The organism is Corynebacterium sp. HMSC071B10, assembly GCF_001814825.1.
GTDB lineage: Bacteria > Actinomycetota > Actinomycetes > Mycobacteriales > Mycobacteriaceae > Corynebacterium.
The window spans coordinates 39271-95173 of record NZ_KV817977.1 but is presented as its reverse complement, the minus strand read 5'-3'; the positions used below and the strand labels follow the sequence as shown (position 1 = coordinate 95173).

The 55903-nt window shown below is 63.4% G+C and carries 58 protein-coding genes and 1 CRISPR repeat array (1 of these 59 cut by a window edge); of the genes, 32 read left to right on the top strand and 26 right to left on the bottom strand.

All coding sequences use genetic code 11. The features are described 5' to 3' along the window. Positions 1-35: the 3' portion of an HNH endonuclease signature motif containing protein gene (locus HMPREF2990_RS02110; protein ID WP_070762484.1), read on the top strand. The gene continues 1477 nt to the left of window position 1, outside the view; the window shows 35 of its 1512 coding nt (coding positions 1478-1512); its start codon lies off the left edge, out of view; its stop codon occupies positions 33-35. 78 nt (positions 36-113) lie between these two features. Here HMPREF2990_RS02110 and rplI read toward each other — a convergent pair whose 3' ends face one another. The 8 genes from rplI to HMPREF2990_RS02075 form a co-directional block, all read right to left on the bottom strand. Further along, entirely contained in the window at positions 114-566 is a 453-nt protein-coding gene (gene rplI / locus HMPREF2990_RS02105) for a 50S ribosomal protein L9 (protein WP_038593074.1), read from the bottom strand. 53 nt (positions 567-619) lie between these two features. Beyond that, positions 620-1156: a single-stranded DNA-binding protein gene (locus HMPREF2990_RS02100; protein WP_070762483.1), complete on the bottom strand. Its 537-nt coding sequence runs from the start codon at positions 1154-1156 to the stop codon at positions 620-622. A gap of 48 nt (positions 1157-1204) precedes the next feature. Continuing rightward, positions 1205-1492 (bottom strand): 30S ribosomal protein S6, encoded by a 288-nt coding sequence (gene rpsF / locus HMPREF2990_RS02095; RefSeq protein WP_231910302.1) that lies wholly within the window; start codon positions 1490-1492, stop codon positions 1205-1207. A 126-nt stretch (positions 1493-1618) separates the two neighbouring features. Further along, positions 1619-1855 carry a hypothetical protein gene (locus tag HMPREF2990_RS02090; protein WP_070762482.1) on the bottom strand — a complete coding sequence of 79 codons (237 nt, stop codon included), beginning with the start codon at positions 1853-1855 and terminating at the stop codon, positions 1619-1621. A 64-nt stretch (positions 1856-1919) separates the two neighbouring features. Next, on the bottom strand, positions 1920-2111 hold the full coding sequence (locus HMPREF2990_RS12330; RefSeq protein WP_083316951.1) for a hypothetical protein: 192 nt from the start codon (positions 2109-2111) through the stop codon (positions 1920-1922). Further along, complete coding sequence (locus HMPREF2990_RS02085) at positions 2057-3565, bottom strand: glycosyltransferase family 87 protein (protein WP_070762505.1); 1509 nt, start codon at positions 3563-3565, stop codon at positions 2057-2059. Before HMPREF2990_RS02085 ends, HMPREF2990_RS12330 begins: the two co-directional genes overlap by 55 nt. A 20-nt stretch (positions 3566-3585) precedes the next feature. Beyond that, positions 3586-5811 (bottom strand): transglycosylase domain-containing protein, encoded by a 2226-nt coding sequence (locus HMPREF2990_RS02080; RefSeq protein ID WP_070762481.1) that lies wholly within the window; start codon positions 5809-5811, stop codon positions 3586-3588. Between the two features lie 83 nt (positions 5812-5894). Further along, positions 5895-6257: a DUF5318 family protein gene (locus HMPREF2990_RS02075; protein WP_246817401.1), complete on the bottom strand. Its 363-nt coding sequence runs from the start codon at positions 6255-6257 to the stop codon at positions 5895-5897. Positions 6258-6392: 135 nt separating this feature from the next. Between HMPREF2990_RS02075 and HMPREF2990_RS02070 the strand changes: the two genes are divergently transcribed. From HMPREF2990_RS02070 to HMPREF2990_RS02060, 3 genes are read left to right on the top strand one after another with little or no spacing between them, the layout of a single operon-like run. Next, complete coding sequence (locus tag HMPREF2990_RS02070; protein ID WP_070762504.1) at positions 6393-6800, top strand: MarR family winged helix-turn-helix transcriptional regulator; 408 nt, start codon at positions 6393-6395, stop codon at positions 6798-6800. Between the two features lie 10 nt (positions 6801-6810). Then, positions 6811-7791 carry a universal stress protein gene (locus HMPREF2990_RS02065; RefSeq protein ID WP_083316950.1) on the top strand — a complete coding sequence of 327 codons (981 nt, stop codon included), beginning with the start codon at positions 6811-6813 and terminating at the stop codon, positions 7789-7791. 24 nt (positions 7792-7815) lie between these two features. Then, complete coding sequence (locus HMPREF2990_RS02060; RefSeq protein ID WP_083316949.1) at positions 7816-8223, top strand: hypothetical protein; 408 nt, start codon at positions 7816-7818, stop codon at positions 8221-8223. On the opposite strand, the gene HMPREF2990_RS02055 is transcribed toward HMPREF2990_RS02060, so the two are convergent. From HMPREF2990_RS02055 to HMPREF2990_RS02045, 3 genes are all read right to left on the bottom strand, one after another. Further along, entirely contained in the window at positions 8220-9110 is an 891-nt protein-coding gene (locus tag HMPREF2990_RS02055) for an oxygen-dependent tRNA uridine(34) hydroxylase TrhO (protein WP_371574836.1), read from the bottom strand. The two genes, HMPREF2990_RS02060 and HMPREF2990_RS02055, sit on opposite strands and share 4 nt — an antisense overlap. Continuing rightward, positions 9097-9456: an excisionase family DNA-binding protein gene (locus tag HMPREF2990_RS02050; protein ID WP_197697009.1), complete on the bottom strand. Its 360-nt coding sequence runs from the start codon at positions 9454-9456 to the stop codon at positions 9097-9099. The genes HMPREF2990_RS02055 and HMPREF2990_RS02050 overlap by 14 nt, the downstream gene beginning before the upstream one ends. 62 nt (positions 9457-9518) lie before the next feature. Beyond that, the gene (locus tag HMPREF2990_RS02045; protein ID WP_070762478.1) at positions 9519-11012 is read right to left on the bottom strand and encodes a DUF1846 domain-containing protein; all 1494 of its coding nucleotides are present in this window, start codon (positions 11010-11012) and stop codon (positions 9519-9521) included. 46 nt (positions 11013-11058) lie between these two features. On the opposite strand from HMPREF2990_RS02045, the gene HMPREF2990_RS02040 reads away from it, so the two are divergent. The 10 genes from HMPREF2990_RS02040 to HMPREF2990_RS01995 all read left to right on the top strand — a co-directional run bounded on the left by HMPREF2990_RS02040 (position 11059) and on the right by HMPREF2990_RS01995 (position 22575). Next, positions 11059-11865 (top strand): Fpg/Nei family DNA glycosylase, encoded by an 807-nt coding sequence (locus tag HMPREF2990_RS02040; RefSeq protein WP_070762477.1) that lies wholly within the window; start codon positions 11059-11061, stop codon positions 11863-11865. A gap of 10 nt (positions 11866-11875) precedes the next feature. Then, positions 11876-13387 (top strand): bifunctional ADP-dependent NAD(P)H-hydrate dehydratase/NAD(P)H-hydrate epimerase, encoded by a 1512-nt coding sequence (locus HMPREF2990_RS02035; protein ID WP_070762476.1) that lies wholly within the window; start codon positions 11876-11878, stop codon positions 13385-13387. Continuing rightward, complete coding sequence (locus tag HMPREF2990_RS02030; protein ID WP_070762475.1) at positions 13380-14327, top strand: NAD(P)-binding domain-containing protein; 948 nt, start codon at positions 13380-13382, stop codon at positions 14325-14327. The genes HMPREF2990_RS02035 and HMPREF2990_RS02030 overlap by 8 nt, the downstream gene beginning before the upstream one ends. Positions 14328-14461: 134 nt before the next feature. After that, a complete protein-coding gene (locus tag HMPREF2990_RS02025; protein ID WP_070762474.1) occupies positions 14462-15655 on the top strand; it encodes a thiolase family protein in 1194 nt (397 codons plus the stop codon). Positions 15656-15667: 12 nt separating this feature from the next. Continuing rightward, complete coding sequence (locus HMPREF2990_RS02020; protein ID WP_070762473.1) at positions 15668-16468, top strand: crotonase/enoyl-CoA hydratase family protein; 801 nt, start codon at positions 15668-15670, stop codon at positions 16466-16468. Then, positions 16468-17511 carry a CaiB/BaiF CoA transferase family protein gene (locus HMPREF2990_RS02015; protein WP_070762472.1) on the top strand — a complete coding sequence of 348 codons (1044 nt, stop codon included), beginning with the start codon at positions 16468-16470 and terminating at the stop codon, positions 17509-17511. The genes HMPREF2990_RS02020 and HMPREF2990_RS02015 overlap by 1 nt, the downstream gene beginning before the upstream one ends. Before the next feature lie 17 nt (positions 17512-17528). After that, entirely contained in the window at positions 17529-18341 is an 813-nt protein-coding gene (locus HMPREF2990_RS02010; protein WP_070762471.1) for an enoyl-CoA hydratase/isomerase family protein, read from the top strand. Positions 18342-18352: 11 nt separating this feature from the next. Then, positions 18353-19699, top strand: a complete 1347-nt coding sequence (locus tag HMPREF2990_RS02005; protein WP_083316947.1) for an oxygenase MpaB family protein — start codon at positions 18353-18355, stop codon at positions 19697-19699. A 94-nt stretch (positions 19700-19793) separates the two neighbouring features. Next, a complete protein-coding gene (locus HMPREF2990_RS02000; RefSeq protein WP_070762470.1) occupies positions 19794-20972 on the top strand; it encodes an acyl-CoA dehydrogenase family protein in 1179 nt (392 codons plus the stop codon). Positions 20973-20994: 22 nt separating this feature from the next. Further along, positions 20995-22575 carry a long-chain-fatty-acid--CoA ligase gene (locus HMPREF2990_RS01995; protein ID WP_070762469.1) on the top strand — a complete coding sequence of 527 codons (1581 nt, stop codon included), beginning with the start codon at positions 20995-20997 and terminating at the stop codon, positions 22573-22575. A gap of 5 nt (positions 22576-22580) precedes the next feature. Here the strand turns inward: HMPREF2990_RS01995 and HMPREF2990_RS01990 are convergent, their stop codons facing one another. Continuing rightward, positions 22581-23150, bottom strand: coding sequence for a TetR/AcrR family transcriptional regulator (locus HMPREF2990_RS01990; protein WP_246817400.1), 570 nt, complete (start codon positions 23148-23150; stop codon positions 22581-22583). Between the two features lie 226 nt (positions 23151-23376). Here HMPREF2990_RS01990 and HMPREF2990_RS01985 point away from each other — a divergent pair, with 226 nt between their 5' ends. Genes HMPREF2990_RS01985 through HMPREF2990_RS13170 form a run of 5 tightly spaced genes read left to right on the top strand, consistent with a single transcriptional unit; the run spans position 23377 to position 28502 of the window. Next, entirely contained in the window at positions 23377-24135 is a 759-nt protein-coding gene (locus tag HMPREF2990_RS01985; RefSeq protein ID WP_070762467.1) for a 3-hydroxyacyl-CoA dehydrogenase, read from the top strand. Between the two features lie 2 nt (positions 24136-24137). After that, entirely contained in the window at positions 24138-25118 is a 981-nt protein-coding gene (locus tag HMPREF2990_RS01980; RefSeq protein ID WP_070762466.1) for an NAD(P)H-dependent flavin oxidoreductase, read from the top strand. Positions 25119-25153: 35 nt separating this feature from the next. Then, positions 25154-25924, top strand: a complete 771-nt coding sequence (locus HMPREF2990_RS01975; protein WP_070762465.1) for an electron transfer flavoprotein subunit beta/FixA family protein — start codon at positions 25154-25156, stop codon at positions 25922-25924. Between the two features lie 13 nt (positions 25925-25937). Continuing rightward, entirely contained in the window at positions 25938-26918 is a 981-nt protein-coding gene (locus tag HMPREF2990_RS01970; RefSeq protein ID WP_070762464.1) for an electron transfer flavoprotein subunit alpha/FixB family protein, read from the top strand. A gap of 3 nt (positions 26919-26921) precedes the next feature. Continuing rightward, positions 26922-28502: a cytochrome b/b6 domain-containing protein gene (locus tag HMPREF2990_RS13170; RefSeq protein WP_070762463.1), complete on the top strand. Its 1581-nt coding sequence runs from the start codon at positions 26922-26924 to the stop codon at positions 28500-28502. Here the strand turns inward: HMPREF2990_RS13170 and HMPREF2990_RS01960 are convergent. Beyond that, complete coding sequence (locus tag HMPREF2990_RS01960; protein ID WP_070762462.1) at positions 28499-29233, bottom strand: YwaF family protein; 735 nt, start codon at positions 29231-29233, stop codon at positions 28499-28501. The two genes, HMPREF2990_RS13170 and HMPREF2990_RS01960, sit on opposite strands and share 4 nt — an antisense overlap. A gap of 260 nt (positions 29234-29493) precedes the next feature. Between HMPREF2990_RS01960 and HMPREF2990_RS01955 the strand changes: the two genes are divergently transcribed. The 3 genes from HMPREF2990_RS01955 (at position 29494) to HMPREF2990_RS01945 (ending at position 32623) form a co-directional block, all read left to right on the top strand. Then, entirely contained in the window at positions 29494-30606 is a 1113-nt protein-coding gene (locus tag HMPREF2990_RS01955; protein ID WP_070762461.1) for a hypothetical protein, read from the top strand. Continuing rightward, a complete protein-coding gene (locus tag HMPREF2990_RS01950; RefSeq protein WP_141757760.1) occupies positions 30599-31447 on the top strand; it encodes a hypothetical protein in 849 nt (282 codons plus the stop codon). Before HMPREF2990_RS01955 ends, HMPREF2990_RS01950 begins: the two co-directional genes overlap by 8 nt. Positions 31448-31510: 63 nt before the next feature. Beyond that, positions 31511-32623 (top strand): MFS transporter, encoded by a 1113-nt coding sequence (locus HMPREF2990_RS01945; protein ID WP_070762459.1) that lies wholly within the window; start codon positions 31511-31513, stop codon positions 32621-32623. Here the strand turns inward: HMPREF2990_RS01945 and HMPREF2990_RS01940 are convergent. After that, a complete protein-coding gene (locus HMPREF2990_RS01940) occupies positions 32592-33251 on the bottom strand; it encodes an ABC transporter ATP-binding protein (RefSeq protein WP_070762458.1) in 660 nt (219 codons plus the stop codon). The genes HMPREF2990_RS01945 and HMPREF2990_RS01940 overlap by 32 nt on opposite strands. Beyond that, a complete protein-coding gene (locus HMPREF2990_RS01935) occupies positions 33252-34232 on the bottom strand; it encodes an ABC transporter permease (RefSeq protein ID WP_070762457.1) in 981 nt (326 codons plus the stop codon). Between the two features lie 126 nt (positions 34233-34358). Here HMPREF2990_RS01935 and HMPREF2990_RS01930 point away from each other — a divergent pair, with 126 nt between their 5' ends. Beyond that, positions 34359-35468, top strand: a complete 1110-nt coding sequence (locus tag HMPREF2990_RS01930; protein WP_070762456.1) for a sensor histidine kinase — start codon at positions 34359-34361, stop codon at positions 35466-35468. Further along, complete coding sequence (locus HMPREF2990_RS01925) at positions 35465-36064, top strand: response regulator (RefSeq protein WP_070762455.1); 600 nt, start codon at positions 35465-35467, stop codon at positions 36062-36064. The genes HMPREF2990_RS01930 and HMPREF2990_RS01925 overlap by 4 nt, the downstream gene beginning before the upstream one ends. Here the strand turns inward: HMPREF2990_RS01925 and HMPREF2990_RS01920 are convergent. Beyond that, on the bottom strand, positions 36057-37235 hold the full coding sequence (locus HMPREF2990_RS01920) for a multidrug effflux MFS transporter (protein WP_246817399.1): 1179 nt from the start codon (positions 37233-37235) through the stop codon (positions 36057-36059). The genes HMPREF2990_RS01925 and HMPREF2990_RS01920 overlap by 8 nt on opposite strands. An 18-nt stretch (positions 37236-37253) precedes the next feature. Here HMPREF2990_RS01920 and HMPREF2990_RS01915 point away from each other — a divergent pair, with 18 nt between their 5' ends. From HMPREF2990_RS01915 to HMPREF2990_RS01905, 3 genes are read left to right on the top strand one after another with little or no spacing between them, the layout of a single operon-like run. After that, the gene (locus HMPREF2990_RS01915; RefSeq protein WP_070762453.1) at positions 37254-37760 is read left to right on the top strand and encodes a pirin family protein; all 507 of its coding nucleotides are present in this window, start codon (positions 37254-37256) and stop codon (positions 37758-37760) included. Further along, on the top strand, positions 37757-38692 hold the full coding sequence (locus tag HMPREF2990_RS01910) for an SLAC1 family transporter (protein WP_083316946.1): 936 nt from the start codon (positions 37757-37759) through the stop codon (positions 38690-38692). The genes HMPREF2990_RS01915 and HMPREF2990_RS01910 overlap by 4 nt, the downstream gene beginning before the upstream one ends. 38 nt (positions 38693-38730) lie before the next feature. Next, positions 38731-40008, top strand: a complete 1278-nt coding sequence (locus tag HMPREF2990_RS01905) for an IS1096 element passenger TnpR family protein (protein WP_070762452.1) — start codon at positions 38731-38733, stop codon at positions 40006-40008. A gap of 9 nt (positions 40009-40017) precedes the next feature. Here the strand turns inward: HMPREF2990_RS01905 and HMPREF2990_RS01900 are convergent, their stop codons facing one another. The 10 genes from HMPREF2990_RS01900 to HMPREF2990_RS12640 form a co-directional block, all read right to left on the bottom strand. Then, positions 40018-40344 (bottom strand): DUF202 domain-containing protein, encoded by a 327-nt coding sequence (locus tag HMPREF2990_RS01900; protein WP_070762451.1) that lies wholly within the window; start codon positions 40342-40344, stop codon positions 40018-40020. Beyond that, entirely contained in the window at positions 40341-40727 is a 387-nt protein-coding gene (locus tag HMPREF2990_RS01895) for a YidH family protein (RefSeq protein WP_070762450.1), read from the bottom strand. The genes HMPREF2990_RS01900 and HMPREF2990_RS01895 overlap by 4 nt, the downstream gene beginning before the upstream one ends. 14 nt (positions 40728-40741) lie before the next feature. Then, positions 40742-41227, bottom strand: a complete 486-nt coding sequence (locus HMPREF2990_RS01890) for a VanZ family protein (protein WP_070762449.1) — start codon at positions 41225-41227, stop codon at positions 40742-40744. A 27-nt stretch (positions 41228-41254) separates the two neighbouring features. Further along, positions 41255-41899: a hypothetical protein gene (locus HMPREF2990_RS01885; protein WP_070762448.1), complete on the bottom strand. Its 645-nt coding sequence runs from the start codon at positions 41897-41899 to the stop codon at positions 41255-41257. Between the two features lie 137 nt (positions 41900-42036). Beyond that, positions 42037-42759, bottom strand: coding sequence for a hypothetical protein (locus HMPREF2990_RS01880; RefSeq protein WP_070762447.1), 723 nt, complete (start codon positions 42757-42759; stop codon positions 42037-42039). Positions 42760-42788: 29 nt separating this feature from the next. Further along, positions 42789-43895: a DUF2189 domain-containing protein gene (locus HMPREF2990_RS01875; RefSeq protein WP_070762446.1), complete on the bottom strand. Its 1107-nt coding sequence runs from the start codon at positions 43893-43895 to the stop codon at positions 42789-42791. Between the two features lie 74 nt (positions 43896-43969). Continuing rightward, positions 43970-46816, bottom strand: coding sequence for a leucine--tRNA ligase (gene leuS, locus HMPREF2990_RS01870; protein ID WP_070762445.1), 2847 nt, complete (start codon positions 46814-46816; stop codon positions 43970-43972). Positions 46817-47016: 200 nt separating this feature from the next. Further along, positions 47017-47547: a flavodoxin domain-containing protein gene (locus HMPREF2990_RS01865; protein ID WP_246817398.1), complete on the bottom strand. Its 531-nt coding sequence runs from the start codon at positions 47545-47547 to the stop codon at positions 47017-47019. An 8-nt stretch (positions 47548-47555) separates the two neighbouring features. Further along, positions 47556-48596, bottom strand: coding sequence for a DUF3039 domain-containing protein (locus tag HMPREF2990_RS01860; RefSeq protein ID WP_083316944.1), 1041 nt, complete (start codon positions 48594-48596; stop codon positions 47556-47558). Between the two features lie 11 nt (positions 48597-48607). Continuing rightward, positions 48608-48979: a hypothetical protein gene (locus HMPREF2990_RS12640; protein ID WP_141757759.1), complete on the bottom strand. Its 372-nt coding sequence runs from the start codon at positions 48977-48979 to the stop codon at positions 48608-48610. 147 nt (positions 48980-49126) lie between these two features. Here HMPREF2990_RS12640 and csb2 point away from each other — a divergent pair, with 147 nt between their 5' ends. The 5 genes from csb2 to cas2 are packed head-to-tail and all read left to right on the top strand — an operon-like array spanning position 49127 to position 55464. Further along, complete coding sequence (csb2, locus tag HMPREF2990_RS13305) at positions 49127-49855, top strand: type I-G CRISPR-associated protein Csb2 (protein WP_083316943.1); 729 nt, start codon at positions 49127-49129, stop codon at positions 49853-49855. Continuing rightward, the gene (gene cas3u, locus HMPREF2990_RS01855; protein WP_070762442.1) at positions 49852-52539 is read left to right on the top strand and encodes a type I-G CRISPR-associated helicase/endonuclease Cas3g; all 2688 of its coding nucleotides are present in this window, start codon (positions 49852-49854) and stop codon (positions 52537-52539) included. The genes csb2 and cas3u overlap by 4 nt, the downstream gene beginning before the upstream one ends. Then, entirely contained in the window at positions 52536-53567 is a 1032-nt protein-coding gene (locus HMPREF2990_RS01850; protein WP_070762441.1) for a hypothetical protein, read from the top strand. The genes cas3u and HMPREF2990_RS01850 overlap by 4 nt, the downstream gene beginning before the upstream one ends. Continuing rightward, positions 53564-55165, top strand: a complete 1602-nt coding sequence (locus HMPREF2990_RS01845) for a CRISPR-associated endonuclease Cas4/Cas1 (RefSeq protein WP_070762440.1) — start codon at positions 53564-53566, stop codon at positions 55163-55165. The genes HMPREF2990_RS01850 and HMPREF2990_RS01845 overlap by 4 nt, the downstream gene beginning before the upstream one ends. Then, positions 55162-55464 (top strand): CRISPR-associated endonuclease Cas2, encoded by a 303-nt coding sequence (cas2, locus tag HMPREF2990_RS01840; RefSeq protein WP_070762439.1) that lies wholly within the window; start codon positions 55162-55164, stop codon positions 55462-55464. Before HMPREF2990_RS01845 ends, cas2 begins: the two co-directional genes overlap by 4 nt. A 190-nt stretch (positions 55465-55654) precedes the next feature. Continuing rightward, positions 55655-55903: a CRISPR direct-repeat array (repeat unit 30 nt; unit sequence AGTCGCCGTCCTTAACGGGACGGCCTTTCA).

Below are 55903 nucleotides of genomic sequence, written 5' to 3'. Positions count from 1 at the left end.
TGGCCAAACACAACCCCTTTCCCCCAACCGAATAGCAAAAAGCACGGACCCCCTCCTCACAAGGGGATCCGCGCTTGAAGTGCTGTTGTCGCTCGTCGAAAAGCGTAAAGCGTTTACGCTGCGACGACCTCGAAGTTAATCTTGCCTTCCACATCGTCGTGGAGGTTGACCTTGACCTGGTAGCCGCCGGTCTTCTTCACAAGACCCTTCGGCACGTTGATGCGACGCTTATCCAGGGACGGGCCGCCAGCCGCCTTCACGGCGGAAGCGATCTCCGCCGCGGTGACAGAACCGAACAGCTTGCCGCTGTCGGAAGTGCGCACGGCAACCTTCACACCAGTGAGCTGGTCGAGCTGATCGCGCAGCTCCTTCGCGTGGTCCAGATCGCGGACCTCGCGGTCAGCCTGCACGCGCTTAATGTCTTCAATCTGCTTCTCTGCGCCACGGGTAGCCGGGATAGCCAGGCCGCGCGGGAGCAGGAAGTTACGTCCGTAGCCGTCCTTGACCTCGACGATTTCGCCGGGCTCGCCAAGTTTCTCAACGGCAGCGGTGAGGATCAGCTTCATGAATCCTAACCTTCCTTATGATGAAAAATGATTGTGTGGGTTAAAACAACGTTTTAGAACGGGGGCTCATCATCCATCCCGCCGAAACCACCAGCTGGTGGGGCGGAGTTCCACGGATCATTCGCCGGCTGCGATTGCTGCTGAGGTGCCTGTTGCTGCTGCGGCGGTGCCGACTGCTGCTGTTGGAAGCCTTGCGACGGACGCGGCTGCCCACCACCCTCACGTGGCGTGCGGCTCACATTCGCCGTGGCAAACTTCAGCGAAGGCCCGACCTCATCAACTTCAACCTCAAAAACCGTGCGGTTTTCCCCCTCGCGGGTCTGGTAAGAACGCTGCCGCAGGCGACCTTGCACGATCACGCGCATGCCCTTCGTCAGGGACTCCGCGACGTTCTCGGCCATCTGCCGCCAGCAGTTGCACGTCAGGAACAACGCCTCGCCGTCCTCGAACTGGTTGGTCTCCCGGTTGTACGAACGGGGCGTCGACGCAATGCGGAAGTTCGCCACTGCGGCGCCACTCGGGATGAAACGCAGCTCTGGGTCAGCAACGAGGTTGCCAACGACGGTGATCGGTGTTTCGTTCTGTGCCATGCTCTTCTCCTACCAGGTGGAATACGTTCGGCTTGAGCCTACCGGTTCCTACTTGTCGGTGCGCAGCACCTTGGTACGCACAACGTTGTCGTTCAGGTTCAGCACGCGGTCGAGCTCCTTGACCGTGTCAGCCTCGCACTCGAGGTTGATAACGGCGTAGATGCCCTCTTCCTTCTTGTTGATCGGGTATGCAAGGCGCTTCTTGCCCCACACATCAACCTTTTCCACCTTGCCGTTTTCCTTACGGACAATTTCCAGGTACTTGTCCAGGGACGGGGCAACGGTGCGCTCATCCTGCTTGGAATCCAGAATGATCATTACTTCGTAGTGACGCACGGACCTCATCACCTCCTATGGTCTAGTAATTTCAATTTCGGCCGCCACGCTCTTCGCGGCGGCAGGAGGGTCGTTGCGTCAAGCAACTTGTCCAGGGTACCCCACCCAATCCCGCAGGCCAAATGGCTAGCGGTCGGCCTCGAGGACCATCCCATCAGGCGTGATGTCAACGTCGATGTCTTCAAACTCAAGCTCGAAGTGCCCGTCGTCAAACTCGACCTCGGCGCGGCCATCGTGTGCCGCGTCGAGCACACCCTGAATGTCAGCCTCGGAGAGGTTGTCCTCTGCCATGTCAGACTTCGCCTCGTCGCTGTAGCCGCTTATCGACGCCGGCAGCTCGGCAGAGCTTTCTGTCGGCTCCACAGTCACCGTGTCAGCGCGACGGTCGTGGTCAGGATGGTGAGTTTTTGCATGGGCCCCACCGTACCTAGCTCGGTCCCGGTGCCGCCACGAATACTGCAAGAAAAACCGGGATAATTGTGATGAAGACAAACGCCGCGATGCCGAAGCCTAGGGAGAGCATCGGGCGCTGCATTTTCGCCATCGCCCAGAACGCAGCGGCGATTAGGCAGAAGCCGATTGCAATTGAGCCGATGCCGACGACTGTTGCTGTGCCCACTGGGCGTCCTCCTCTTTCCACTGCTCGGGTGTGGTCAACAGCGGGTCGTGGCCGTTGTGGGCCTCCGCGACCTTGTCGCGTCGCTTGCCGAACATCTGCTGGACCACCAGCACCATGATGGTGATGATGAAGGCGTCGCGGGTGATGATGGTGACGTCGAGAAGCCAGCCCGGCGCGCCCAAGTTATCCTCCCCCATCATGTGCCACATCAGTATTGGCCACACCATCATGTCGACGGTCATCCAGCTCAGCAGCAGGCGCCAGTACGGCAGCGCGAGCACAGCCGGGACGATCAGCCAGATGGAGTACTGGGGGCTCCACACCTTGTTGAAGAGGAGGAAGAACCCGATGATCAGGGTGAGCAGCTCCGCGATACGCGGCGTGCGCGGGGCCTTCAGCCCCATGACCAGGACCGCGGCGCAGCCGGCGAGGAAGAGGATGAGCGTGACGGCATTGAGGATCACCGGCGCGCCCTCACCGGAATCGAAGCCGCCCCAGCCGGTCACGCGGGAGAAAACGGCGTAGATGGTCGTCCACTCCCAGCCGCGGTCGGTGTTCAGTCGGCGGAACTCGCCCCACGCCTCCGGGTTGCGCAGGTAGATGGGCAGGTTCACCACGACCCAGCTGACTATCGACGCCGCGAGCATCTTCAAAAACGGCACCAGGTCACGCTTGCGCAGCGCGACGACCAGGTACGCGCCGAGAGCGAAGATCGGCCACATCTTAAACGCGGTGCCCAGCCCGATCATCACGCCGGCCAGGGTGAACTTGCCGTTGCGGGCGGCGAGCAGCGCCGCGACCGCGAAGAAGATGGAGGGGATGTCCCAGTTGGTAAACGCGTGCATGATCAGAAGCGGCGAGCCGACGACCAGCAGCGTGTCCCACACGCGGTTGCCGGCGAGCTCGGCGACCATGCGAGCGGTGGCGACCCAAATGATCGCCAGGAAGAAGACCGTGACGTAGAAGTACCAGCCCACCTCCGGCAGGAAGCGCTGCGCCACGAAGTAGGTGTTGCGCGAGATGAACGAGGTGAACCCCTGGAACAAGCCCGCGAGTACCGGGTACTCCATGTACCGAGTCAGGCCCTCTTCTACCCACGAGTAGTCGTAGACAAAGCCCGGCTGGTCCAGGCCGCGCGCGCCGTAGAGCGGCACGATGTCGTTGTAGCAAAACGAGGTGAACTGGCGGTTGCCATCCCAGTTCAGCTGGAGCACGCCGTTGTCGTCCGGCTTGCCGAGCGCGCAGTTCGACTTCGACAGCGCGCCCATGAAGAGGAAGACGTAGGCCACCGCAAAAATGGTGCGCAGCGGTGTCCAAAACTTCGCCCGCCCGATCTGCGCGTACTTGCCCATCGGGCCGCCGAGGAACTCGGTCCACCCACGGGCGATCGGTTCCGTGCGGCTCGGCTGCACGCGGTCTGCCGGATCCGGCCACGTTGTGCTCTGCTTGGACATCGCTTCTTTATTCTCCACCTTTATCGCAACGCGCCTTCAATACCGTCAAAGAAATCATTTACCGCATCATTGAGCCCGAGGTCCGGCGCTGCCGGGGCCGGAGCCGGGGCGGGCGCAGGCGCGGGTGCCGGAGCAGGAGCCTGCTGCTGCGGTGCCGAAGGTGCGCCCGGAGCATCAGAGGACTCGCGCTCCTCCGACGGCTGCTCTTCCGCAGGCTGCTCGCTCTGCTGCGTGGCCTGCTGCTGGTTGTAGTAGCTCCAGGAGTTACCGCCCAGGTTCGCGCCGCCGGAATACGGGTTGACGCCCCAGTAGACCGGGCTCGCGTCGTGGAAGTTCTGCACTTCCTGGCCCTCCAGGACCGTGTCCAGCACGCCCTTCCAAATCCGGGTCGGCGTCTGCGCGCCCCACATCATGCCGCCGCCCTCGTTGTAGATCGGGGAGGTGTTATCCGCGGTACCCACCCACACCGCGACGGAGAGCTGCGGGGTGGAGCCGACCATCCAGGCATCCTTGTTCATGCCCGTGTCGCCCAGCTGGGCGGTACCGGTCTTGCCCGCGGCGGGGCGGCCGCCGGCGAGATTGGCGTAGGAGTACGGGATCACCGTCTGCATCGCCTGAATGACGTTGTCCGCCACCTGGGCGGACACGCGGCGCTCCGCGTAGTCGTTGTCGTTTTCGTAGAGCACCTCGCCGCGCGCGTCCTCGACACGCTCGACAAAGTGGGTCGGGTGGTACACGCCACGGTTTGTCAGAGTGGCCACGCCAACAGCCATGTCGAGGACGCGGGACTGGTACTGCCCCAGCACGATACCCTCGTAGGGCTGCCCACCGTTTTCGCGCAGGGTGACCGGGATGCCCGGGATGGAGCGCGCCACGCCGAGCGCGTGCGCCATGTCGGCGGTGTCCTGCGTCGTGTTGTCCAGGTCGTCCTGGATACGCATGTACGCGGTATTCGACGACACGCGCGTGGCCTCTGTCATGTTGATCATGCCGCCGCCACCGCCGTCGGCGTTGGTCACCACCGCGCCGTTCGGCAGCGTGACCGGGGAGGCGTCGAAGTTGGCGTTGAGCGGGATGCCCTGTTGCAGCGCCGCCGCAAGGGTGAAGATCTTAAACGTCGAGCCCGTCTGCAGGCCCGCGTTGGCGTAGTCCCAGCCGGAGGCGTCGTTGCCGCCGTAGTAGGCGCGCACGGCACCCGTGCCCGGCTCCACAGCGACCACGCCGGTACGTGCATCGTCTTGCAGGTTGGCGAGGTTCTCCTCAGAGATGCGGACCGTGTCGTCCTGCGCCTTCTTATCAATCGTGGTGGTGATCTGCAGGCCGCGGTTGGTCAGGTCGTCCTCGGAAATACCGATGGCCGCCAGCTCCGTCATAACCTGGTTCTTGATCAGCCCGTTCGGGCCGGTCGCCTCGGTGTAGGCAGAGTAGGTCGCCGGGTCACGCGTCTCTGGGAACTGCGCCTGGGCACGGACGCTCTGGTCAATGGCCCCCATCTCCACAAGGCCGTCCATCACGTAGTTCCAGCGATCCTCCGCACCCTCCGGGTTCGTCCACGGGTCGAGCTGGCTCGGGCGCTGGATGGACGCGGCGAGCACCGCACCCTCCTCCACCGTCAGCTCGCTGGCGGGCTTGGAGAAGTATGCGTGCGCGGCCGCCTCGATGCCGTAGGCATTGCGCCCGAAGTAGACGGTATTTAGGTAGGCGCTGAGCACCTCTTCCTTCGACCAGGAGTTAGCCATCTTAATCGAGTACACCAGCTCCTTGGCCTTGCGCTGGTACGAGTGCTCATTGCCGACGATCGCGTTCTTCACGTACTGCTGCGTAATAGTAGAGCCACCACCGGCAGAAGGGTTGCCGGTGAGCTGGCCGATCACCGCGCGGCCAAAGCCGGTAAAGGAGAACCCGGAGTTCTCCCAGAAGTCACGATCCTCGGCCGCCAGCACCGCGTTCTGCACCTCAACCGGCACCTTGTCCAGCGGGATCTGCTCGCGGTTACCCTCCGGCGGGACCACGCGGGCGAGTTCAGTCTTTGCGTCGCTGAAGTAGATGTTGGAGATCTGCGCCGCTTCGATCTCGTTCGGCTCCGGCAGGTTCGCCCGGCTGTAGTTCCACGCGAACCACAGCGCGGGGATGGAGGCGATGAGCACCAACAGCAGCAACAGCGCCAGGAGCCACTGCCCGATGCGGGGGGGCTTCTTCTTTGCCACGGTGCTCCCGCTCTCGGGGGCTTTCTCGTTGTTTGTCACGCGTTTTCCCTTGCAACGTCGACGACGACAGCAGTCACAATGCTCTCAATACTTACAGGACACACTACCCGCCCACCGCGAAATCACCCTACTGGGCAAGCAGTAAAAGCCTTGCACAAATAATTCCACTTGCACTCCGGGCACACCTCGACGAAATGCACCGTGATCGGGCCCACCTCAGCAACGAGCCGGTCGATCTCGTCCTCGCTGCGCGCGGTGTTCGCGCGGCGGCCCAGGGCGTCCCCGTAGACCCACTTCACGTCTCGCATTTCCCCACCACAGATGGGGCAGGGGCGCTCGGCGGGCGTACCGTGAAATTCGCTGGCGGTGCGGAGGAGAAAATCGGCGTCGCAGACGTCGCTAAGCAGCAGGCGTCCAGCGTGGAAATCCCGCAGGGTTTGGCGGCGGGCCCACTCGTGGGAGATCTCGTACCGGTAAGCAAACACCCCGACTAGTATAGTCATCACAAAGCTGGTACTATTTAGTCGCCTAAAAGCGTCGACGAGTTGGAGAAGATCGTGTCACAGGAGCCCCAGGAACAACCAGACCCATACGAGATTGCACAACGCATCCGTCCCGCGATGACCTCGTTGTACGTCACCTACTTCCGCACCGCCGAACACTCGGACCTCACTGGCCCCCAGCTGTCCATCCTGCGCAGGCTCGCAGAGGAGGGCCCGACCCGTATCAGCCGGATCGCCGAAGCGGAGGGCGTGCGCATGCCGACCGCTTCCAACACCGTCAACCAGCTGGAAAAGCGCGGGCTGGTACAGCGCATCCGCTCCGAGCACGACCGCCGCGGCGTGAGCGTGGAGACCACCAAGCTGGGCCGCGATGAGCTCCACCGCGTGGGCGATGAGCGCACCCGCTACCTCGGCGAGATGCTCGGGACCCTTGACCAGGAGTCGCTGCGCAAGCTCGACAGCGTCACCGACATCATCAACCTGCTCGCTGAGGCCTACGTGAATAAAGAACACCCCACCACGTAGAATCGGGGGTGTGACGGCACGTTCTTTCTCCAGCGATCTGGCGCAGCTGCCCCGCAACGAGGGGGAGCTGCGCATCGTCGTTGGCTGGGACTCGAGCAACTCCAACAACAAAGAAGCCCTCGAGTACGCGGCCTGGCTCGGCCGCTCCCTGCCGGTCAAAGTGCAAGTGATGGCCACCACGAAAAAGTCGTGGACGACCTCCATGTCCGGCAAGAAGTACAAAAAGTGGCTCAAGCGCTCGCAGGAAAGCTTTCACAAGCAGGTGGAAAAGGCCCTCGACGGGGTCCTGCCTGCCTCGCAGCGCGCCTCCAACGTCGCCCGTCTGGTCGAGCGCACGAGCGGCACCGAGCCGCTTTACGACGTCGCGCGGACCTTCAACGCCGACATGATCATCCTCGGCTCCCGCGCCAAAACCGCAAAGAGCCGCTTCCGCCCCACCAGCGAGGCGGACCAGCTCATGCACTCCTCCACCCTGCCACTGGGACTGGCACCGAAGCACCTCACGCTCTCAAAGAAGGGCGTCACCCGGGTCACCTACGCGCTGATCGACTCCGACGAGGTCACCGGCGACGGCAACCGGGAGCGCTTCCCCGGCCTGGCCTACGCCGCGACAATGGCCTGCATTGTTGGCGTGCCCTTACGCATCGTCGCGTTTTCCCCTGATGAGCGCGCGGGTGAATTCTCCCACGAGCTTGCGGCCTGGAACGAAACCACGCTCGGCCTCCTCGACCGGGTGCGTGACCAGGCCTTTAGCGTGTGTAACCGGGTCGAGGGCTGCGAGGGGCTCGACGTGGAGACACTGCTCGCCTCTGGCAAGGGGTGGAAGCGCGCGATAGATAGCGTGAAGTGGAAGAAGGGCGACCTGCTGTGCCTCGGCTCGCAGCCCTCCGGGCAGCTCAAGCGCGTGTTCGTGGGCACCCGCGAAGGCGAGTTCATCCGCTTTGCCCCCGTGCCGGTGCTGATCTACCCGCGCTCGGAGGCCGAACACTAGATAAGGGTGGTACAGATGGGAAATATGCGCGAACACCCAGAAAACGACCTCTCGTACCCGGCGGACCGCTTCAGCCGGGTACGGCCCGAGCCGCAGGACTTTGACGCGTTGGCGGATGAACCCGACCCAGCCGAGGTGGCGGAGCGCAACAAGCGCTCCACGCGGCAGGCCATCACCTTCGCTGCCTGCTCCGTCGTGATCACGCTGCTCGTGGGCTTCGTACTCAAGGCGATCCCCGGAATCAGCGAGAACACCTGGGCCGTGCTCACCTCAATCCCGCCCGTGGTCGCGCTTTTAGCCTGCGCCGTGATCATGGTGCGCAAGCTCAACCGCTACGAGCGGTGGGTGCCGTGGATGGGCGTGTTCTGGCTGCCGATGGTGCCGTTTACCATGGTGGTGCTCATCATCACCATCGGCAAGCTGGCCACCTAACCCTGTGAGCACTCCCCACAGTACGGGTTACGCTCACGGCACTCGGGGCAGCTGAGGTACTGCACACGGCATTCCGGCTCGTTCGCGCAGTTGTAGAAGCGGTTGGTCGCCTCCCCGCAGTGCACGCAGTGGCCCAGCTGCACGTAGTTGGGGTCTTCTGCCCCACCGCCGAACTCGGTGTGCATGCGCTTGTCAAAGACGTAGAGGGAGCCCTCCCACAACCCGGAGTTGCCGTACTTCTCGCCGTAGCGCACGATCCCGCCGTCGATCTGGTAGACGTCTTCAAACCCGCGGTTGATCATCAAGCTGGAAAGGACCTCGCAGCGGATGCCGCCGGTGCAGTAGGAGATGACCGGCTTGTCCTTCATCCAGTCGTACTTGCCGCTGTCCAGCTCCCGGATGAAGTCGTGGGTGGTCTCCACGTCCGGCACGACCGCGTTCTTGAACTTGCCGATCTCGGCCTCGCGTGCGTTGCGCCCGTCGAAGAAGACGACGTCCGGGTTGTTCTCCACCAGCTCGTTGACTTCTTCGGGGCTTAAGTGCTTCCCACCGCCGACGACGCCGTGCTCGTCTACCTTGAGCTCGCCAGGCGCGCCAAAGGACACGATCTCCTCGCGTGCCTTCACCGACAGCTTGGGGAAGTCCTCGCGGCCACCTTCGGACCACTTGAACTCGATGCCGCGGAAGTACTCGCGCGTCTTCTTCGCGTACGTCTTACACGCATCAATCGGGCCGCCGACCGTGCCATTGATGCCGTCCTTGGACACGATGATCCTCCCGTGCAAGCCCAGTCCCTCGCACAGGTCGCGCTGCCAGAGCCGCACGGCGTCCGGGTCGGCGATGGGCTGGAACTTGTAGTACAGGAGGATTTTGTTAACGCTGGCCACGGATATTTGCCATCTGATCCTTGTAGGCCACCGCGTCGCGCGTGTACACGCGGCGGTGGGTGCCAACCTTGTGCCCGGTCAAGCGCCCCTCGTCAATCAGCTTGACCACGAAGGGGCGAGACACGCCGAGGAGATTGGCCACCTGCTGGGTGGTCATCTCGTCCTCAGGACCGGGGGCCTTCACCAGGCGGCCCTCGGCCAGGTCCTCAATAATGTCGCGGAGCCACACTGCCGTTTCCTTCGGCAGCGTCACAGTATCCGAAGCGTGCGTTCGGGCCTGTGAGAGGTTGTTGTTCAAATCTGCCAGTGCTTGCTCTACCGGTGAGAGCTTCTCTTCCGTTGCCATGCTCGACATCATACGAACAATCCGCAATGAGCGCAATAGGAGAAGCGTAAAGCGTGCAAACTCTAGCGCTTGTGGTAGAGCCCCTTCTTCCAATACTTCGGCTCGGAGGTGACCAAAACGCCGAGGTTGCGGAAGATTCCCTCGTCCACCGAACCGAGAATGGTGGTGGTGTGCGCATCGCAGCCGCGCAAGTTTCGCAGCTGGTCCAGCGCCGCGGCAGCATCCGAGTTCGTCGAAGCCGACACAGAAAGCGCGATGAGCACCTCGTCGGTGTGCAGGCGCGGGTTCACCGAACCCAGGTGCTTCGTCTTTAAGGTTTGGATCGGCTCGATGGAGTCCGGGGAAAGCAGGTGCACGCTATCGTCGATACCCGCGAGCTGCTTGAGCGCATTGAGCAGCACTGCGGCCGAGGGGCCGAGGAGGTCGGAGGTCTTGCCGGTGACGATCGTGCCGTCCGCAAGTTCGAGTGCGGCCCCCGGCTTGCCGGTTTCCTCGGCCACCTCCAGCGCGGGCGCGACCACCGGACGATCCGCCGTGGTCACCTCTGCCTTGCGCAGCACGTTGGCGATGCGGGCGGACTCCGTGTTGTCCTTATCCGCGCGGCGCTCCTCCACGAGCGCCTTGTAGTAGCGGCGGATGATCTCCTGCTCGGCTGCGTGGCGGCAGGCCGCGTCGTCGGAAATGCAGTAGCCCGCCATGTTCACCCCCATGTCCGTGGGCGACTCATATGGCGTTTCACCGGTGACTTCGCGCAGCAGCGTCTTCAGCAGGGGGAAAACCTCAATGTCGCGGTTGTAGGAGGTGACCTTCTCCCCGTAGGCATCCAGGTGGTACTGATCGATCACGTTGATGTCGTCCAGGTCGGCGGTGGCCGCCTCGTAGGCCAGGTTCACCGGGTGCGACAGCGGCAGGTTCCAGATGGGGAAGGTCTCAAACTTGGCGTAACCGGCCGGAATGCCCCGCTTGTGCTCGTGGTAGACCTGGCTTAAGCAGGTGGCCAGCTTGCCGGAGCCCGGACCCGGCGCGGTCATCACGATGAGGTCGCGCGAGGTCTCCACGTAATCGTTGTGGCCAAAGCCGTCCTCGGAGACCACGGTCGCCGTGTCGTTGGGGTAGCCCGGGATCATGTAGTGGCGCGAGACCTTCAGCCCCAGCCTGCCCAGGCGCTCCAGGAAGGCCTCCACGTTCTCGTTGTGGCCTTCCAGCTGCGTGACCACCACATTTTCCACCAGGAAGCCGCGGTCGCGGAAAACATCCACCAGGCGCAGCACGTCGTCCTCGTAGGTAATGCCAAGGTCGGCGCGCACCTTCTGGCGCACCACGTCGCCCGCGTTGAAGCAGATGACGATCTCCACCTCGTCCTTGATCCGGTCCAGCATGGCGATCTTGTTGTCCGGGGTGAACCCGGGCAGGACGCGGGAGGCATGGTGGTCGTCGAAAAGCTTGCCCCCCATCTCTAGGTACAACTTGCCGCCGATCTCCCGCCTTCGCGCGGTAATGTGCTCGGACTGCATCTGGATGTATTTTTCGCGGTCAAACCCGATCGTGTACGGCATGGGAGCAATAATACAATTTTGGGCATGCAGTACAGGAAGTGCCACGATGCCTGAAGGCCACGTCATTCACCGCCTCGCCGCGCGGCTGAACGAAGAATTTCGCGGCGCGCCGCTTCAAGCCTCCTCGCCACAGGGGCGCTTCGATGCCTCGCTTATCGACGCCCACACGTTGGTCCGTGCCCAAGCCCTCGGCAAGCACCTCTTTCTGGAGTTTTCGGATACTTTTGTGCACATTCACCTGGGGCTGATCGGTTCCCTGCGCTTCGAGCCGGCCGAAGACATCTGGGGCCAAATCCGGCTGCGGCTCGTGCCCGACGGCGGGGCAGGCGATATCGCCGCGAACCTGCGCGGGCCGCAGACCTGCGCCTACCTCAGCCCGGCGGAAGTCGCCGCCATCATCGAGCGCGCCGGCGAAGACCCGCTCGACAGTGATTCGGACCCGGACGCGCTATGGGCGCGGGTGCACCGATCGAAGCGCACGATCGGCTCACTGATGATGGACCAGTCCTACTTCGCTGGGGTGGGCAACATCTATCGTGCGGAGCCGCTGTTTAGACAACGGATCTCGCCCTTTACACCAGGGCGTGCGCTCGACCGTGCGGAGTTCGACGCGCTCTGGGAGGACCTGGTGGAACTCATGCGCTACGGGTTCGAGCACGGGCGCATCGACACGGTGCGGGATATTCATTCGCCCGAGGCGATGGGGCGCGCGCCGCGCAAGGACGACCACGGCGGCGAGGTCTACGTCTACCGCCGCGCAGGCCAGCCCTGCTACGTGTGCGGCGAGGAGATCGCGCTGCGCAAGGTGGAGGGCCGCAACCTGTTCTGGTGCCCCGGCTGCCAGCGCGACTAGCCTGGCCCGTATGTACGCCTGCACGTTTACCGCCGACCAAGTCCGCGCCGCAGAAGCGCCGCTTCTCGACGCACAAACCACCCCCGACGAGCTCATGCAGCAGGCCGCGCACGCCGTCGCCCAGGTAGCGCGCGGCATGGTTGCGCCCGGCGCGCGGGTCCTCGCAGTGGCCGGGCCCGGCGGCAACGGAGGCGACGCCCTCTACGCCGCCGCGGAACTGGCCATGTCCGGCTACCGAGTCGACGCGCTGCTGGTGGCAGGGCGCGCACAGGAGCGCGCGCTCGAAGCGCTGCGCAACGCAGGCGGGACGGTGGTTGAGGACGTTACTGGTACCTACGACCTTGCCATCGACGGCATCACCGGTATCGGCGGTACCGCCGGTCTGCGCGAGGAGTACGCGGAGATAGTAAGCGCGCTCAACCGACTGCGCGTGCTTGCGGTCGACGTGCCCTCCGGCATCGACGCGGACACCGGCGAGGGCGGAGACCTGCACGTTCGCGCCGAGGCCACCGTCACCTTTGGCGGCTTCCGACGCGCCCACGTGCTCTCAAGTGCGTGCGGAGTGCAGCTGCTCGCGGACATCGGCATCGGCGGCCGCCATCTGTACGAGACGCTGAGCGATACGCTGCCGGAATGGTCCGCCGACGGCCCCACGCTGCTCACCGCCAACCGCGCCGTCGCCCCGGACTTTCCAATCCCGGAGGGGATACGGGGACTCATCCCCGCGCCCGTCCCTTCCGTCGAGCCTGACGCGGCCGACGACAAGTACTCCGGCGGAGTGGTAGGTATCCGCGCTGGTAGCGACACCTACCCGGGCGCGGCGCTGCTGTGTACCGCGGGCGCGCTCTACGCCACCCCGGCGATGGTGCGCTACGCGGGCCCGCAGGCATCCGAGGTGGTGCGCGCGCACCCGGAGGTCGTCGCAGCCGACACGCTTAAGGAATGTGGACGCGTCCAGGCCTGGGTTGTCGGCCCCGGCGCAGGCACCGACGAGCAAGCCGTCGAAGAATTGGGTGCGCTGCTCGCCGCACCGGAGCCACTGCTTCTCGACGCCGACGCCATCACCCTTCTCGCCGAGCACCCTGATCTGCGCACTTCCCTGCGCACACGCGAAGCGTATACCGCGCTGACCCCGCACGACGGCGAGTTTGCCCGACTGCGGGAGGCAGCGGGTTTACCCACCCGTGACCGTGTAGAGGAGACGCTGCAACTGGCGGAGTACCTCGACTGCGACGTTCTGCGCAAAGGGCGGGCCACCTTGATTTCTGACGGCCACATCGTGTACGGCCTGGACACTGGGCACTCCTGGGCCGCCACCCCGGGCTCCGGCGACGTACTCTCCGGCATCGCAGGCGCGCTGCTCGCCCGCGACGGGCAGACCTCCTCGCTTATCGCCGCCGCGACCGTGCACGCAGTGGCCGCGAAGCTCGCCGCCGCCACCGAGTACGGCGATGCCACCGCACCCGCCAGCCGCATCGCCGCGTTCGTCCGCGAAGCTACCGCAAAGCTGACACATGCTTGACACCGCGATCATCGGCGGCGGCCAGTCAGCACTCGCTACCGCCTACTACTTGCGTAAATATGGTGTGGACTTCACAATCTTCGGCGACCACGCCGCCGGATCCTGGCCCACCTACTGGGATCACCTCACACTCTTTTCCCACGCCGAGTTTTCCAACCTCCCCGGCTGGCCCATGCCCGCCTACGACGGCTACCCGCCGCGTGACCACGTAGTGGACTACCTGACCAGATACGAGCAGCGCTACGACTTCCCGGTCATGCGCGAGCGGGTCGAACGTGTGGCGCATCGTAACGGGACGTTCAGGCTACTCCCCCAGGACGTCGAGGCCTGCAACGTGGTCGTGGCCACTGGGCACATTCCCTTCGTGCCGCACCTGCCGGGTACTTTTCGCGGCACGCAGATCCACTCCGCCGACTACCGCAACCCCGCGCAGTTCGCGGGCAAAAGTGTCGCGGTGGTTGGCGGCGGAGACTCCGGTGCCCAGATCACGGCGGACCTGGCGCTTCACGGCGTCGACGTGCAGTGGCTGACCCGCACACCCCCGCGCTTCATGCCTGACGACGTCGACGGCGAGGCGCTCTTCCGCCGCAACCGCGAGCGCTTCCTTGCCATCTCACAAGGCAAAGAAGATCCGGGCGGGGCCGACTTCGGCGGCGACATCGTCGCAGTTCCTGAAGTGCGCCGCGCACGCGATGCGGGTCTCCTAAAGATTCGGCACCTTCCATCCTCCCTGGACGAGATCGAAGCACTCGGGGTGGACGTACTCATCTGGGCGACCGGCTACCGGCCCGCGCTCGGACCGGTGCGCGGGCTCGATCGAGATACACCAGGCCTGTGGTTCGTGGGCTACAACGACATCAACGGTCCGGGCGCGGGCACGCTCGGCGGCGTGAGCCCATTTGCGCGGGATGTGGCGCGCGCGATTGCGGCGCGAAACTAATCCAGCACCGAGCCACACATCACACTTATTCTGCCTATGTGATGCGAATCTCGCATTTTCCTTGCAACTTAACGATCGTTCACTTAACCTTTGGTACACCATCCCATCCCGTTCATTCCTGGAAGGATCCACTCATGAGAAATGCTGTTGTCGTAGATGTCGTACGCACCGCCGTCGGCAAAGGAAAGCCCGGTGGCGCGCTGTCCGGCACCCACCCAGTCGACCTGCTCGCCACGGTGCTCACTGCAATTGAGCAGCGCAATGGTCTCGACCCGAACAAGATCGACGACGTGATCACCGGCTGCGTAAGCCAGGTCGGAGAGCAAGCCTTGAACATTGGGCGCCAGGGCGTGCTCGCGGCAGGGTGGCCCGAGGCCATTCCCGCCACCACCATCGACCGCCAGTGCGGATCCAGCCAGCAGGCGGTGCACTTTGCCGCGCAGGGCATCATGGCGGGCGCATACGACATCGTCGTCGCGGCGGGCGTAGAGTCGATGAGTCGCATCCCACTGGGCACCTCACACATCGGCCAGGACGTCCACGGCGTACGTCTACCCAAGCGCTACCCAGAAGGCCTGGTTAACCAGGGAGTTTCCGCCGAGCTGATCTGCCAGAAGTGGGGCATCAGCCGCGAGGAGATCGACGAGTACTCCGCTCGCTCCCACCGCCTTGCCGCAGAAGCCACTGAGGCCGGGTACTTCGACAAGGAAATCGTCCCCGTCGAGGTCGTAGATGCTGAAGGAAACACCCACCTCCACACCGTCGACGAAACCATTCGCCCCACCACCTCGGCCGAAGGGCTCGCCGGTCTCAAGCCTTCCTTCTCCACGGACGCGATGCGGGAGCGCTTCCCCGATATCGATTGGAAGATCACGCCGGGCAACTCCTCTCCGCTGACCGACGGTGCCTCCGCGGCGCTGATCATGGAGGAGTCCGTCGCCGCGGCCCTGGGTCTTACCCCGCGCGCCCGCTTCGTCTCCTTCTCCGTCGTCGGCTCCGACCCGCTGCTCATGCTCACGGGTCCGATTCCCGCCACCCAACAGGCACTCGAGCGCGCGGGCCTGAGCGTCGACGACATCGACCGCTTCGAGGTCAACGAGGCCTTCGCACCCGTGCCTCTGGCCTGGGCCCGAGAGGTAGGCGCTGACCTAGAAAAGACGAACACCGTCGGCGGTGCTATCGCGCTCGGCCACGCGCTGGGTTCTTCCGGCACCCGTCTCTTCACCACCCTCATCAACGAGCTGGAGCGCACCGGCGGCCGCTACGGGCTCCAAACCATGTGCGAAGGCGCAGGCATGGCCAACGCAACCATCATCGAGCGACTCTAAGGACGTAACACAATGAGCAACGAAGCAGCACTCTACGAAGTCGACGGTCACGTCGCCACCATCACTCTCAACCGACCGGACGCGATGAACGCGGTCAACCGGGCCCTGTCCACCGCCGTGGGCGACGCACTGGAAAAGGCGAACAATGACCCGTCCGTGCACGTCGTCATCATCACTGGGCAGGGCCGCGCGTTCTGCGCCGGGGCGGACCTGAAGGACATCGGCGCAGGCAACCCGATTGACCACCCGGAGCACCCGGAGTGGGGCTTCGGTGGCGTCGCCCAGCACTGGAGCGACAAGCCGGTCATCGCCGCGGTGAACGGCTTCGCGCTGGGCGGGGGCTTTGAAATCGCTGTGTCTTGCGACCTGATCGTCGCTGCCGAAGGCGTGAAGTTTGGACTCCCGGAGGTTAAGCGCGGTCTGCTTGCCGGCGCGGGCGGGGTCGTGCGCACCGCGCGCCAGATTCCCCTACGCCGAGCGCTGGAGCTCGTGCTCACCGGCGACTTCATCACGGCTGAAACTGCCGCCGAGTGGGGTCTGATCAACCGCGTCGTGCCCGCGGATACGGTACTGGAGACCGCGCGGGAACTTGCTGAAGTGATCAGCAAGAACGCCCCGCTGTCAGTGCAGTATTCAAAGGAAGGCGTCCACAAGGCCACCTCCGCGGGTTCGGACTGGCACGCGGACTGGTCTAACTCGGACCCGTGGCAGGTCAACGACGAGCTCTGGGAGCGCATCGCAGCCACCAACGACGCTAAAGAGGGTGCCACCGCCTTCGCGGAGAAGCGCGAACCAAAGTGGAGTGGTTCCTAATGCCGCTTCCCCACCGCCCCCTGGAAGGCGTGACCGTGCTGTGCCTGGGTGGTATCGGCCCGGTTCCCTTCGCCGGAATGCTGCTGGCAGACTTCGGTGCTCGAGTCATCCGCGTTTCTCGGCCTGGCCCCGAGACTTGGGAGTTTTCCCACCACATTCTGTGGCGTGACCAGGAGCGCCTCGAGGCTGACCTCAAGGACCCGCAAGATCTGCAGAAGATCACCGACATGCTGCGCGACGTCGACGTGGTGCTGGAGGGCTTCCGCCCAGGTGTAGCCGAACGACTCGGGCTCGGCCCCGCCGAAGCGAAAAAGGCGAACCCCGCCATCGTCTACGGCCGGATGACCGGGTGGGGCCAGACCGGCCCGCTGGCCGCTGCCGCTGGGCACGACATCAACTACATTGCACTCTCTGGCGCGTTGGAACCGATTGCCGCGGATGACGGCATGCCGGTACCCCCGCTCAATTTGCTCGGCGACTTCGCCGGTGGCTCCCTCTACCTTGTCTCCGGGGTCCTTGCCGCCCTCTTGCAGGCGCAACACACTGGCCAGGGCACGGTTATCGACGCCGCGATCGTCGACGGTGCCGCGCACTTGACCGCCATGCTCCACTCCATGCGCGAGCGAGGCGCGTGGTCCGACGCACGTGGCACCAACCTGCTTGATGGGGGCGCGCCCTTCTACCGCATCTACAAAACCGCAGATGAGAAATACATCTCCGTCGGCGCGATCGAGCCAAAATTCTACGCGGCTCTACTCGACACCCTGGGCCTGACCGAGGAGCTAGCGGGCGTGGAGCAAAACGACGAGCAAGCCTGGCCCCGAGTGCGGCAGCGCTTCGCGGAAACCTTCGCCACCCGTTCCCGGGACGAATGGGTCAACGCCTTTTCGCTTGTCGACGCCTGCGTGGCCCCCGTCATCGCACCCCACGAAGTTCTCGATGAGCCCCACTTGAAGGCGCGCCGTTCCTACGTGGACGTCGATGGGCAGATCCACCCGACGACCGCACCCCGTTTCTCACCCCTGCCTACTTCGACCGACTAGCAGAAAGGAGCGCCAATATGCCCGGGCATCCCATCCCTACCCTAGAAGTGACCATCGACGACCGAGTCGCAACGCTTCGTCTCGCCAACCCGCAAAAGCGCAACGCCATCGACATTCTCACCGCCTACGCGATCGGTGACGCTGTTACCGAGGCAGCGCAAAACCCGGAGGTGCGCGCGATCATCATCACCGGCGATGCAAAAGCTTTCAGCGCCGGTGCCGATCTCGCTTTTGAGATCACCGATGACATCCTCGACTCCGTTGCCCACCACGACCCCGACCCGGACGTCTACCCGATGATGCCGGCCGTTGAGCACATGATACTGTCCGTCGTCCGCGCCGAAGTCCCCGTCATTGCGGCGGTCGAGGGCGCAGCCGCTGGTATCGGTGCCTCGCTCGCCTTCGCCTCAGATCTCATCATCGCGTCCGAGTCCGCGTTCTTCTTCCTCCCCTTCGGCCGCATCGGCCTGATTCCCGACGGGGGCGCGATCAATACGCTCGCCGCAGCACTGGGTAGGCAGGCCACGATGGCGCTTGCGCTGTGCCAAGACCGCCTTCCCGCGCCGCGTGCCGCAGAAGTGGGCCTCGTGGCACAGCTCGCGACCGCGGGCGAGGCATATGAGGAAGCGCAACAGGTCGCCACAGCTTTTCGCAGCTCTCCCCGCGGCGCACTCGCGGCGACCAAGGCAGCGGTCAACCGCGCCACACTCGTCGGCCTCGAGAACGCGCTCGCCCAAGAGGCCACGATGCAAACCGAGTTACTCGCAACCCCAGAACACGCGGAGGGGGTGCGCGCCTTTACAGAGAAGCGCGCACCCAACTTCGACTGAATCGAGGAACCATGCAGATCAAGCCAATGAGCGATAACCCTTCACGCGACTTCCGCTACTACTGGCGTGAAGGGATGGCACTACGTCCAGCACCACCGGTGCTCACGGAAGCGCCAGCGTGGGGGCATCTCCGCCACACACTTTTTGACCGGCACCACGCAGTCGCCGATACCTGGGACGACCCAGCTTTTGCCGACGACTACTTCCGCCTGCTGGACGACCATCTCTGGCAGGACGACGAGCTCATGCAGGGGGTTGTGGATACCTTCGCGGGCAACCGTCGTATCGCGCGCGCTAAATTCCGGCAGGCCCTGCACGAAGGCATCGAGACTGTGGAGGACCCAGCGCCGCAGCTTGTTGCCCTCTTCGAGCAACTTGACCGGATCCCCGACTGGTTCGACGCAGAAGCCGCGGAACGCGGACGTGTCGCCTTCTATAACGTGATCCCGGTGGCCGAAGAAATCCTCATCGCCTTTTCTTTCTACGGCACCATCATGGAGGATCGCACCGCCGCATCCACTGCGGAAACGCACATGTTTGATGCGCAGCCCCTCAAGCGCAGCCTTGAGACGACAAAGATGCTTGCGAGCGTCGGGCTCCACGACGTGTTCAACCGCTTCAGCGTAGGTTTCCAGTCAGCGGTGAACGTCCGACTGGTGCACGCGCAAGCCAACCGCGGCCTATCCCGCATGTGGGGCGAGGGGCACTTCAACCGTTTTGGCCCACCCATCCCATCTACCTCCGTCTCCGCCGGGGCGGGCTGGTTTGCGCTCGTCCCGCTCGCCGTGGAAGAGGTGTTTGGGCGGGTGCACACCGCGCAAGAGTGGGATGACCTTGCCATGTATTGGGCCTACATCCTCTACATCATGGGCGTGGAGGAAGAGATCATTCCCAAAACCGGTGACGCTATGCGCCGCCAAACTGACTACCTCTTTGCTGCCGCAGGTGATGGCAACCAGTTCCGCACGCAGATGGCAGACACCCTTTTGGGGGCCCTCGAGCGTGCCGACGAGGATCTGCCCTACCGCGCCATGGGTGCACTGTCGCTCATCGTCGGCCGCGAGGCGATCACTGAGGCGCTCGAGGGAACACGCTGGGACGTACCACGGATTGATGAGTACGCCGCGGAAGCCAAGCTAAATGGCCTGCAGCAGGTCCAAGCAGCAGTTGCGGCGGACACGGAACCGGATGCGCAGGTAAAGCGCGAAGCTCGCGCTCAGGAGGGGATGCCGCCGTGGATGGCACGCCACAAGGCAACCCTGGCGAAGCTCGAGCAGCTGGACATTCCAGTCAAGGCGGATTACTCCAGCCACGATCAGGTGCACGATCAAGGCCCGCGAGTACCGCAAGGATTGTAAGAAACCCGTTGCAGTTTAGCGAGCGTTAAGTTAACGTGATCTACAACATACCCAAGGGTCGCTAGAGACCCACACCACCCTAAGGAGATCCCAAATGACATACAACTTCTACGCAAAGCGCGACACCTACGAAGAGGACCACTACGCTTTCCGCGACATGGTTCGCGCCTACCTGGATCGTCACGTCGTGGACAACATCACCAAGTGGGAAAGTGACAACGACATTCCCCGGGACGCAATCCACGCGGCGGGCGAGCAGGGTCTGATGAGCGTCTCCGTCGATGAGGCCTACGGCGGCGCGGGTATCGACGACTACCGCTTCCGCCAGATCGCCATCGAGGAGTTCGCCCGCGTTGGCGCTACCTCTCTTGCCTCCGCATTGGGCACCCACACCGACATCGTCGTCCCCTACTTCGAGCACCTCGGTACCGACGAGCAGAAGCAGCGCTGGCTGCCAAAGCTGGCAAGTGGAGAGTGGTTGGCCGCGATCGCGATGACCGAGCCCGGCGCGGGTTCTGACCTCCGCGGGATCCGCACCACCGCCGTGCGTGACGGCGATGACTGGGTAATCAACGGCTCCAAGACGTTCATTACGAACGGCATGCACGCCCACCTCATCGTGGTTGCCGCCCGCACCCCTGATGACGCGCACCCCAAGGGCGGCGGCTACACCCTGTTCGTGGTGGAAGACGACCGCGAGGGTTTCTCTCGCGGCCGCCGACTGGAAAAGGTGGGTATGCACGCGCAGGATACGGCAGAGCTGGCCTTTGAGAACGTGCGCATTCCGGACGAGAACCGTCTGAGCGAGGTGCACACCGGTCTCCACGAGCTGATGAGCCACCTACCCCTGGAGCGCCTCTCCATTGCCGTGACTGCGGCCGCGGGTGCGCGCGCCGCGCTGAACTGGACCGTGGACTACATCAACGAGCGCCGCGCGTTTGGACAGGCCATCGCGGATTTCCAGAACACCCAGTTCCAGATCGCCGATATGGTCACCCGCCTGGAGGTCACGCAGTCGTACGTGGATGACTGCGTGGCAAAGCACAACCGCGGAGAGCTCACCCCGGTCGATGCTGCGAAGGCGAAGTGGTGGGCAACCGAAACCCACAAGGACATCGTCGACCGCTGCCTCCAGTTGTTCGGCGGCTACGGCTACATGCTGGAGTACCCGATCGCCCGCGCCTTCTGCGATACGCGCGTCACCACGATCTACGGCGGTACCACCGAGATCATGAAGATGCTGATTGCCCGAGACGTCCTCGGCACCAAGTAACCCCCACCCGAAGGATGCCCCTATGACTATCCCACCCACCACCCAGGCAGACCTCAACGACCTCTACACAGCTCGCGACATCAGTTGGATCAGTGCAATTCGCCGCCACGCCACGATGGTCCCCGACACCGTGGCAATCGAAGACGGCGATACCACTCTTACGTGGCTCGAGTTTTACAACCGCATTTGTTCGCTTGCGAACGCGCTTGCCGCCCGCGGGCTCAGCTTCGGCGACCGAGCGATGGTGGTCAGCGGTAACAGTCACAAGATGCTCGAGTACATCCTCGCGGCCCAGCTGTGCGGCGCACTTGCCGTCCCGGTCAACTTCCGCTGCTCCGTTGGCGAACTAACTTACGCCGCTACCGACGCCCGTCCGAGCTTCGTGCTAAGCGATGCGCAGACGATGGACGTTGTCAACGAGGCCTGCGCGGCCGTCCCGCACGAACTCCGCCATATCACGCTGGCAGACGAGGCCCCCGAAGGCGTGTACTACTACAACGCGCTGATGGACGAAGACTCGCCGGACTTCCTGCACCCGGAGATCCCCTCCCGCACCCCGGCTTTTATCCTCTACACTTCCGGCACCACAGGCCGCCCCAAGGGGGCAGTGCTCACCCACCAGAATCTCCTTTCGAACGGCGTGACCGTACTCGCCGCCTTTGAGGGAGTCCGCGGTCACGACGCACTCCTTGTCTGCACCCCGATGTTCCACATCGCCGCGCTGGGCACCATCTCGATCCTTCTGCTCAACGGTGGACGCGTTGTTATCCATCCCTCCACCTCCTTTGATGCGGATGAGATTCTCACCACCCTTGAGCAGCGCCGCATCACACTCACCTTCATGGTTCCCACGCAGTGGCAGATGGTCGTCGACCAAGCGAAGAAGAAGAGGTACGAACTCGACTCGCTACGCATCCTGGGGTGGGGCGCGGCCCCTGCCACGGTGCGGCTACTCACGGACATGAACGAGCTCTTCCCCCGCGCGAGCGCGGTCGCCTTCTTCGGCCAAACCGAGATGTCGCCGGTGACGTGCACACTCGAAGCTCGCTACGCAAGGGAGAAGGTCGGCTCCATTGGCAGGCCCGTCCCGCAAGTGACCGCACGCGTCGTAGATGAAGACATGAACGACGTGCCGTGTGGTGAGGTTGGCGAGATCGTCTACCGCGGCTCTGGCATGATGCTGGGATACTGGAACGACCCAAAGCGCACCGCGGAAGCGATGGAGGGAGGATGGTTCCACTCCGGCGACCTCGTGTACGTGGACGAAGAAGGGTTCTACTACGTCACCGACCGCAAGAAAGACATGATCATCACCGGCGGGGAAAATGTCTACTCTGCGGAGGTGGAAAACGCGCTGGCCTTTCACCCGGCGATCCATGAACTCGCCGTGGTGGGCAAGCCGCACGAGAAGTGGGGCGAGACACCCGTGGTGTTCGTCGAGGTCAACGAAGGCTTTGAAGCACCAACGGTAGATGAGATCCGCGAATTTGCATGCAAGGAACTCGCGAAATTCAAGATCCCTACTGCGGTCTACCCTATTGACGCTCTGCCCCGAAACACCGCCGGAAAAGTCCTCAAAACCAAGTTACGAGAACTGCTCTAGAGGTTTCAGTCGCCCGCCTCCGCCAACGCTAGCGCGAGGCGGGCATACTTCTGCGCGACCACCTCAGGCGTATCTGGCCCGTCCATGCGGAACCAAACCGCGATACCCTGAATCGCGCTCAGCAGGGCGCGTGAGATGTCGCTGGGAGAAGCGTACGTCGAAAAAATGCCCTGCTCCTGGCCACGCTGCAGGATGGAGCGCAGTAAGAGTTCAAGGCGATCCCGGCGCTCCGCGTAAACCTGCCGGTTCTCGCCCTCGAGCGAGCGAATTTCGCTATCCAAGAAAGCGAGTTCGCGGTAGTTGGCCATGTACAGGCTCAACGCTTCTGTGAGGTTCACGAGTTGTGCTCGAGGGTCGTCTCCGGCCGCATCGACACTTGCCGCTACTTTCTGCTCCACGATATTCATGGAAAAGTCCAGGAGCGCGACAAGAATGTGCTGTTTACTGTCGTAGTGGTAGTAAAGCGCAGGGATGGTGACGCCGACGTCGCGAGCAATCGCACGAACAGTCGCTGCATGGTACCCGCGCTTGGCGAAGTGCTTCAGGGCGACGGCAAGAATCGCGTCGAGCTCCAACGGGGGAAAATCCCGCCAGTCGGAGGAAGGTGTGGGGGTAACGCTCCTAGGCACACCCGAATACTATCGCGAAACATTCGCCCACAAAAACTTGCCCTCCGCGTGACATACCGCGCGTGGGAAAAATCATTGTGCCAAAACCATTGCGCGACGCGCGTCACATTGCTATCGTTATTTAACGATCGCTAAGTAACGCGGCTCACACTACTACCGAGGGAGAGATTTTATGCACATCAACGGAAAGACGGCACTTGTCACCGGCGGCGCTTCTGGGCTTGGCCTTGCAACAACCCGCGCCCTCACCGCGGCCGGAGCACACGTCGTGGCAGTGGACCTACCGAACGCCGACCAGACCCAGCTCGACGAGCTGGGTGACGCGGTCACCTTCGTCGGCGCTGACGTCACAGACGAGCAGGCTGTGCAGCAGGCGGTGGAGACCGCGAACGCGAACAAGACGCTGGCAATCGTGGTCAACTGCGCCGGAATCGGCAACGCCATCAAGACCGCCGGCTCGAAAGGCCCGTTCCCGCTCGACGCCTTCCAGAAGGTCATCAACGTGAACCTCGTCGGCACCTTCAACGTCATTCGCCTGGCTGCACAGGCAATGCTGGACAACGACCCGGACGGGGAGGAGCGTGGTGTCATCGTCAACACCGCCTCTGTGGCTGCGTTTGACGGCCAGATGGGCCAAGCTGCCTACACCGCCTCCAAGGCCGGCGTTGCCGGCATGACCCTGCCCATCGCCCGCGACCTGTCCCGCGCACTCATTCGCGTCTGCACGATCGCGCCCGGCACCTTCGAAACGCCGATGCTTGCGTCGCTGCCGCAGGAGGTACGGGACTCGCTGGGCAAGCAGGTTCCTCACCCCTCCCGTCTGGGCCAGCCCGCAGAGTACGCGCAGCTGGTGCAGGCGATTGTGGAAAACCCGATGCTCAACGGTGAAACCATCCGTCTCGATGGAGCGATTCGAATGGGGCTGAAGTAGTTATGCCGAAGATCCGTACCCGCATCACCGAGCTGCTCGGCATCGAGCACCCCATCATCCAAGGAGGCATGCAGTGGGTTGGTCGTGCCGAGCTCGCCTCCGCCGTATCTAATGCCGGCGGACTGGGCATCCTCACCGCGCTGACGCAGCCCACCCCGGCCGACCTCGCCGCGGAAATTGACCGCTGCCGCGAGATGACGGACAAGCCCTTCGGCGTGAACCTCACCATCCTGCCGTCGATTGCGCCGCCGCCGTACGCGGAATACCGGCAGGTCATCATTGATAAGGGCGTGCCCGTCGTAGAGACGGCAGGCTCCAACCCGGCCGAACACATCCCCTACTTCCACGACGCGGGCATCAAGGTCATCCACAAGTGCACCTCCGTCCGCCATGCCGTCAGCGCGCAGAAAGCTGGCGTCGACGCGCTTTCTGTTGACGGTTTTGAGTGCGCCGGGCACCCCGGCGAGGACGATATCCCGGGGCTCGTGCTGCTGCCCGCCGCGGCAGAGAAACTTGACGTGCCCTTCGTCGCCTCGGGCGGTATCGCCGACGGCCGCGGGCTTGCGGCAGCGATGGCGCTAGGTGCCGAAGGTATCAACATGGGCACGCGCTTCTTGTGCACCGAGGAGGCACCAGTCCACCGCAACGTCAAGGAAGCCATCGTTGCCCGCGATGAGCGTGAAACGGAGCTGATCTTCCGCCCGCTGAAGAACACCTCGCGCGTTGCCCGCAACGACGTGTCCATTGAGGTCGTGGAAAAGCTCAACCAAGGTGCCCAGTTCGAGGACATTCGTGAACTCGTCCGCGGCGTCCGTGGCCGGGAAGTCTACGAGACCGGCGACCTCAACGCCGGCATCTGGACCTGCGGCATGGTGCAAGGCATTATCCACGACATCCCCACCTGCCAGGAACTGCTCACCCGTATCGTCGACGAGGCGGTGGAGACCATCTCCGACCGTCTTGCAGGCTTTGTCACTGCTTAATCCCATTTATCTAACCCCGACTAGAGGAAGTCCCTATGCGCATCGCTGTACTGTTCAAGGAAGTCCCGGATACTTACGGAGACCGCGACCTCGATCTGGAGACTGGTCTCACAGATCGTGGTGGCGACAACGTCCCTGATGAGATTGGGGAGCGCGCGGTTGAGGCCGCTTTGGCACTCGCAGATGCGCATGGGGCTGAAGTCGAAGTACTTTCTGTCGGCCCCGAGGCAAGCCAAGCGAGCATCCGCAAGGGTCTCGCGATGGGGGCCACCGCCGCTCACGTGGTCACTGACGACGGGCTTATCGGTGCCGACCTCACGCTGACCGCAGAAGCGCTCGCCGCCCTGGCTCGTCGCGGGGAATACGACCTGGTCGTGGCGGGAAATGCCTCCAGCGACGGCAACGGTGGTGTAATCCCAACGATGGTGGCTGAGCACCTCGGATGGCCGAACCTGACCAACCTCACCTCCGTAGAAATCGACGGGCAGACGCTCACCGCGCACCGGGCCAGCGACGGGGTCGATCTCACACTGACCGCTGAGCTGCCCGCCGTCGTGTCCATCACCGAGGCGTTCCCGGACCCCCGTTTCCCAAATTTCAAGGGACTGATGGCGGCGAAGAAGAAGCCGCTCGATGTGTTAAGTCTCGCAGACCTCGACATCGATGCCGAAGACTTCCGCCCCGCCCGCGCCATCATGGTCGATGCCACGAAGCGCCCGCCGCGCGAGGCCGGCACCGTGATCCAAGACGATGGCACAGGGGCCGAGCAGCTTGCCGAATTCCTTGCCCAGAACAAGTTGATCTAGACCGGAGCTCACCATGACCCAGGCACCTGTACTCGTCGTCCTCGACGAAGCCACCCACCAGGCCATCCCTACGTCCGCAGCTGAACTCATCGGCGCTGCAAGCACAATCGGCACCCCGGTCGTGCTCGCCACCACTGCGATGGGTGAAGAAGCAGCGGTTGCCAAGGCGCTCGGCGAAGCCGGAGCACAGCGCGTCCTGTTGGCAGACATCCCAACGGACGCGCTCACGGTCCCGCTCACCGAGGCCACCGAGGCCGCCATCGCACACACCCAGCCGGCCGCGATTGTGTTTGCCAATTCTGTTGCGGGGCGCGATGTCGCCGCCCGAGTTGCGGTCCGCCTTCGCAAGGCACTGCTTATCGACGCCACGTCGATCCGCCAGGACGAAGAAGGCATAATCGCCGACCACTCCGTCTTCGGTGGCAGCTACCTCTCTGTCGCGGCGGCGACGTATGGAGCGCCGGTCATCACGCTGCGCGAAGGCAGTGTGGATGCGCGTGCGGAGGCGGTGCAGGCGAGCGTCGAGAAACTTGAGCTTGCCGCTGACAAACCAAACTCTCGCGCGGCCACGATTACCAACACCGCCCAGGCCGAGCAAACCTCCACCCGTCCTGCCCTGCGCACCGCCGAGAAAGTTGTCTCCGGCGGGCGCGCGCTGGGATCCCCGGAGAAGTTTGAAGAAGTCGTCGGTGGGCTCGCCGATGCACTCGGCGCAGCGGTTGGAGCCAGCCGCGTGGCAGTGGATACCGGCTACGTGCCCCCGGAGCACCAGGTGGGACAAACCGGTGTGGTGGTCTCGCCGCAGCTGTACGTGGCGCTCGGCATCTCGGGCGCGATCCAACACCTCGCTGGTATGCAGACTGCCGACACCATCGTGGCGATCAACAGCGACCCCGAGGCCCCGATCTTCGAGATTGCAGACTTCGGCGTGGTCGGCGACATCTTCGAGGTGGTACCGCAGCTGATTGCCGCCCTCAACGACCGGAAAGGCTAAACCATGAGCGTTGCACTTCGACGGGGCATGCCGCGGGTCAAAGGCGGCGAGCCCTGGCCACCCGCAGACGCAGTCGGGCCAGACGACACCGCCGCTCCTCCGCCGCCAGCAGCAGCTCCGGTGGCTCCGGTGGCTGCCGAGCCGAGTGCGCCCGTGAGCAGTCAGGCCGAGCACTCACCCGTTCTCGAGGTGGTAACGCTTCGGCGCGGCCTCCCCCGAGTTCGCGGGGGTGAACCGTGGCCGCCGCAGACCACCGTGAACGTGGAATCTGCACCGGAACCGGCAACTACAGCACCAGTAAGCACTGCTCCAGTACCTGCCGCGTCGGCTCCCGCAGCACCGAAGGCTGAGCCCGACACCGAGCTAGAGCAGGTCACGCTTCGTCGCGGGATGCCGCGCGTCGCCGGTGGCCCGCCATGGCCAACTACCGCGACCGTCGAAGTACCCGCGCAACAAGTCGCCGAAGCTCTTAAGGCCGCTGAAGCTGCCCCGGTCGCCGATACCCCAGCGGAGACGCCAGTGACCGAGCCACAGGATGCTCCCACACAGGAGCCCGCACCTGCAGCACCCCAGCCGAAGCCGAAGCCGCAGGCAAAACCAAAGGCGGAACCAAAACCAGAGCCGAAGCCACAGGGTGCGACCACAACCGAGCCGAAGGTCTACGGCCGCTACACCGCAGCCGGCTGGTCATTGCGGATTCTGGGCGGGGTACTGGTGCTCTTCATCCTCGCCAGCATGGCTGTGATGAGCGCACGCTACCTTGTAGAAACGACCGCCTGGGGCCAAGATTTCGTGGCGAAGTACCCGGGGGCGCAGCCGCTCCCCGATGGCGCGCCCGTGGGGATGCCGCGCTGGCTGAACTGGGCTCACTTCTTCAACATGTTCTTCATGGTACTGATCATTCGCACCGGTCTGCAGGTCCGACACGAGCGTAAGCCTGAGGCGTACTGGGCACCGCCATGGGCACCGAAGAAGAAGATTAGCGTCACGCTGTGGCTCCACCAGTGCCTCGACGTGCTGTGGGCGCTCAACGGCCTGGTCTTCTACGTACTGCTCTTTGCAACGGGGCACTGGCAGCGAATCGTTCCCACAAGCTGGGAGACATTCCCCAACGCGCTTTCCTCAGCGTTGCAGTACCTCACGCTGAACTGGCCGCTCGAGAACGGGTGGGTGCACTATAATTCCCTGCAGGAGCTCGCATACTTCACCACAGTATTCATAGCGGCACCGTTGGCTATCGCCTCGGGGTTCCGGATGAGCAGTTTCTGGTCCGACAAGTGGAAGGGTGCGGGCCAGGCGTTCTCAGCCAACTTGGCCCGAAAGCTGCACTTCCCGGTGATGCTCTACTTCGCCGTGTTCATTGTTATCCACGTCGCACTCGTCCTGTTCACGGGTGCGCGCCGTAACTTCGCCGGCATGTTTGCCGGGCAAGGATCTGTGGATCCGAGCGAGTACGCACAGAGCTGGACTGGCGTACTGATCTTCCTCGGATCGCTCGTACTCATAGCGCTGGCCTGGGCAGCCGCCCGCCCTGTGTTCGTAGCACAGGCGGCCAGCCTAACCGGCAAGGTAAGCAACCGCTAGCCCACCCGGCTACCCCGCCTCCCCGCCCAGGTCATCGCGGCCCACACGGCGGGGACGCCCGGCACGACGATAAAGAGGTAGTACGGCCACTTGCCAAAGAGCTCGAGGATGGACCAGCCGCGCGGGTAGCCCGCGAGGAAGCCATAGTTGCCGCCAGTGACGCGGTTGGCGGTGACGGCAAGCCCGGCCCAGGCAATGGTGATCGCTGTGGTGATGCGCCAATCGCGCCAGCTCGGGCGGTACCCCAGGCCAAAGGTGAGCACGGTGGGGACGACGAGGGCGGCGCAGTGGAAGAACCAGTAGGCCAGCTCTTGCAAGCCGGGGCGGTTCTGCACGTACGCCATGTCGGGGAAGAGCAGCGCCATCGGGTTAAGCAGGAAGCCCCAGTAGAAGGACAGTGCCGAGACCGTCGGATTGTCCGTCAAGAGCGCGACCGGGGTGATCACGCGCAAAAAGTCGGTGATGTGGAAGGGTGCTGTCTCGTCCCAGACGATGTTGGCGGGAGCGAGTACCCAGAGGTAGTAGACGGCCACGGTAATCCCAAGTACGGCCCCAGCGACCTTGCGCGCTGCCTTCACGGTGCTGCGCGGCAGGTTGCGGGCGGCCACGACCAGGATGCCGCAGCAGAGAATAAGGACGACGAGTACTGCGAGGTGCCGGGAGTCGTACTGCGTCATCGTCCGGTAGGTGTGTCCGTTGCGCGAGGTCCAGTCCGCTGGTTGGTACGGCATAGACATCGAGGATATCGTTAATCCACTGTTTAAGAATTACACGCATGTAACTTCTAAGCTTTTTGGCCCCATCCTTACCTTTTTTACCCCCACTTTAGGGCAATTGCGGAGTCAGCAAGTGGGAGGCACCGGCCACATGGGCAGACGTCGGTGCCGTGAGCTGCACATACGTTTATATTACCAGGTATTTCCGTGCATTTTACTTCGACAACAGTAAACGGAATGCGTTTATTTATGCGATCCTCAGCTAGACTAAAAATATGTTCAACAATCAGAAGTTCGCAGCAGCAGCCACCGCCGTCGCCCTGGGCGTGTGCGCTGTAATTGCGCCGCAAGCGCAGGGCGCTACTGTTGGTGCGAACACTGATGGTGTGTGCACGCTTTCCCTCAATGACCAGGAGAAGCAGGAGTACCGCCGCATCGCGTACGCATCCACACACTTCAATATGGATGACACCTGGCGCGAGGCTTTCGAGACCGCTTTCCCCGCCGCTCAGGAAATCTCCTCCGAGTTTAAGGATTACTACCGGGGTGCTGAGCGCGAAGCGTTCAACAATAACCTGATGGAAAATCTTAACCTCTGGTCCAAGCGGGTCGCCTCCGAGACCGGCGTTTCTCAGGATGCTTCCTTCTGGTACTTCTCCTACGTGTGGAACGACCTCGCTACCTCGAGCGACGCGGATCTTTCCCTCGCTACCTACTGGGACTCCGTCGACCAGGCGCTGCAGGCCGGCGAGATCGTCGCCAACGAAGACCCCGCCGAGTCCGTCTTCGCCCCGGTTCCGCCGCTGGCAGAGCTGGAGAAGGACCGCAAGGAGCAGTTCCCTGAGCTCGCTTCGCACGACGCCGCTGCTTGGGCCGACGCCTTTGAGAACTCGCAGGCGCTCCAGGATTACCGCCTCGGTGCCTCGTTCGAGACTGCCTTTGAGCAGGCCAGCCTCGACTGCGCCAAGGGTGGCGACACCTTCGCCCTCTTCCCCACCGCAGGCGAGAACCCAGACGCGAAGCGCGCAGCAGAGCGGACCGCGGAGCGCACCGACCAGGGTGCCATCGTCGTCGCCCCGGCAGAGAAGGAAACCTACAACAAGGGAGGCACCACGACCCCCGCTCCGACCGAGGAGCGCGACGTCACGGTGAACGAGGACGGCTCGACCACCACCCGCATCGTGCGCACCGGCACCAACACCAGCGTGGATGTCACGGTGACCACCCGCGCGAACTCCGCGGACGTTGACACCAACGACAAGGAGAACAAGCAGGCAGCCGGCAAGTCCCAGTCGAAGACTGTGGAGATGGACAACGGCCTGATCGCCGCGATCGTCCTCGCAGTCCTGGCAGCTCTCGGCGGCGTCGCCGCCAGCCTCCTTGGCTAATCGTGTAGCCCTCGCCACCGCCGTCATGCTGACGTGCGGTGGCTTTGCTGTTCCCGCAGCGCACGCCGAACAGCCCGAACAGCCCGAACAACCTGAACAGCTCTGCACCGTCGAGCTGGATTCCGAGGAGTTCCTCAAGGCCACCGATACGGCGCACCGCTACCTCGAGCGCGAGGAGCGGCTGTCCCAGGACCGCTACGCCTCCTTCCGCGCCGCGTTCCCCGAGCTCGCCTCCGTCGAGACCGACGTGCGGCGGCGCATCCGCGACGAAGAACTGGGCATCTACCTGGCCAATGAGCACTTCGCGGACCCCTCCACCATCGAGTACCGCTACGCGGTCGAGCGCTTCGCCGAGCTCGGCCTGCCCGAGGACGTGGCCGCCTGGTATCTCTCCCGTCACGCGCCGACGCGCACCAACGTGACCCCGCCGATGGATGAGATTGAGAAGTACCACGCGCTCGTCGCCACCAAGGGACGCATCCCGGTCGGCGCAGAGGACCAAGCATGGTTCATCCACACCGGTCTAGCCACCGACACCGCCGGCATCGCCGCCGGATTGCAGGAGCGCTTCCCGCAACTTACCGCGCCACTCGCGCAGCGCTGGGCCGAGAAGCTTGCCACCACGCCGACCTACGACAACTTCCGCGCCGTCGACGCCTACGCCGAGCGTTTCGAGGCGGCCCGCCACGAGTGCACTACGCAAAACCCCGCCGGGGCCAAACCCCAGGTACCAGACCTGCGCCCCGCGGCCAGTCCTGCCTGGCCGCTCGTCACTGGGATCGTCATGCTGCTGGGGCTCCTCTGCTACGGCGCATTCGCGTATGTCACGTTCTATGCCTAAGTTATTGGTGTGACCTCTGCGCTGAAATCTCCCCAACACTTCCCCGTCGTACCCCTTGCGGCGATGGGATTTGCCGCCTTCGTCTACGTCACCTTTGAGATGTTCGCCGTCGGGCTGATCTCGCCAATGGCGGCGGACCTCGGCGTGTCAGAGGGGCAGATCGGCCTACTGATGAGCGTGTACGCGGGGCTCGTGGCCGTGGTGACCATCCCGTTGATGGCCGCGACCCGCCATATCAACCGGCGGCCACTGTTCATGGCCACCCTCGGCTTCCTGCTCGCGGGCATCGTGCTGCAGGCGATAGCGCAGAACTACTGGGTCCTGGTCGCCGGGCGCGTCGCCGCCGCGTTTACGCACGGGCTGTTCTGGTCGCTGGTCAACCCGATGGCCGCGCGCCTCGCCCCGCGCGGAATGACAGGCAAAGCCGTCGCTGCGGTCTCGCTCGGCTCCACGCTCTCGCTGGTGGTCGGCTCGCCCTTGACCACTTCGCTCGGCGGGATGATCGGGTGGCGCGGCGCAACCTGGGTGCTCGGTGCCGCGACACTCATCGCGTTTGCGCTCCTGCTCAAGACGCTGCCAAGCATGCCTGCGATCCCGCCGGAGCCGCAGGACGGGGTGAAGAAGACGCGCTCGGCGATCCCCTCGCTCGTGGTCTTCCTCGCCTTCTCCGTCACGGCCGTTTTTGCCACCTTCACCTACCTCGCACTGTTGGTGGAGGCGACCGCCGGCCACGCGCTTGTGCCGGTCGGGCTGGGTGCCTACGGTGCGTTCGGGCTGGTGGGTGTGTTGATGGCGGGCAAGCGTGTCGACGTCCGCATGATCCGGCTCAACGGGTTCGCCGGCATCATGCTCATCATCGCCGCGCTTGTCGGACTGATCGCCCTGCGCACGGGTTCGGGCGTGACCATGTTCGTCATGATCGCCATCTTTGGTACTGCGGCGGGCGCGCTGCCCACCGTGGCGACCACTATTTTCTTGTTCGCGGGCAAGCGCAACCAGGACCTGGCCAGCTCCATTTACGTGGTGACTTTCCAGGTCGGCATTGCTTCCGGTTCCGCACTCGGCGCCGCGGCAGTGGATGCGGGCTATCTCGGCGGCACGCTCGTGCTCACGTTGCTGCTCGCGGCCGGCGGGTTTGTTGTGCTTACGCTACTATCGCGGCCTCGGCTGCGGTGACCTTGCCGTCTGCGACGCGGACGACCTCGTCGGAAGAGGAGATCAGCTCGGTCTCGTGGGTGACAAAGCCGCAGGCGATGCCGCGGTCCTCCACGAGCGTGCGCAGCAGCGCGACGATCTCGTGGGAGCGCTCCGAATCGAGCGCGGCGGTCGGCTCGTCCGCCAGGATCAGCGAGGGCTCGCCCATCAGCGCGCGGGCAATGCCGACGCGCTGACGCTGGCCACCGGACAGCTGCTGCATCTTCCGATCGCCCAGCCCCTCGAGCCCCACGGTGGCGAGCAACTCGTCGGCGCGGTCCCGGCGCGGCTTGACCCCGCGGATGTGGTCGGTGACCAGGAGCTGGTCGCGCACATTCAGCGCGCCGATGAGGTTGGCCTGCTGGAAGATCATGCCGATTTTTTCGAGCCGGACGCGGGTGCTCACCGGCTCATCGTCGATAAGCACGCTGCCCGAATCGGGCGTGAGCAGTCCGGCGGCTGCCGAGAGCAGGGTGGACTTGCCCGAGCCGGACTCGCCGACGATAAAGGTGAGGTGGCCGGGGGTGGCTTCGAAAGAGACGTTGTCGAGTGCGGTGAGACGCTCCTCGCCGTCCTGGAATGTGACGGTGACGTTTTCCATGTGCAACATTTACGCGATACCTCCGAGTGCGAGTTGGGGTTCAACCTTGGTAATAGAGCGGGTGGCAAACAGGGCGCCGGCCAGCCCGAGGACCCAGATGAGCAGCGGCGGGCCGACGGTGGTCAGCGTCGTCAGGGTGAACGGTACTGCGCCGCCGAGCAGGCGGCCCAGGCCCACCGCGACGCCTGTGCCGACGAGCACGCCGACGCCCAGCACGATCGCGGACTGGCCGAGCGCGTCCTTGCGCAGGTAGCCGTTGGAGGCGCCGATGGCCTTGAGGATGGCCAGGTCGCGGGTGCGCTGCATCGTCCACACAGTGAGGAAGGCGACGATGACGAGCGCGGCGATGATGTAGAGGAAGCCTTGGATCATCAGCAGCGAGCCCTGCTCGGAACCGTAAGCGGGCAGCGCGTTAAAGGAGTCCTCGAGTGGCATGCCGCGGCCGTCGCTGGCGAGCAGGACGGTGCCCTGAGCATCGGTGTGCATGGCGGCCTGCCAGTCGGCGGTCGGTGCCCACAGAACCGGGGAGTGCGAGTACTCCAGGTCCTCGGCGGTGCCGCCCACCGTCATCGGTGCGCCGCCGACGGTCAGTTCCTCGCCGACCTCGAGGCCGAGGGAGGCGGAGGCGATAACTTCGTCGCCGAGCACGTCGCCGCTGGGCAGGGTCGTGCCCTCCGGAAGGCCCAGGATGGCCACGGATTCCTCGGTGCCGTCCTCGCGGCTCAGCAGCGTCTGGCCGGTGCCCAGCGGCACGTCGCCGGCCTGCACATCGGCGCTATCGATACGGGAGGTGGTGTACGAGGGGTCGTCCATATCCGCAAACACCACGGATTCCGGCTCGAGCGCCTCGAGTGCTGACGTGTTTTGCTTACCAAGGCCAGCCGTGAGGCCCGTGAGCATGACGACGAGGAGCGTGATCAGCCCCACGACGCCAATGATCAGGCCGAAGCGGCCCTTGGCGCTTCCAATCTCTCTCAATCCAACGAACATGGCTCAATTATGGCCCTGGCCTGGGCTTATATACATCGGGCGCGTGGTGGAACTTCCACTCAACCATTCGGTTGATTCCTGCCCGACCGGGCTGGGTGGAACGCAAACGCCGTTAGGCTTGGACGCGTGCAATACACCAACCGAATCCTCGCCGTGCTGCGCGTGAGCCTGCACATCCTCGTCGCGGTCCTGCTGCTGGTAGGACTCATCGCCGACTTCGACCCGCTCGCGTTAGTCTTCGGCGCGTGCTACCTCGCCGGCACCGCGCCCTATAACCGCGGGGTGGAATTCAGCACGCGCGCAACCTGGGCGTGGCTGGCCGTCATCGTCGCGCTGTGGGGCTGGCTGGCCTACCGCTCCGAAGCCTACGTGTGGCTGGAGTTCCCCCTGGTCATGCTCGGCGTGTTCCTGCTGCCCACAGCCGCCGGCCTGGCGCTGTCCGCAGTACTGCTCGCCGCCACCCTGGCCATTACGGTGCCCGATTCGGGCATCAGCGGGGCGATCGGCCCGGCCATCGGCACGGTGCTGGCGGTGATCATCGTCCACTCCTACACCATGCTGCGCGGGGAGGCCGAGCACTACAAGCAGCTCGCGCTCGAGCTGGAGGTGGCGGAGCGCTCCCGGGGTGCTGCGGAGGAGCGCGCCCGCCTCTCGCGCGAGGTGCACGACACGATGGCGCAGGGCTTAAGCTCCATCGTGTTGCTCGGCCGGGCGCTGGACAAGCAGCTTGACGACGCCACCGCGGACGCTGCGCGCGAGACCCTCACCACCATCCGCGAGGTCGCGGCGGAAAACCTGGCGGAGGCGCGCCGCTTTGTCGCCGTCAACGCCGAGGGCGGCTCCCACCAGCCACCGCGACGCACCCTGCCCGAGCAGGTCCGCGAGCTGGCGAAGGCGGCCGAGGACCGGCAGCGCGCGCTCGGCGAGCCACTCGAGGTGCAGGTCAGCGTGGTCGACGTGGTGGGCCCGGCCGCGGAGGTGGCCGAGCGCGTGGTGCGCGAGGGCTTGAGCAACGTGGTGCGCCACGCGCAGGCCACCAAGGCGGTGGTCACGGTGGATAAGCTGGGGGAGACAATCACCGTCGACGTCTTTGATAACGGCCGCGGCATGTCCGGCAAGGAGGGCTTCGGGCTGCGCGGCCTGCGCGCCCGCGTCGAGGAGGCCGGCGGCGAGCTTTCGGTCGAGGGCAATGTGCTCGCGGCCACCATTCCCGCCCAACTCAAGGAGGCACAATGATTCGGGTCATGCTTATCGACGACCACCCGGTCGTCCGCGCCGGACTCCGCGCAGTCCTCGACTCCTTTGGGGACATCGAGGTCGTCGCCGAAGGCGCGGACGGTACGGCGGAGATCCCCGCGGGCGTCGACGTGATTGTCACTGATATCCAGATGCCCAACGTGGACGGCATCGAGGTCACCCGGCGCGCCGTCGCCGCGGGCGGGCCGCCAGTGCTCATCCTGACCACCTACGACACGCAGGCCGACGTAGTGGCCGCGGTGGAGGCGGGCGCGCTGGGCTACCTACTCAAGGACGCGCCCGAGGACGAGCTGCACGACGCGGTGGTCAAGGCGTCTAACCGGGAGCGCGTGCTCTCCGCCCAGGTGGCGGGCGTGCTCGCCGAGCGCGTGATGCGGCCGGAGGAGGCGCTCTCGGCGCGCGAGATTGAGATCCTCAAGGCTTTGCAGACCGGGGCGTCGAATAAGCAGCTGGCGGCCAGCCTCTTCATCTCGGAGGCGACCGTGAAGACGCACCTGATCCACATCTACTCCAAGCTGGGCGTGGATAACCGGACCGCGGCGGTGGACAAGGCCCGGGAGCGCCGCATTATTTAAACTCGCGCTGCTTTGTCAGACCGAGCACGGCCGCCGCGGCAAGCACCGCGCAGCCGAGCGTGCCCAGCGCCATGGAAAGCATGTGGTTCGCCCCCAAGGCGACGAGCGGGGGCATCGCCGCGGCGATAATGAACTGGCAGAAACCCAACGCGCCCGAGCCCGCGCCGGTGCCGATGTCACGGACTTCCTCCACCGCGAGCGCGGAGGCGTTGGCCATGATGAACCCGCCCATCAGCGACAAGACGGCGAAGAAGGGCAGCGCCCACAGGGTCGGGTTGGTCAGTGCGAAGGTGATGAGGATGAGGGCGACGCAGGCGTCGATAAGCAGGGCCCCGATGAGCAACGAGCGCGGGTGTTTGGCGCGCAGGGCGCGCATATTCAGCGTATTGGAGACCGGGATGAGCAGGGCCATGCCGCCGAAAATCAGGCCGTAGGCTGTGCTGCCGAGGCCTAGCTGCGACTGCAAGACCAGCGGCGATGCCGCGATGTAGGCGAACAGCGCGCCGAAGCCCAGGCTGCCGGCGAGCATGTAGCCGACGAACGCGGGGCGGCGCAGGCACAGCCACATGCGGGGGAACATCGAGCGCAGCACGCCCGCCGAGCGCTTCTCCTCGGGCAGGGTTTCCGGCATGCGGAAAGCGAGGATCGCCTGGATGACGTTTAAGGCCACAAGCAGCCAGAACACGCCGCGCCAGCCGACGACGGGCAACATGGTGCCGCCGATGATCGGGGCAATCGCCGGGACAAAACCGGTCAGCGCCATCAGCCCAGAAAACGCGCGCGCCGCTTGCTTGCCGTGAGAGACGTCCGGTACCACCGCGCGCGAGACAGCCTCCAGGCAGCCCGCGGCCAGACCCTGGATGAAGCGGGCGACGATGAGCGGCCAGATACCCGGCGCGAGCGCACAGGCAACCGACGCCGCGAGGAAGACCGCGGAGGCCGCCACGATTGGTGACTTTCGTCCCGTGCTATCAGAGATCGCGCCGAAGACCAGGTTGCCCAGCGCCATGCCCAGCATGAACCCGGAAATGGTCAGCTGCGCGATAGCCGGAGTGGTGCCCAGCTCCTCTGTGATCGTGGGCATGGCCGGCAGATACATGTCGATGCCGAACGGGGCGACCGAGGAGAAGAACGCGAGGGCCACCAACAGCCCGGGTGAAAGTTTTTGCACGGCAGGTACCATACCCGTATGAGCACCGAGATGAGCAACGTAGTGGGCGCATGGAGCGGCATCGCGCTGCCTTCGCGCGCGGATGCTTCGGAGGGCATTGTTGAGGTCGCGGGCACGACCGTGCGCTTCGGCGAGCTGGAGCTGGACTACGAGGGTCCTGCGGCCTCTGGGTCGTTTACCCCGGAGTCTTTCACGCTGCGCTCGGTGACCACGCGGGTGAGCGGCGAAGCCTATGTGTTGGCTGGCTCGCTGTTTGGGCAGCGCTCGCCGTTGTCGCTTCCGGAGGGGTTGTGCGCGGCCGTGCTGGTTGTGGAACCCGGCGCGGAGATCGCCTTTGCCTGCGACGAGGAGCTCGCGTACGCGATGGTGGCCTGCACCGAGGGCTTGCGCTTTGACAACGTCGCCGTGCCCGCCGGGTCCTTTGGGCGCACGCGGGCAGGACACGCGACCCACGCGTTAAAGAACACGGCGACGCAGCAGGCGGTAGCTGTGGTCTTGGGCTCACGCCCGGCGTCTGCTCGATGAACCGCGGGCTCACCTTCGACACCCTGCCGCCGCCGGGGCCCGCGTGGGGCGGCAGCCTCATGGGTACCTCCCTGATGGCAACGCTGATGCTCACCAGCGGGCTGCATCTTGTGGCCTGGCCCTTTGCCATCCTGGGCGCGGTGATCTTCGTGGTGTTGTTGGTTGGCTTCGCCGTCTACCGCACTCCGCGCTTTCACCAGGACCTCATGGCGCCGTGGGCGATGTGGTTTATCGGCATCATGGCGCTCGGCACCGCGTGGACCAAGCTCACGGGCGCGCACTGGTGCATTCTTTTAGGCTTTTGGGTCGGCGCGCCACTGTGCCTGGTGGCGTACGCGAACCAGCTGCGGCGCTTTAGCGGCACGCCGAACTTTGCGTGGGGGCTGCCGCTGGTGGGGCCCATTATGGCGTCGAATACCGCGGGCTCGATCGCCGAGCTGACCGGGCAGCGCGCCTATTGGGCGCTGGGGATTGGTTTTATGATCCTGGCTGTTGTCGCCGCCTACCCACTGTTCATCCGCGTCTACATCGCGGCGTTTCGCAGCGAGGCCGACATCGCGGGCCCTGCCGCAGCGACAACCTGGATCCCGCTGGGGGTGGTGGGCCAGTCCACCTCCGCGATCGCGCTGCTGTTTGGCACCCGCGTGGAGATCCTGGTGGGCAGCGCCCTGCTTATCCTGGCCATCCCCATGGCGCTGTTTGCTATGTGGCACTTCTACCCCGCCGTGCTCAAGTGGGTGGACTACTCGCCAGCCTGGTGGGCCTCGACGTTTCCCACCGGGGCGATCGGGGTGGGTGGCTACTCGCTGGCGCAGGCGTGGGACTTGGACTGGCTCAGCGCGGTTGCCACGGTGCTGCCCGCGCTGCTGATTGTGCACTGGTGCCTGTGCGCCGCGCGTTTTCTTTCCTGGTGGGTTGCGCTCCGGCGCTAAGCCTGTGAGGCCGCGCTGCGGCACGTAGGCTGGTGGGCATGATCGTCACAATGCTGTTCACCGTGGAGGGGGCCCGACCCGAGATCAGTCGGTGCGTGAATGTGGAATCCGACTTGGACTTGAGTCGCCTGGCGCAGATTATCGACGCCTCGCTCGGGTTCTCCGGCGCCGCCGGGCACCTCTTCATCCACCAGGACGAGACGAAGCGGGAGGTGTTCGCGGAAAACCCCGGCCCGGGCGAGCGCTCCATGAGCTCGATGCAGGTCGGCGACATGCCGCCGTTGCTCTACGTCTACGACCCGGCAGCCAATTGGAACGTGAACGTCCGCCGCATCGGCCAATCCGGCTTGGAGGGTCCCACCCCGCTGCTCGTGCACGCGCAGGGCCCGGACGTAGTGGAGACTGCCAACGGCCCGGAGATGATGACGCGCCTGCACGAGGAGGCCCGCAACTTGGCGGCCGGGCTGCCGCCGAATATGGAGATCACCCCGCTGCTACTCGGGTGCCTGCCGGTGATGACCCCGGATCGGATGCTCGACCGGCTCAGCGTGGTCGACCAGGTCGCGGTGGCCACCCGCATGGGTTTCGTGGGCGAGGAGCTCGACGTGCCGAGCGCGCAGCCGCCTCACTTCGATGACCTGCCGGACCAGGATCTGACCATGCTTCTCGACGCCTTCATCGAACAGCGCCCCGACCTCAAGGAAATCCTGGACACGGACCCCAACCCGCACAGCAACCCCACGCTCATCGCGGCCTTCCAGGAGTTCTTCGAGGACACCATGGTGCCCGTCGGTGACGGGGCCGTCGATATGCACGCGCCGAAGGGCTTCTCCCCAGTCCTTGCCCAATACCTGGAGACGCTCGGGGAGAGAGCCCCCCTGACCACGCGCGGCAAGCTGAAGGTCAATATTGTGCGCTCGCTTATCGACGTCCTCGAGCTCCCCTCGTACCTCTCCCAGCCCCGCGAGGACACGTGGGATGCCATCGTGTTCGGGCGCTTCCTGCTGGAAAAGTTGGGCTTTCTCACCCGGGTGGGCAACTCACTCGTGCGCACCCCGGCGGGCGAGGCGTTCCTTGCGAACCCGTCGATCGCGGGCCGTGAGGCGGAATTTGCCGACGCGTGCGCTGAGTACTTCGGCGACTGGACCTGGGACATGGTCGTGGAGTTCCTCACCGGCGACCTGCGTGGCCCCGCCTCGCCCTTGATCGACGATGCCCTGGACACCCTCATGGTTCTGGGCGGGGTGTTCGAGATGGGCGATGTCAACGTGATTACCGGGGAGCTCACCGCGGTGCTGAATCGGGGGAAACTTTAGGGGGAAACTTTAGGCCACGAGGACGACGTAGAGCCCCAGCCCGCCGAGCACGCACATTGCGAGCGTCATCGCTGCGACCGCGGGCGTGTTCGGCGCGGAGCGCTCGTTGGCCAGTTGGACGGCGTCGTGCCGGTAGAAGCGCCGGTTCATCGCGATGATCACCGCAGCGACTAGCGCTAGCAGCACGATTACGGTGAAGATGACGCCGGGGTACGCGCTTGACCAGCGCATCAGTACCGAGGAGCACACCAGCATGGCCAGCGCGGTGCGCCCCCAAGATAAAGCGGTGCGCTCCGGCTGCAGGCCCGGATCCGCGACGGGGATCTGGCGGGTCATGTCAAGCTCACCAGTACGACGACGGCGGCGATGAAGATGCCGACGCCCAGCACCGGCACGATCGCGGGCGATGGCAGCGGGCGGCCGTGGCGCAGCGCGCGCTCGAGGCGCACCCAGCGAATCGCCGCGCCCAGCGAGATCGCCATGGCCAGCACCACGATCAGCGCCGCGATCACCGTGCGGGTTGCGGGATCGATGCCGGGCAGGTCGAAGGCCTCGATCGCGATCCCGCCGGCGAGGAATGCCAGGGCGGTGCGCGTCCAGGCGAGGAAGGTGCGCTCGTTGGCCAGGGTAAAGCGCGGGTCCGGCTCCGTGCCGTCGGGAAACACCGCGCGCGTAAACCAGCCGCGCGAAGGGTCCGGCGGGGTCGGTGCTTGGCTCATGCCACCCACCCTACCTACCGAGGCGCAACGCCCAGCGCGAAGTAGGGAACGAGGATCACCACCGCGCACGCGATGAACAGCCACACCGTGGTGGGCGACTTGTGCAGGCGCGCAACGTAGGCGCCGAGCCAGCCGCCTGCGGTGTTAAAGAGCAGATCGTCCATATCGCTGTAGCCCGCCGCAAGCAGGTACTGCGCGGTCTCGACGGAGAGGCTGGCGAGGAAGCAGAAGCAGGTGGTGGCGAAAACGGAGCGTCGATAAGCGAGATAGCCCACGGGGAAGAAGAGGGCGAGGTTGCCAAACAGGTTGAACCAGGGACCCCACCAGACGCGGTAGTGCTCGAAGGAGACGAGCGGGTCGAGGCGGATCTGCTGGATCTGGTGCGCCTCGGCGTCCCACACCCCGGGGACGGAAATGTAGGCCTTACCGACGGTAAAGGCGAGCACGAACACCACGCTGACCAGCAGGGCGAGCGTGTGCAGAGCGCGGGAGATTTTCACCCACGCGACAATAGCGCCACAAGCTGGCTACTTACTGGTAGCTTTCTCGGGAAGCGGTTGACTCGAGACCTGGAGGTAGGCGTGCCCGAACGCGAGCGCCCCGATAGGCAGGGTGATGAGCAGGCCGACGACGGCGAGCGCGAGACCCACCAGGTTCAGGGCCGTCGCGGCGAGGCTTATGAGCAGCAGCGGGCCATAGTTGCGCTTCGCGGCGCGGTAGCCGGGGCGGGCGGCCTCCCACACGCTCATTGCGTCGGCCGCGTACAGCATGACCATGGAAAGCAGCGGGGTGAGCAGGTTGATCCCGAGGATCCCGCCTGCAAGCAGCCAGAACACGCCGGTCTGGTAGAAGGGCGCGCCCTCGTTGAAGTCGCGCGCCGTAAAGAGGTCGGCTAACCCGCCGGTGATCAGGGTGGACCACGCGACGAAGACCGCCATGCAGGCGGCGACGATGAACAGGGAGGTCAGCAGCGTTTCCTGGTACTCGGTGGCGCGCACGTCGCCCAGCCGGAAGCGGGTCTGGCGGGCCTGCCGCAGCACGTTGACCGAGCCGAGCGGGAGGATGAGCGCGGCGATGACCAGCGGAGTCGTCACCGGTAGGAGCAGGAAGCTGAGCACGACGGCGGCCAGGCCGACGGCGGTGAGGACCACCCAGGTGGTCCTGTTTTTCATCGTTGCGCGCCAGGCCCATGCGAGTGCCGAACCCGCGCTGATGGTGTGAGGTGCGGGCAGGGTACTGGTCTCGGGGCGCATACCTTAAAAGTTAGCAAGAAGATCCCGTGTGTGGGTCGTGCGGGTGGCGCACGGGGTTAGTGGCGCGGCTGTGGCGCTACTTGCGCCGCTACCTGGCGGTAGCCGTGCGCGAAAGCGAGTGAGACAAACGCGATGATCGGCACCCAGATGATCGCGGACAGGCGGGCGGCTTCGCCCGGGATGAGGGTGCGCAGGTAGACGCCGACCGCGAAGGAGATCACGGCGATGAGGAGTGCGAGGAGCACCTTGTCCAGGTTCTTCGCGCTCGCGGCCAGACCTAAGGTGGCGGCCTCTGTGAGTGTGAAGCGCTCGTCGGCCGCAAAGGTGAAGATAAACGCGCACAGCGCGAGCACCACGGCGAAGAGGCCGACGGCGAAGTAGAGCAAGAAGAGTTCGGGCTCAAGGAGCCCGTAGGCGACGTTCGAGGGCGAGGATGCGGGGAAGTCCCGCAGCCCGACCGCGAGGAAAATGCCGAAGGTCATGAGCGCGTAGATCGCGGTAAAGCCGGCGAAGACTGCGGCCATGACGATGACGCGGAAACAGCTGGAGTAGGTGACCTGCCCAAGCTCCAGGTTCGGGTTGGCCGAGTGCTGCACCGCCACTGCAAGCAGCACGGGCATGAAGATCCCGCCCAACAGTGGCAGGGCCGCGGCGAGCAGACAGACGACCAGCATGATGGGTACCCACAGCCGCCAGCCCGCGACCAACTCGCGGGCGGCCCAGGCGTAGGCCGGAAGCACGGCGAAGCCGCGGATCAGCCTCGTCTGTGGGGTGTCCATGGGTACTGGGATGAGTTGGGGCCGTCTGCTTAGTAGGTCTGCGGCGCGGACTCGGCTGGGACCGGTCCGCCGGAGATCTGACGGTAGGCGTGCGCCATGGCCAGGATGACCACCGGTGCAGTGACGATCAGGCCAACGAAGGCCAGCAGCGAGCCGAAGCCGATCAGCAGGCCATTCAGAAGCGACATGCCCAGCAGCGGCAGGTAGTTGCGCTTGCCCGCGGCGAAGCCCGCCTTCATCGCCTCGCCGAAGGAACCGGCGTTGTCAGCAGCGTAGAAGGTCTGCATAGCGAAGAACGGGGCGACCAACAGCGCGACCAGCAGGATGACGCCAATCAGGCCGGCGAGGCGGCTCACCAGTGGCCCAATGGCCATCGGATCCTCTTCAATCACTGCGAGATCGTCCGGCAGCGTGCTCGGGTCCAGGCTAGAGAAGATGCCGATGCCCGCAATCAGTGCAACGACGAACATCACCGCAAACATGATCAGGCCCATGACGACAGAGATGCCGAGTGTCTTGCCGTAGGTGGGGGCCTTCACCTGGCCCAGGCTGAACTTGCGCGACAGCGTCTGCTGCAGTCCCGCCGACCACACCAGCGGGTAAATGAAGATGGAGAGCAGGCTGAGCAGGCCAGTCGGCTCAAAGGCGCTCGCCGCCATGAACACTGCCGCGAGCAGGCCGAAGAGCAGCCAGGTCTGCCAGTTGCCAGACGTGGTCTTAAACGCCCAGGACAGCGCCTCCATCACGCGGAGCTTGCCCGTGCCCTTGGTGTGCGTGAAGCCGTTGTTGGCCGGGTCGTTGATCGGGTGCGGGGTGGTGCCGTCGCCGTACGTGCCGTCGACAAGCTGCTGACCGTGGTAACGCAGCGCGGTAGCACCTGCGGCACCGGCTGCGGCGTTGACGTCGAACTGGTCGAAGCTCTGCTGGTCGTAGCTGTTTTGGCCGTAGGCGTTCTGGTCGTATCCGTTCTGACCGTACGAGCTCTGCTCAGACCCGGGCCACGCTGAAGCACCAGCGTTTCCTGCGTTCTCAGGGTGGCTGCCCGCCGGGTTATCCGGGTACGGCTCGAAGCCCCCGTAGGGGCTCGACCCGCCTGTGCCGTTCGGGTTGGTATTTCCGTCGTTCGGTGTAGTCATGCGGCCGATAATAACAGCCGTTTTAGCCACACCGCCGACACACAGGAAGCGGACAGGAGTCGCCTACTTCTCCCCTACTTCACCACAAGGTTGACCATGCGGCCCGGCACCACGATCGTCTTCACGATGGTTTTGCCGTCGGTGAGTTCGGACACGCGAGCGTCGGCAAGCGCAGTGCGCTCCATGTCCTCCTTGGAAGCGTCGACGGCGACATCGATGCGCGCCTTGACCTTGCCATTGATTTGGACGGGGACTTCGACGGTGTCGTCGGTAAGCAGCGCCTCGTCGAAGGTGGGGAACGGCTCGAACGTGAGCGTGTCGGTGTGGCCGAGCTTCGCCCACAGCTCCTCGGCGATGTGCGGGGCGACCGGCGCAACCATCTGCACCAGCGGAGTCACCGCGGCGCGCGGGGCGCTGTCCGGGTAGGTCTTGGTGAGGTAGTTGACATACTCGATCAGCTTGGCCACCACCGTGTTATCGCGCAGGTGCTCGTAGTCCTCGCGCACGCCCGCGATGATGCGGTGCAGCTGCTTGGCGTCGTCCTCGGAAAGCTCATCGTCGGTGACGGTGACCTCGCCGGTTTCCTCGTTGACCACCAGGCGCCACAGGCGCTGCAGGAAGCGGTGCGCGCCGACGACGTCCTTCGTCGCCCACGGGCGGGAAGTGTCCAGCGGGCCCATCGACATTTCGTAGACGCGCAGGGTGTCCGCGCCGAAGTCGGCGGCGATGTCGTCCGGGGCCACCGCATTCTTCAGTGACTTGCCCATCTTGCCGTACTCGCGGTTGACCTCGGCGCCGTCGTAGAAGAACTTGCCGTCCTTCTCCTCCACCTCGGCCGCCGGGACGTACACGCCGCGGGAATCCGTGTAGGCATAAGCCTGGATGTAGCCCTGGTTGAACAGGCGGCGGTACGGCTCCTTCGAGGTGACAAAGCCCAGGTCATAGAGCACCTTGTGCCAGAAGCGGGCGTAGAGCAGGTGCAGCACCGCGTGCTCCACGCCGCCGACGTAGAGGTCCACGCCGCCCGGGTCGTTCTCGCCGCGCGGGCCCGTCCAGTAGCGCTCGTTCTCCAGGTCGCAGAAGGCGTTGTCGTTGGTCGGGTCGACGTAGCGCAGCTGGTACCAGGAGGAACCGGCCCACTGCGGCATGACGTTCGTGTCGCGCCAGTAGGTCCGCTCGCCCTCGCCCAGGTCCATGCGCACCTCGACCCAGTCCTTCGCCTTCGCCAGCGGCGGCGAGGGCTCCGAATCCGCGTCGTCAGGGTCGAAGGACACCGGCTTGTAGTCCTCCACGTCCGGCAGTTCGACCGGCAGCTGATCCTCCGGGATGGAGTGCGCCTGGCCGTTCTCGTCGTACACAATCGGGAAGGGCTCGCCCCAGTAGCGCTGGCGGGCGAACAGCCAGTCGCGCAACTTGTACTGGATCTTCTCCGCGCCCTTTTGCTTCTCGACGATCCACGCCAGCACCCGCTCAATCGCCTCCGCCTTACCCAGGCCGTTCAGGTCCAGGCCGTCTTCGTTGGCCGAGTTGATGTGGGCGGCGTCGCCGGTGAACGCCTCCTCGGAGACGTCGCCATCGAGTACCGGGACAATCGGCAGGCCGAAGACGGTGGCGAACTCGTAGTCGCGCTCGTCGTGCGCCGGCACCGCCATGATCGCGCCCGTGCCGTAGCCGGTGAGCACGTAATCCGCGATGAAGATCGGCACCTGCTGACCATTCACCGGGTTGGTGGCGTACGTACCGAGGAAGACGCCCGTCTTCTCCTTATTCTCCTGACGCTCCACATCCGACTTCGCGGCGATCGCGCGCTTGTAAGCGTCCACCGCCTCGCGCGGAGTGGCCTTGCCGTAGGTCCAGCGCTCGTCGGTGCCCTCGGGGTACGTGTCGGCCAGCAGCTCGTCGACAAGCTCGTGCTCCGGCGCGAGCACCATGTAGGTCGCGCCGAACAGCGTGTCCGGACGGGTGGTGAAGACGGTGAGGTCGCCCGCCGGGGAGGCGAAGTTGACGTCGGCGCCGCGGGAGCGGCCGATCCAGTTGCGCTGCATGCTCTTGACCTTCTCCGGCCAGTCGAGCAGCTCCAGATCATCCAGCAGGCGATCCGAGTAGGCGGTGATGCGCATCATCCACTGGCGCAGACGCTTGCGGAAGACCGGGAAGTTGCCACGCTCCGAACGCCCGTCCGCCGTGACCTCCTCGTTGGCCAGGACCGTGCCCAGGCCCGGGCACCAGTTGACCATGGACTCATCGAGGTAGACCAACCGGAAGGCGTCGATAGCCTTGTGCTTTTCCGCCGTGGTCAGGTCGCGGAAGTTGCGACCGTCCTTCGTTGTGCGAGCCCCCGACATCAGGTCCCGCACCAGATCCTCGATCGGGCGGGCCTTCTGCTGCTCCTCATCAAACCAGGCGTTATAAATCTGCAGGAAGATCCACTGCGTCCACTTGTAAAACTCTGGATCCGTCGTGGCCACCGAGCGACGGCGATCATGGCCCAGGCCCAGCTGATCCAGCTGGCGGGTCATGTTCTCAATGTTCTTCTCCGTCGTCGTCCGCGGGTGCGTACCCGTCTGGATGGCGTACTGCTCCGCCGGCAGACCGAAGGCGTCGTAGCCCAGCGTGTGCAGGACGTTCTTGCCCAGCATGCGGTTGTAGCGAGCGTAGACGTCGGTAGCGATGTAGCCCAGCGGGTGCCCCACGTGCAGGCCCGCGCCCGAGGGGTACGGGAACATGTCCTGGACGTTGAGCTTCTCCTTCGGCAGCTCCCCGCCGGTAGCCAGGTCGCCGACCGGGTTCGGAGCGTTAAAGGTGCCGTGCTCGCGCCAGTACGCCTGCCAACGCTGCTCAATGTCATTAGCCAGCGCCGCGCCGTAGCGGTACGCGGGGCCGTCGGTGTGGGAGTTCGCGGGAGTATTCGCCTCAGTCATAGGTATGCAGTGTAGTAGGCCACCCGTGCAGAGGGGCGATTGCTTATCGACGGCTACGCCGCCCACGTTTTCCCAGCAAATTCTTTTTTCGCCGTTTTGTGAGCGCAAAAAGATATAGGAAAGATATAGGGGCGGATTTTGGGGCCGGTTTTCGACGTTTTGGCTGGTAGGCGAATTGTTGCGATATCTTTTATCTCTTTTTATTTGTTTTCTGACGCCTCGCACCACGCAACAATCTCGTCGAGGCGTGAAAGATCAACGCGATCGATGTCCTTCTTGTAGCCCTCAATCATCGCGCGCTCGTTCTCCGACTTCCGCGGCTTCAGCTTGAGCGCACTAATGATCCCCCGCATCACGCCTAGGTGAGCCTTGCTGAGTTCAGAGTAGTTCAGGCGGCCGGGCAGGTAGAAACGTTTGATGCGGCTGGCCCGGTCGCCGAGCAGCTCTGCCGTCGGGTCGGTCTCCTGCACGACGTGGTCCAGCGTCATCCCCACCGTGACGACGCAGGTGGAGCGGGCCTGGAGCGTCTGCTCAGGTAGCGCTTTTGCGAACTTGGCCGCAGCGTTCATCGGCCCGTGCGCCGGCGCGAGGACGATAATGGGGCCTTCTTCGGCGGCCGCGGACACTTCGGCGGGGTCGGAAATCTCCTGCGCGGTCGTGCCGAGACGACGCGCGAGCTCTTCAGCGTACTGCCGCGTTGAACCGTAGACGGAGGAGAAGTAGATGTGCATAGGTACCTTCATTCTTTCGATTCGGATTGCTCTAGCAGGCCTTGAATCCGCGCGCACCGAGGACACGCGGCAAGTCTTTGGTGATCTTGACGCGGCACAAACACCGTCCCGCACAGCGCAAAAACTGGATTACCTTGGACGATGGCGTCTGACACAGTACGAACGTGCGACTGTGCTATCTCTTCAGCAACGAGATGGTGCACGCTACCCGGCCTAAACCATGCCGGTGGTTTTGCGCTTCGATCCCCACGTAGCACGGAGTCAAGCGTTATCTCTCCCCCAAACTCCAGAACAAACTGTGGCTGCCCCATTTCCGTCAGGCCGTCTTTCGACCAATCCTGCTCACCATCATGTATGGCAGCGGCGATTGTCTCTATCCCAAGCTGACAGAGTGATTGCGTTCTTTCGTCATGATGCTGCTCAAGTTGTAATTCGATACCCAGACGCTCTTCCTCGCCCAGGGAGATCAGCCGTATTGTCACTGCGGGGAGAGTTGTGTTGAGACTAGAGAGATCCAAAAACTGTGTAATTTCGTTCAGATCCACCGAGAAAACGGGGTCGGCGCAGCCGCCGTATGGCTCGTCACTGAAATACGCCATCGCAGACTCAACCTGATCAAAGAGGCGTCTCCGCCAAGCAAGTAGGCGATCTGTTTTCTTCTCTTTCTCAAGCAATGCGCGATCCACAGGAGTAGGGAGCCACCACTGCGGGTCAATCTCACTGCGGCGCATAAACCGCTGATAGAAATCGTCACGATCCACGCCTTTTCGGATTCCGGCTGAAACCACCCACACTTGCCCGTCCGGATCCATAAAGGCCACCCCACGGTACCGAGAAGTCTTCACTTTGTAACAGGTGGGACGCACTCCGCTGATTTTTGCCGGAGCCTTGGCGTAGTCACGGTCCGGCGCAAAAATCGCGTTAGCATGCTCGAGCACGGGGTGCTCTACCTGCGTGGATACACCGCCAATCGGCCCAGCGCTGTCCCAACTTTCAAGTCTGAGGTCTTGTGTCGCGCAGTAAATTGTGAGCCGTGCTGGAAGAGCCATGGGAAATAATGTTATTCAGATAGCGATGCAACTGCCGACGCAACAAGCTCATCAGGATGGGCGGCGTGGCGCGCAAAGATCTCACGGCTTCGTATCGTGTCCGGGAGCCTAGAGAGCACAGAGGCGGTTTCCACCTCAACGCCATCGCGAGTGGACCGCAGCATCACTTTCCCGTCACGCCCCAGCAAACGAACATGCAGGACGCTCAAACCAAGAAGGGATGCTGCAGCGTTCAGGCTCAGCCAGGCCGGCAGCTCGTCCAACCCACAGCTGCTAGCCATCGACGTCACTGCAACAGCACCCTCCACACTGCTTTCCGCAGCACGGGCCAGCACGTCTGGTGCAGTAAGGGAAGGATCCACACTGTGCACTTCTTGAGCCATCTTTCACACCCCGTTTCTATTTCGCTTCTGCGCTGACCATCTTAACCACGGAAGACGCTTGAAGGAAGTCCTCAAAGCCGCAAACACCTAGAGCTCCCTGCCCCACAGGGGAACGATGTAGTCTGGCTCTAGCCATGCGGCCTTTCATTGAGGATCTCTCTACGCGTAGCGAAGCCATGGGCCGAGCACTTCGCCGCATGGCCGCACGGGATCAAACAGCCTCCAAATCGGCTTGCAATCCAGTACCTGCCCCCACGTCTCGCTCAATTGCTGAACAAGGACGGCCCTCTTCTTGGACTCTTCGTGCCGTCCGATGCAACACCGGAGGAGCTTCTCCAAGTCCAGCGAGCAGTGGATATTCGCGAGCTTTGGTCAAGGCGCCTCGGCAAGATCCGTATTCGGTTTTCCAATGAGACACGCTCAGGAACGCGCTTTTGGCCAGCTCCAGAACCCGGTGCCTACCGGCTATGGGAAACGGAGATGCCGATCGTGCCTGAGGTACGACGCATCCGCCGCAATGGTAGCGAATGGTCGTTGGGCGATTCCGCTTTGCTTTCCGCAGCTTATGTGTGGCGGAACGACTTCACCCTTACCGGAAGCGGACCAACGCGCTACATAGATCTCCACGATCAGGCTGCGCGCAGGGGAGTCTCTGCCCTCGACACGCACGCAGTTACTCGGCACGTTCGTGACTTTGCGCATCATTCGCACGAAAGCGTCCCAGTGCAGCCTTACCGCGCGGTGCTCGACTTAGGTGATCTCGCAGGCCCTCAGGCCGCGGTCATGCTCGGTCAATCCAGGCACCTTGGCGGTGGCCTCCTCCGCCCATTGGATATCAACCTCAATTCGTCAGAAATCCCAGGAGAAAAGCCATGACGAAGTTAACTCTGAGTAATTTCGACGAGTTTTTCGCGGCCATGAACGACGGACACGTTCCATTTTCATGGCAGTGTGAGCTTCTCGAATACATTGTGCGTACCGGGCGATGGCCAGACCAAATCGCGGCCCCAACTGGTGCAGGGAAATCTTCAGTTGTCGACGTCCACATTTTCGCGAATGCCCTGTTTGCGGCAGGGGAAGCTCCGCGCGTCCCACGCAGATTACACACAGTGGTGAATCGTCGAGGCCTCGTGGACAACCAGTACCAACGTGCCCTCGAGATACAACGGGCATTAACAGAAAGCACTACCGATGACGGTAACCACCCAGACGTAGTACGCAAGGTTGCAGACGCATTACGTAGCCTGGTACCCGTCGGCGGTAACACGCCATGCATCGTGTCTGTATTACGCGGCGGGCTCAGCTCACGGTCACTGCCGGTAAGTGACCTTGCGAGCTGTGCTGTCATTGCCTCAACACCAGACATGTGGGGTTCACGCGCACTCTTCCAGGGGTATGGTTCGACGAGGTACGCTCGTCCCAGAGAAACTACTCTTGTCACGAGTGACTCGGTGATTGTGCTCGACGAGGCACACTTGAACCGTCAACTGTTAATCACTGCACGCCGAATCAGGGAAATTCAGTTAGCTGGTGCAGACACTGGTCTCCCTGCGCTCCAAGTCGTCGAAACGACAGCAACTCCCGCAAACCAGTCTGAAGATTTGTCGGTGATCGGGGTAGACCCCAATACGCTCGACGCAAGCCGAGATGCAGCCCTGCAACGCAGGCTCCATGCGACGAAGCAGTTGAAACACCTCCAAACCCCCAAGTGGAATGGCAGGAAGGCAAACCGTGGCGTAGTGGACGGTGCACTCGAGCAGATTCACGCATGGCTGGAAGAAGACAATCGCGTCGGTCCGATTGGTTGCATCGTGAACCACGTAGATACGGCGCTCAAAGTAGCCAACGCGCTCAAGAGGAAGAAAGTACGGTATATCCTCCTCGTGGGCCGCTTGCGCCCATTTGACCTCCAAAAACTCGAAGAAGACTACCCGGGCGTGCTTACTCCTACTGGAAACAAGCAGGTTGACGTCGTTGTTGCAACGCAAACGCTTGAGGTTGGAGTAGACGTTGATTTCCAATACATGGTCACCGAACTAGCACCAGCTACGGCAATTCAACAACGCAGCGGACGTGTCAACCGCCTCGGAAAATACGACACATCTGAGCTAGCAATTCTTGAGCCGGTTGCTCCGCCTGCGGCAAATAAAGAATTCGCACCATACCAAGGGGCCGACCTCCACGACGCTTTTCGATGGCTTACGGCCTTCGAAAGCGGCGCTGACATAAATCCTGCGCTGCTCGCTTCGAACCCAGCCCCTGCGACAACGCCTACACGACTGCTCTATCAGCGTTTGGAGTACCGAGATGTCGAGCTACTCGCGAAGTCAGCCGAGCGTCGTGCGAACCCGATCGAGCTTGATTTCTGGCTTCGGGACTCTCTAGAAGCAGAAGCCCCTACCGCTGGCGTAGTTTTGCGCAAAAAGCTCCCGCAAACGCAGGAAGCAACCGTAGAACTGCTTGAGGCTTTGCCACCTCGAGCTGAAGAGGTTTTCCCGGGGTCGATATCTACCGTCAGAGACCTCGCCGTCAAGCTCCAGCAAGACAGCGAGGAACGGCACGCAGCTACGTTGCTGTTGGTGTATCGCGCAGGCGACATTGAGCTCCTTGACGAGCCGAATGAGATCAAGCCAGGCGATACACTCATCGTAAGCGATCAGCTACCGTTCACTACCCAGGGCGTGCTGACGATTCCAGCTGAGGACGAGCAACTGCCGGATGAAGTTCCAGCGGACGGAGTCACCGTTTACTTGCCCGATGAGGAAGACCTTGACCTCGATCTCTTCCGAGCAGCAAGCTCGATGACCCCAGCTGAGTTTCTGGAATTATGGTACGACCGCTTTCCTGGTGACGCCGAAGCTGGCATGAGTATCGAAGTTTCTGCATCGTCGATCGAGGACCCGCGAGGCGACCTTGCCGCTTGGATTCTCCGCCGGGATTCGCAAACGCTGCGCACTGATGCCGAGACGGTGCAGGAATGGTCACCTCGTGTGGACAAAAACACCCCACCGCCCTCTCTGACCCAGCACCAGACTGACGTAGCTGAGCGGGCGCGGATTATCTGCGATTCCCTGAGTGTCAATCCAGCTCTTGCAGACCGGGTGGTTACAGCGAGCTTGCTTCACGACGAGGGCAAGCGCGATCCCCGCTTTCAGCGAATGTTGGGAAACCTCGACCTTGACCAACCATGGGCTAAGAGCCGTACCCGGAGCCGACAAGAGATCCAGCGAGCAAAGGCTGGAAGTGGTTTGCCTGTTGGGTGGCGGCATGAACAGCTCTCTGCAGCTATGGCTGAAGACCTTCGTCTCCAAGGAGACGAGCGCGTCGACGAGCTGGTTGTACACATTGTTGGCGCGAGCCACGGGCGCGGACGAGACTTATTCCCCCAAGTTGGTGAAGAACTCCTTGTTGGATCCGCAACCGCACAGAAGTTGTTCACACAGGGTCAGTGGGAAAGCCAAGTACGCAAGCTCACAAGGGAATACGGTGCCTACGCCCTGGCTGCTTGCGAAGCGCTCGAGCGCGCAGCGGACGCGCAGATTTCAGGAGAAGGACGATGAAACACAGTCTCGTAGTTGCAGGGAATGTATATTCCGGTTTATCTCATTTCGCCCTTGCTGGGCTGAGTCTCCTCGCACGGTCGCTGAGTGACGGTGTAGTCACCACTCATTGGAACAACGAACCAACGCCCCGAGGCGTCCTGGGAACAGAGGACATTGCTCCTGAGGATATCGCAATAGAGATTAAGCGCCTGAGCCAGTCGTGGTACCAGGGGTGGACGAGCATCCGAGTCCAATATGCGGTAGGCGAGTTTTCCCCGTTCAGCCCCAGGTTCAAGCAAATTGATCCCCGCAAGAACCCAGATGATTGGCCTAAACATCAGCAAGCACGTACCGCTGCTCTCGATAAGTTGTCCGTTGATGATGACCACTTGGCGTTGCAATTCATTCACTCCCTGGGAGAAGCCGCTTACTGGAGGTTCGACGGAAAAGACCCTCGACCTGATCACGGTGCCTCCCGGTGGGAGATGAAGACCCGCAATCAAGGTGAAGAGTTCGTCTCGCAGAAGCTCTTCAAGTATGTCGAGGCCCTGAGCGATTGGGATACCAAGGATATTCTGGCCGGATTGACAGGCCAGCGCGTTGAAGATCCTTTCGGTGAAGATGCTTCCAGAACGCCTTCGGGTTTTACTCCCCCGGCACGGACAGACTTGGCCCTTGCCTTTGCAGCGCTCATCGGTATCGGACAATTTCCAGTGAGCGCACGCGCACAGCAAATGGCGCTCACTCCGTGTGCCTATCCGGACACAGCGCTGCACACGAAGGTAGCCGTGCTTCCCGTACCAACCATTCCTTTGACCCCCGAGAGGTTCGAAAGCATTGTGCTCTCTCAGGAGTGGGCGTCCGTGGTCAACGCTTTTGGTGCCGAGGAAATCGGCCGAACTCCGGAGAGTTTGCTGCACGACAGCGCGATTACTGCGCTTCGGCAGTTCGGTGCGCCCGCAGCCGCTGTGTTCCGAGTCCATCTCGGAGGTAGCTCTTTAGCACCTGAGCGCTACTTCGAAAGCGGAAAGGTCCGCCTGTTGTGACACGGGAAGAAGACTTCTTGCCGATTAGCCTCGTCCTTCATACTGCGTTTTGCGAGAGAAAGGCCTGGCTGGAGGCAAATGGCGAGTCAACGCTGACGTATCAGATGCAGGCCGGAGATAACGCTCACGAAGCGGTCGACACCGTAGCCCACTCACGCACACACCGTTTGACGTCTTATCCCTTGCGCTCGGAGCGTCTCGGCATCGTTGGAAAAGCTGATGTAGTCGAGGTATTCGAGGGCAACGAGGTCGGGCTAGTCGAGCATAAGGCAACACCGGTTCGACGTAAGGCCCAGGTGACCCCAGCCAATCGTCTGCAACTTGCGCTGCAGCGCGAGTGTTTGCGCGATGCAGGCTTTGATGTGATCGAGCAGTCGATATATTTCACTGATCACCGTCGGCGGGTCGAGGTGGAGCTTACTGACGAAGACAGCCAGGTCGCCGCCGAAACGATCGAACGCACTCGAGCGATCGTTGATGCCACGCATGCGCCTATTCCGCTTCTCGACGATGAACGGTGCTCCCGATGCTCCCATTTTTCTATCTGCCTACCCGATGAACATCACGGTGGGAACGCGAGACGACGCATCCATGCTGCTGACCCCGATGGTCAGGTACTACACCTCACCGTGCAGGGGTCCCGCGCCAGTATTCGCAAAGGAAGGGTCCTCGTAGAAAAATCCGGTGAGAGACTTGCAGATGCCCCACTCGCCCGGGTTCATGGAGTTGTAGTCCATGGCAACATCGATCTTTCTAGCGCCTTGCACCGCAATCTCCTCTGGGACAACGTACCGGTCGTGTGGTGTTCTTCAACAGGACGAGTCTATGGATTCTCCAAACCCGCCGACGGCCCCAATGGCGGAGCTCGCGTGGAGCAACATGTCCTGAGCAGTCGAGGTTGTCTACCGATTGCGCGTGGAATGGTCCAAGCGAAGATTTGGAATCAGGCTACTCTGCTGCGAAGGAACGGCGACGCACCTGACGCAGTCAGATATCTGCAGGCCGAGGCAGAGCGCGCAGCAACGGCCGCAGATATACCAGAGCTGTTTGGGATCGAGGGAGATGCCGCTGCACAGTATTTCCTTGAATTCGGGTCGATGTTGCGCCCAGCACAAATGGAAACTCTTGGTTGGCAGTGGAAAGGACGGCATGGTCGTGGTGCAAGCGATCCGCTCAACATCTTGCTGAATTACTGCTATGGCTTGCTCAGGGCGGAAGTACTCCGAGCAATCCTCAGCTGCGGTTTGGACCCGCACGCGGGGTTCTTGCATAGTAGCGGCCGTAACAAGCCCGCACTCGCTCTGGATCTCATGGAGGAGTTTCGAGCCCCGCTGGCTGACTCTGTGGTGCTTTCCCTTGTGAATCGGCGCGAGATTAAGGCTAGCGACTTTACCCACGTCAACGGGGCTGCTCGCCTTCGCGACAAGGCAAGAAGAAAAGTGATTGCGGCCTTCGAACGTCGAGTACAGACAAGCATTCGCCATCCCCTTTTTGGCTACGACGCGACATGGCGTCGGGTAATAGAAATCCAGGCCAGGATGGTGCTCGGCGTCATCACCGGATCCCAACCATCCTACGAAGGCGTGAGGGTTCGATGAGTCGGGACGATACACGTCGAACGCTTATCTGTTACGACATCATCAATGATCGTCGACGCACACGCGTCGCTGATGCACTGTCAGAATTCGGAGACCGGGTGCAGTACAGCGTCTTTGTTGTGGATATTTCACCCGCCCGCCTTCTACAAGTGAAGTCCCGCCTGAACAAGATTATCGAGCCGGGTGAAGATGCCATTCTTTTCTGCGACCTAGGCCGAGTAGCGGAACTGAGCGAAACAAAGTTTGGGTATCTTGGAAAGTCGCGGGAGGTGACAGACAATGGCGCACTGATTCTCTAGCAGAATTGGCGGCTAAGCTACGAGCGCGCCGGTGTCACGCAAACCCTTGGCTTGCGCTCGCGCGGTGAATCGCCTGCTCAAAATCGAGAACTCAATAGTGGATGATTTTTGAAGCGCAACGTCTTGTAGAATTGTCTTCGCGCTCGCAAACCGCTGGATTTACCCTGTTCACTGGTGCTGTTTTTCAGCCCCAGTCGCCGTCCTTAACGGGACGGCCTTTCATTGAGGGGGCCTCGACACTAGGCGCGGTAAGCGGGTCACTCTCAAGTCGCCGTCCTTAACGGGACGGCCTTTCATTGAGGGGTCGAGCACTGGGATGACCTAGTGAGGACGATCAAGTCGCCGTCCTTAACGGGACGGCCTTTCATTGAGGGAACTCGGAACAATCACCTACACGATCCCACCCGAGGGTCGCCGTCCTTAACGGGACGGCCTTTCA

Bases quoted from the DNA above. Each gene is read 5' to 3' on its own strand.
- rplI (WP_038593074.1), bottom strand. From the start codon at position 566: ATGAAGCTGATCCTCACCGCTGCCGTTGAGAAACTTGGCGAGCCCGGC.
- HMPREF2990_RS02100 (WP_070762483.1), bottom strand. From the start codon at position 1,156: ATGGCACAGAACGAAACACCGATCACCGTCGTTGGCAACCTCGTTGCT.
- HMPREF2990_RS02085 (WP_070762505.1), bottom strand. From the start codon at position 3,565: ATGTCCAAGCAGAGCACAACGTGGCCGGATCCGGCAGACCGCGTGCAG.
- HMPREF2990_RS02070 (WP_070762504.1), top strand. From the start codon at position 6,393: ATGACCTCGTTGTACGTCACCTACTTCCGCACCGCCGAACACTCGGAC.
- HMPREF2990_RS02060 (WP_083316949.1), top strand. From the start codon at position 7,816: ATGCGCGAACACCCAGAAAACGACCTCTCGTACCCGGCGGACCGCTTC.
- HMPREF2990_RS02050 (WP_197697009.1), bottom strand. From the start codon at position 9,456: ATGGCAACGGAAGAGAAGCTCTCACCGGTAGAGCAAGCACTGGCAGAT.
- HMPREF2990_RS02045 (WP_070762478.1), bottom strand. From the start codon at position 11,012: ATGCCGTACACGATCGGGTTTGACCGCGAAAAATACATCCAGATGCAG.
- HMPREF2990_RS02040 (WP_070762477.1), top strand. From the start codon at position 11,059: ATGCCTGAAGGCCACGTCATTCACCGCCTCGCCGCGCGGCTGAACGAA.
- HMPREF2990_RS02035 (WP_070762476.1), top strand. From the start codon at position 11,876: ATGTACGCCTGCACGTTTACCGCCGACCAAGTCCGCGCCGCAGAAGCG.
- HMPREF2990_RS02030 (WP_070762475.1), top strand. From the start codon at position 13,380: ATGCTTGACACCGCGATCATCGGCGGCGGCCAGTCAGCACTCGCTACC.
- HMPREF2990_RS02025 (WP_070762474.1), top strand. From the start codon at position 14,462: ATGAGAAATGCTGTTGTCGTAGATGTCGTACGCACCGCCGTCGGCAAA.
- HMPREF2990_RS02020 (WP_070762473.1), top strand. From the start codon at position 15,668: ATGAGCAACGAAGCAGCACTCTACGAAGTCGACGGTCACGTCGCCACC.
- HMPREF2990_RS02015 (WP_070762472.1), top strand. From the start codon at position 16,468: ATGCCGCTTCCCCACCGCCCCCTGGAAGGCGTGACCGTGCTGTGCCTG.
- HMPREF2990_RS02010 (WP_070762471.1), top strand. From the start codon at position 17,529: ATGCCCGGGCATCCCATCCCTACCCTAGAAGTGACCATCGACGACCGA.
- HMPREF2990_RS02005 (WP_083316947.1), top strand. From the start codon at position 18,353: ATGCAGATCAAGCCAATGAGCGATAACCCTTCACGCGACTTCCGCTAC.
- HMPREF2990_RS02000 (WP_070762470.1), top strand. From the start codon at position 19,794: ATGACATACAACTTCTACGCAAAGCGCGACACCTACGAAGAGGACCAC.
- HMPREF2990_RS01995 (WP_070762469.1), top strand. From the start codon at position 20,995: ATGACTATCCCACCCACCACCCAGGCAGACCTCAACGACCTCTACACA.
- HMPREF2990_RS01985 (WP_070762467.1), top strand. From the start codon at position 23,377: ATGCACATCAACGGAAAGACGGCACTTGTCACCGGCGGCGCTTCTGGG.
- HMPREF2990_RS01980 (WP_070762466.1), top strand. From the start codon at position 24,138: ATGCCGAAGATCCGTACCCGCATCACCGAGCTGCTCGGCATCGAGCAC.
- HMPREF2990_RS01975 (WP_070762465.1), top strand. From the start codon at position 25,154: ATGCGCATCGCTGTACTGTTCAAGGAAGTCCCGGATACTTACGGAGAC.
- HMPREF2990_RS01970 (WP_070762464.1), top strand. From the start codon at position 25,938: ATGACCCAGGCACCTGTACTCGTCGTCCTCGACGAAGCCACCCACCAG.
- HMPREF2990_RS13170 (WP_070762463.1), top strand. From the start codon at position 26,922: ATGAGCGTTGCACTTCGACGGGGCATGCCGCGGGTCAAAGGCGGCGAG.
- HMPREF2990_RS01960 (WP_070762462.1), bottom strand. From the start codon at position 29,233: ATGCCGTACCAACCAGCGGACTGGACCTCGCGCAACGGACACACCTAC.
- HMPREF2990_RS01955 (WP_070762461.1), top strand. From the start codon at position 29,494: ATGTTCAACAATCAGAAGTTCGCAGCAGCAGCCACCGCCGTCGCCCTG.
- HMPREF2990_RS01945 (WP_070762459.1), top strand. From the start codon at position 31,511: ATGGGATTTGCCGCCTTCGTCTACGTCACCTTTGAGATGTTCGCCGTC.
- HMPREF2990_RS01940 (WP_070762458.1), bottom strand. From the start codon at position 33,251: ATGTTGCACATGGAAAACGTCACCGTCACATTCCAGGACGGCGAGGAG.
- HMPREF2990_RS01935 (WP_070762457.1), bottom strand. From the start codon at position 34,232: ATGTTCGTTGGATTGAGAGAGATTGGAAGCGCCAAGGGCCGCTTCGGC.
- HMPREF2990_RS01925 (WP_070762455.1), top strand. From the start codon at position 35,465: ATGATTCGGGTCATGCTTATCGACGACCACCCGGTCGTCCGCGCCGGA.
- HMPREF2990_RS01915 (WP_070762453.1), top strand. From the start codon at position 37,254: ATGAGCACCGAGATGAGCAACGTAGTGGGCGCATGGAGCGGCATCGCG.
- HMPREF2990_RS01910 (WP_083316946.1), top strand. From the start codon at position 37,757: ATGAACCGCGGGCTCACCTTCGACACCCTGCCGCCGCCGGGGCCCGCG.
- HMPREF2990_RS01905 (WP_070762452.1), top strand. From the start codon at position 38,731: ATGATCGTCACAATGCTGTTCACCGTGGAGGGGGCCCGACCCGAGATC.
- HMPREF2990_RS01900 (WP_070762451.1), bottom strand. From the start codon at position 40,344: ATGACCCGCCAGATCCCCGTCGCGGATCCGGGCCTGCAGCCGGAGCGC.
- HMPREF2990_RS01895 (WP_070762450.1), bottom strand. From the start codon at position 40,727: ATGAGCCAAGCACCGACCCCGCCGGACCCTTCGCGCGGCTGGTTTACG.
- HMPREF2990_RS01885 (WP_070762448.1), bottom strand. From the start codon at position 41,899: ATGAAAAACAGGACCACCTGGGTGGTCCTCACCGCCGTCGGCCTGGCC.
- HMPREF2990_RS01880 (WP_070762447.1), bottom strand. From the start codon at position 42,759: ATGGACACCCCACAGACGAGGCTGATCCGCGGCTTCGCCGTGCTTCCG.
- HMPREF2990_RS01875 (WP_070762446.1), bottom strand. From the start codon at position 43,895: ATGACTACACCGAACGACGGAAATACCAACCCGAACGGCACAGGCGGG.
- leuS (WP_070762445.1), bottom strand. From the start codon at position 46,816: ATGACTGAGGCGAATACTCCCGCGAACTCCCACACCGACGGCCCCGCG.
- HMPREF2990_RS01865 (WP_246817398.1), bottom strand. From the start codon at position 47,547: ATGCACATCTACTTCTCCTCCGTCTACGGTTCAACGCGGCAGTACGCT.
- HMPREF2990_RS01860 (WP_083316944.1), bottom strand. From the start codon at position 48,596: ATGGCTCTTCCAGCACGGCTCACAATTTACTGCGCGACACAAGACCTC.
- HMPREF2990_RS12640 (WP_141757759.1), bottom strand. From the start codon at position 48,979: ATGGCTCAAGAAGTGCACAGTGTGGATCCTTCCCTTACTGCACCAGAC.
- cas3u (WP_070762442.1), top strand. From the start codon at position 49,852: ATGACGAAGTTAACTCTGAGTAATTTCGACGAGTTTTTCGCGGCCATG.
- HMPREF2990_RS01850 (WP_070762441.1), top strand. From the start codon at position 52,536: ATGAAACACAGTCTCGTAGTTGCAGGGAATGTATATTCCGGTTTATCT.
- cas2 (WP_070762439.1), top strand. From the start codon at position 55,162: ATGAGTCGGGACGATACACGTCGAACGCTTATCTGTTACGACATCATC.